Origin of the sequence: Xanthomonas hortorum (assembly GCF_024339125.1) — a bacterium.
Classification (GTDB): Bacteria; Pseudomonadota; Gammaproteobacteria; order Xanthomonadales; family Xanthomonadaceae; genus Xanthomonas; species Xanthomonas hortorum.
This window is the reverse complement of sequence record NZ_CP101417.1, coordinates 576,714-632,949: the sequence shown is the minus strand read 5'-3', so window position 1 is coordinate 632,949 and position 56,236 is coordinate 576,714. Positions and strand designations below refer to the sequence as shown.

The following is a 56,236-nucleotide window of genomic DNA, read 5'->3' as shown; positions in this document are numbered from 1 at the left end:
ACGCGCAGATCCGCATTGAGTGCGCTTTCGCCGATGAAGTTGCTCAGGCCTTCGCGATACAGCTCGGAGCTGTCCGACTTGCAGTGATTGAGCAGGTGCTTCACCCGCCAGGTGCCGTCGTCCTCGCGCAGCGCGAAGGCCAGGTGGCTGTGTTTCAAGCCGTAGCGGCTCAGATCCTGGCCGCCGCGTGCCAGCAGCACTACCTGCGCACCATCCACTGCATCCAGCGCCTGTTGGGTGGATTTGGCCATGTCGAACATCGCCGCCAGCGTGGCCGGTGTGGGGTAATGCGGGGTGCACACCGGCGCGGCAACGGCGGGCAGTGCGGCACTCAGGCACAGGAGCAACAGTGTTGTTGCAGGCCAGGTGCGTTGTTTGTCTTCCATCTGCATGCGGGTGCATCGTCCTTGTGTCTGCCCCGTGTCACTCACGGCCGCGCCATCATACGTGCACGCGCTCACGCACCAGGGTGGCAATGCGCTGGGTTTCACGCAATGGCTCAAGGTGCGGCTGCGCTGCGAACACAGCGCTTGCCTCGCATAGACGGCCGTGCGCTTGCAGTGCCCGAACATATGTCTCAACCCGCCCTTGTGCCTGATCGGCAAATGCTGCGGCCACCGGTACGCGCGTGGCGCAGGCTTCGGACAGCAGGTTGACCGAGTCGGCGCTGGCCACGATCGCATCGGCCCAGCCCAGCAGGCCGGCGTATGGATTTGGCCCATCGCGCGTATCGCACCACAGCAGGCCTGGCAGATCTGCGCACAGCTTGCGCAGCGTCGCCATTGCCTCCGGCGGAGTGCGTCGCGACGTGGTCACCAGCAGGCTGCCGCCGACCGCGTACAGCTGCTCGCGTAGCTGCGCGCACAGCGCCGCCAACGCCTGGGTCGTCCACGGCACATGTGCGGTGGGGCCGCCGATCAGCAGCGCCACGCGCGGGCCGGGCAGGGTGCCGAGCGTGGGGAACGCGGCGCGGCCAGCGGCGAGCCAGGCATCGTCCACCGGGTGCAGGCTGCCGAGCAGGGTGATCACGTTCGCGCCACGCAGCGCATCGTGCTCGGGCACGATCAGCAGATCCCAATGGCGCCGGTCCAGGCGCGGGTCCAGGACTTGCACCACCTGGCTACCGCGCGCGCGCAACAGCCGGGTGGCAAGCGCGGCCTGGCGTCCGCAGCCGATCGCCAGCGCCGGTGGCTGCTGCAATTGCCGGGCAAATCCGGGTCCGAATGCGGCCTGGGCGCCTGGTAACAGGCGCGGCGCAACCCAGCGCCAGGGCGCGCGGGCCTGCACATGCAGCGCGGTGACCGGCTCTGGCTGCAGCGCACGCGCCAGCGCCTCAGCCTGGCGTGCGTTGCCGGCGCGGCCATCGCTGACCGCCCAGGTCAGCGCCATCGTTTCGAATCCGACATAGATTTGTTTCAGATTGAGCGTGTGTTGCAGCAATCGCGTCACTCTACACTGCGGGTCTTCACACCTGGGCCGGTGCCGCACTCTACTGTCGCCCATTCCTTTGCCTTCCGGAGTCTCCATGTCCGACCTGCTCGACGCTGCCGTGCTGGATCAGCTGTTCCGCACAGCCCGCACGCAAAACGCCTTTCTCGACACGCCTGTCAGCGAAGACCAGCTGCGCCAGCTCTACGAGTTGGTGAAGTGGGGCCCGACGGCCGCCAACGGCTCGCCGGCACGTTTCGTGTTCGTGACCAGCCCGGAAGGCAAGCAGAAGCTCAAGCCAGCGCTGTCCGAGGCCAATGCCGCCAAGACGCTGGGCGCGCCGGTCACGGTGATCGTCGGTTATGACGAGCAATTCCACGAAAAGCTGCCCTACCTGTTCCCGCATGCCGATGCCAAGAGCTGGTTCGAAGGTTCGCGCGATATGCGCGTGTCCGGTGCGTTCCGTAACAGCTCGCTGCAGGGCGCCTATCTGATCCTGGCCGCACGTGCGCTGGGTCTGGATGCCGGCCCGATGTCCGGCTTCGACAATGCCAAGGTGGATGCGGCGTTCTTTGCCGGCACGCCGATCAAATCCAATTTCCTGATCAATCTCGGCTACGGTGACCCGGCCGCGTTGTATCCGCGGCTGCCGCGCCTGAGTTTTGACGAAGCCGCACGCATCGAATAAGCGCGCGTCCCCCTTTCCTGCAGTCCTCGTCCGTCTGCGTTCTGTCCCATCCGCGTTGATTCAACGCGTCTCTCATCACATGGAGTTTCAATGAAGACCACCCACAAACTGCTGCTGCCGCTCGCCCTGACCCTGGCCATTGCCGCCTGCTCCAAGCCGGCCGACAACGCCGCCGCACCGGCCGCCGAAACCCCGGCCGCCACCGCACCGGCCGATGCCGCTGCTGCCCCGGCACCTGCTGCCGCCGAGTCGACCGCTTCGACCGCGCCGGCCGTGACAGTGGCCTCGGGCACCTACACCCTGGACCCGAGCCACACCGACGTGCTGGCGCAGTGGAGCCACTTCGGCTTCTCCAACCCCACCGCGCATTTCGGCAATGTCGACGGCACCCTGGTGTACGACGCGGCCGACGTGACCAAGTCCACCGTGCAGGTCACCCTGCCGCTGTCCGGCTTGAACAGCTTCACCGCCAAGTTCGACGAACACCTCAAGAGCGGTGACTTCTTCGACGCGGCCAAGTTCCCGACCGCCACCTTCAAGAGCACCAAGGTCGAAGCGGCCGGCCCCAACAAGCTGACCGTCACCGGCGATCTGACCATCAAGGATCAGACCAAGCCGGTCGTGCTGGACGTCACCCTCAACGGTGCCGGCGAGCACCCGATGAAGAAGGTGCCGGCCGCTGGTTTCGACGCCACCACCACCATCAAGCGCACCGACTTCGGCGTGGGCCAGTACGCCCCGAACGTCAGCGACGAAGTGAAGATCCGCATCACCACCGAAGCGCTGCAGGCCAAGGCCGGTGACGCTGCTGCCGCGAAGTAATTCGCCGCGAAGGTGATGCATCGGTGCGCGTGATCGCACCGATGTGTGGAACGCAGGAGCCGTTCGATTGGCATCATGCGGTTCACTAAAGAAAAAACGGCGCTTCCCCATCTCGGTTGGAAGCGCCGTTTTTTTGGGCGTTGCGGTCGAGGGTGCGGTGTCCTCGCCGCTCGCGGGACACGCCGCAAGTACGTCCATGTAGGCTCGGTGGCGGCATCCATGCCGCCACACGGTCCCGCAAGCGGCAAGGACACCGCACCAGAGAGTTGATCGGGCGTTTGATGAAAGCCTACCTGTTGATCGCGTTGCGTTTTGCGTTGCGAAGCTGATCGGCCGCAGCGTTGTCCAAATAACACACCATGCCTTGCTTGCAACCATGCGCACCGACCATCTCGACTGGTCCTTGCCTGCCTACCGTCGCGGGACCTTACGCGGCATGGATGCCGCGTAAGAGCCTACACGGACGTACTTGCGGCGTGTCCCGCGATGGTAGGCAGGCAAGGGCCCTGCGGAAAATCCACAGATCAACAGCCGTCTGCTGGGGAAACTCAGCACCCAGAGGCCGCCATGCTGTCCGTTAGTGCGGAGCTGATTCAGCCTTCCAATAACCCTTCGCGCGCACCGACTCCTTGTCCACGCCATGGTGTTCTTCAAGAAACTTGCGCATCGCACGTGCACGCATGGATTCGGCGCCGATCCAGTAGAAGGTATCGCCATCGTGCGGCTCGTAATCGCGCAGGCTGTCTTCCAACAATGTGCTGCTGGCCGCATCGAAGCCGTTGCGTTCCAGCCAGTACACGTCCACGTCGGCGGCGCTGAGCAACTCCTGGCGTTCTGCGGCATCGGCGATTTCGATAAAGACTTCTGCATGCATGTCGGCAGGCATTGCTTCGAGCCAGCGGCCGATCGCCGGCAGTGCGGTTTCGTCGCCGATCAGCACGTAGTGGTCGTAGTCGTCGGCGACCAGAAATGAGCCGCGCGGGCCGCCGATCTTCAGCGTGTCGCCGGGCTGTGCGTGCGCTGCCCAGCTGGTGGCCACGCCGTCGCCGTGCAGCACGAAGTCGATGCTCAGCTCGCCGCTCTGCGGGTTGAATGCGCGCGGGGTGTAGTCGCGTCCCGGCGATGGCAGGGCGCCTTCGTCATAGCGCGGGCCTTCCGGCGTCATCGTCGGCAGCACGAAGGCGCCATCGGCATTGGGGAAGAACAGCTTGACGTGATCGTCCGGTGCGTCGCTTTGAAAGCCGGCCAGCTCGTTGCCGCCAAACACGATGCGGCGCATCTGCGGGGTGATCGATTCGCAGCGCAGCACCTGTACGGAGCGCAGGCGCGAGTCGCGGCGGATTTGGGTGTTGGTGTGGGTTGCCATGGGGGAATTGTTCCTGGATTGCCGGGTGTATGCGCGATGGGAAGAAGTGGGGAGTAACTGGCAAAACTGATGGCGCAATAAACAATCAAATAAACCAGCTAGGGATGGTCTGATCAACGGCATCGGAGGATGAGCCTAACCACATCGACCAGGCTGACGGCGCTCAGATCCTCGATTTTTTTGCCGTTTCCGGCGCGTTTGCAGGGTGTTGCCCGGGTTACAGGCGCACGTTCCCCATCGTCGGCAGTAACTGCTTTCGCTTCATCCACAGGTTCGATAGCGCAAACAAGGTCAGCACCTGCGCGGTGTTCTTGGCCAGGCCGCGATAGCGGACCTTGGTGTAGCCGAACTGGCGCTTGATCACCCGGAATGGATGCTCCACCTTCGCGCGCACGCTGGCCTTGAAGTGTTCCCAACGTCTTTCCCGAGCACGCTCGCGTTTGTTGCCGAGGGCTTGCATCGTCGAGGGCCTGGCGGCGATGAAGAATGCAGCCTTGCAGGCCTGCAGTTCTTCGCGTTTGTCCGCACCGGTGTAGCCGCTATCGCCGAACACGCTGTCTTCTTTGCCATGCAGCAACGTGTGCATCACCGTGACATCGGCGACGTTGGCGGCTGTGCAATGGACGTGGTGCACCAACCCGGAAAATTCATCCACGCCGATGTGCGCCTTCATCCCGAAATACCACTGATTGCCCTTCTTGGTCTGATGCATCTCAGGGTCGCGCGCGTTGTCGGCATTCTTGGTCGAACTGGGCGCCGCGATCAGCGTCGCATCGACGATCGTGCCCGACCGCAGGCTCTGGCCCTTGCGCGCCAGATGCGCGTTGACCGCTTCCAGCATCCGCGCGGCAAGGCCATGGGTCTCCAGCAGGCGCCGAAAGTTGAGAATCGTGGTCTCGTCCGGAACGTTGTCCAAGCCACCGAGCTGGGCAAACCGCCGCAAGGTCGGGATCTCGTGCAGTGCTTCTTCCATCGCCGGATCGCTCAGCGCATACCACTGCTGCAGCAGATGAATCCGCAACATCGTCGCCAGTGCGTACGGCTGCCGACCTGGCCGGCCCGATACCGGATAGTGCGGCGCGATCAGACCGAGCAGTTGCTGCCACGGAACCACCTGCTCCATCTCGGCCAGAAAGATCTCGCGCCGGGTCTGCTTGCGCTTGCCCAGGCCCTCAGCGTCACCGAACGTCAGTTGCATGGATCACTCCTCAACATCAGGCGGGTAGTGTCGCGTATCTGTGGTGCGTTGTTCAGAGGTTCCCTAGGCAAATAAACCAGCTAGGAGCAGCTGCTGTTAGCAATCCCTTCTCCCATCGGGAGAAGGTGCCCCGCAGGGGCGGATGAGGGTACGGGCGAAGCCTCGCGCAGTTGCAATGACACGTGGCACACGCACTCAGCCGTCTTCGCGCTCCATGCCGTCAGCGGCGGCGTTGAGTAGCGCAGCGATGCGTTCGGTTTCTGCTTCGGTCCACTGCCCGTGCCGCGCAAACAGGCCGTGCTTGATGCGGTGGATCGCCTCGCGAATCGGCGCCGGTGTCTGTGCCTTGATCAACTCGCGTGCGCGGCGATGCGTGCGTGCCAGCGCCGCGTCGAGTGCGTCGCGCTGCTGTGCCACGTGCGTGCGGCCGGCTTCGGTGACCTGATAGCGCTTGCGGCCGTCATCCTGAGCCGTCTGCACCCAGCCGTCGGTTTCAAGCTGGGCCAGCGCTGGGTAGATCGCGCCGGCACTCGGGGTGTACAGCCCTTTGAACAGCGCGGCGATCTGCCGCATCAGCTCGTACCCATGCCGCGGCTGTTGCTCGATCAGCGCCAGCAACAACAAACGCAGATCGCCATGCCCCAACGGCCGTGAGCGTCCACTTGTGCCGCGCTCTGGCGTTGGGTCGGAGGCCGCATCGGCGTCTGCGGAGATGTCGTCAGGTGGAGGACGCGTGTTCATTCGATATATCGAATCATGGCGAAACGATATATCGAATTCGCGCTGCTCGCAAGCGCTGACGCATGCGAGAACGCCTGGGCCGTGCGCCTTCTCGTCCCGATGGGCCTCGCCCGGCCGGTCCAGTACCACGCCGTCGACCACCGTGCCCACGCTAAGCAGAGCAAGGACCAGTCGGCCCGGTGCCGAACGACACCAAAGTCGACTTGCACCAAAGCCGGCCAGCACCGATGCCGAACGACCTCAACGCCGATCGACACCAAGGCCGACTAACCCCGAACTATGCTGCGCCGCGACTAGACAATGCCGAATCCCATAATTACCATGTAATTACTCGGACATTACGGGCATGGCCCGATGAGGCAGCCGCATGAGTCGACAGTGGGACACCCAGGCCGAGAGCCGGCGCCAGCGCTTGCAGCGCGCCGCCCCGCTTGCGCCGCAGGGGCGTGTGGTGGCGGCCAGCGATGTGGTGGCGCTGCTGGAAGCGGTGATCGAGCCGGGCGACCGCGTCTGCCTGGAAGGCAACAACCAGAAGCAGGCCGATTTCCTGGCGCGCTGCCTCACCGAGGTGGACCCGGCACGCGTGCACGACCTGCACATGGTGCAATCGGTGTTGTCGCTGCCCGCGCATCTGGACGTGTTCGAGCGCGGCATCGCCAAGCGGCTGGATTTCTCGTTCTCCGGCCCGCAGGCCGCGCGCCTGGCCGGGCTTGTCGGCGAAGGCCGCATCGAGATCGGTGCCATCCACACGTATCTGGAATTGTTCGGCCGCTACTTCATCGACCTGACCCCGCGCATCGCGCTGGCCACCGCGCAGGCCGCCGACCGCCAAGGCAATCTCTACACCGGCCCGAATACCGAAGACACCCCGGTGATCGTGGAGGCCACTGCATTCAAGAGCGGCATCGTGATTGCGCAGGTCAACGAGATCGTCGACACGCTGCCGCGCGTGGATATTCCCGCCGATTGGGTGGACTTCGTCACGCAGGCGCCCAAGCCCAACCATATCGAACCGCTGTTCACCCGCGACCCGGCACAGATCTCCGAGATCCAGGTGTTGATGGCGATGATGGCGATCAAGGGCATCTACGCCGAATACGGTGTCAACCGGCTCAACCATGGCATCGGCTTCGATACCGCCGCGATCGAATTGCTGTTGCCCACCTACGCCGAATCGCTCGGGCTGAAGGGCAAGATCTGCCGGCATTGGGCGCTCAATCCGCATCCGGCGCTGATTCCGGCGATTGAATCGGGCTTCGTGCAGTCGGTGCATTCGTTTGGCTCGGAACTGGGCATGGAGCACTACATCGCCGCGCGCCCGGACATCTTTTTTACCGGTGCCGACGGCAGCATGCGCTCCAATCGCGCGCTGTCGCAGACCGCCGGTTTGTATGCCTGCGACATGTTCATCGGCTCCACCTTGCAGATCGATCTGCAAGGCAATAGTTCCACCGCCACGCGCGACCGCATCGCCGGTTTCGGCGGCGCGCCCAATATGGGCTCGGATGCGCGTGGCCGCCGCCATGCCAGCGATGCCTGGCTCAAGGCCGGGCGCGAGGCCGCACGATCGGGCGAGATGCCGCGCGGACGCAAGCTGGTGGTGCAGATGGTGGAAACCTTCCGCGAGCACATGGCGCCGGCCTTCGTCGACAAGCTCGATGCCTGGGAACTGGCCGAGCGCGCCAACATGCCGCTGCCGCCGGTGATGATTTACGGCGACGACGTCAGCCATGTGCTGACCGAAGAAGGTATCGCCAACCTGCTGCTGTGCCGCACGCCGGAAGAGCGCGAGCAGGCGATTCGCGGCGTCTCCGGTTACACCGCCGTCGGCCTGGGCCGCGACAAGCGCGCGGTCGAAAACCTGCGCGATCGCGGTGTCATCAAGCGGCCGGAAGACCTGGGGATTCGTCCACGCGATGCCACGCGCGACCTGCTCGCTGCGCGCACGGTCAAGGATCTGGTGCGCTGGTCCGGTGGGTTGTACGACCCGCCGAAACGTTTTCGCAATTGGTAGGGGCACGGCATGGAAACCCTGCGGTATCGCTTCGATGGCCAGCACGGCGCACGCGCCGGGCTGGAACATGCGCTGGTCGGCGTGGTGGCCTCCGGCAATCTGGAAGTGCTGGTCGAGCGCGTGCCGCTCAATGGCGCGATGGAGATCGAGATCCTCACCGCTGCGCGCGGATTCGGCACGATCTGGCAAGCGGTGCTGGACGATTTTGCCGCACGCCATCCACTGCGCGATGTGCGCATCAGCATCAACGATGTCGGCGCCACGCCGGCGGTGGTGCGTCTGCGCCTGGAGCAGGCGATGGATGCCTTGCAGGGAGCCGACGCATGAGCCGCCCCTTTCACCCCGTAGGAGCGCACCCGGGCGCGACGGGCGTTCCCGGTGACGCTTCGGTCGCGCCCAGGTGCGCTCCTACGCCTGTCGTCGGGAGATACGTATGAGCACCACCATTCCCATGGCCAAGCGCAGCTATTACGAGGCCGATGCGCGCGAGCGCATCGATGGCGTGCTGGATGCCGGCAGTTTCCGCGAATTCGTCGGTCCGCGCCGTCGCCTGATCAGCCCGCATCTGGCCCAGTTGGACACGCCCGGCGCCTTCGATGACGGCATCGTCGTCGGTGACGGCACGCTGCGTGGGCGCAACGTGCTGATCGCCGCGCAGCAAGGTGCCTTCATGGGCGGCGGCGTCGGCGAGGTGCATGGCGCCAAGCTCACCGGCCTGCTCGAACGCGCCGCAAAAACGCAGCCGGCAGCGGTGCTGCTATTGCTCGACACCGGCGGCGTACGCCTGCACGAAGCCAACGCCGGCCTGATCGCGATTTCCGAAATCATGCGCGCCACGCTAAGCGCACGCGCTGCCGGCGTGCCGGTGCTGGCCTTGATCGGCAGCGGCAACGGCGCCTTCGGCGGCATGGGCATCGTGGCGCGCTGCTGCAGCGCGGTGATCATGTCCGAAGAAGGCCGCCTGTCGTTGTCCGGCCCGGACGTGATCGAAACCGTGCGCGGCGTGGAAGAGTTCGACGCGCGCGATCGCGCGCTGGTGTGGCGCGTCACCGGCGGCAAGCATCGCTATCTGCTCGGCGAAGCGCAGACCTTGGTGGCCGACCGCATCGCCGCATTCGCCGACGCGGCTGCCCATGCGCTGGACACACTCGCCGAGCCGGAAGGCGAGGCCGCATTGCAGGCGCTGGAACTTGCGCAGCAGCAATTGTCCAAGCGCATTGAGGCCTACGGCGATTGCCGCGACGGTTTGGAGATCTGGCAGCGCCAGGGCATCGTCGATGCGCAGCGCCTGCCGTTGCTGGACACCGACGCCTTCCTAGCTGCCACTGCCGACCGGAGCATTCCATGGAACTGAGCCAACTGCTGGATCAGCTGTTTCCGCTCGGTCACGCCATCGCACGCAACGACGATGTGCTCACCGGCAGTGCGATGACCGCTGCGGGCGAGGTCACCGTAATCGGCACCACCAATAAATTGGAAGTCGGCGTGGACCACGCACTGACATTGGCCGCCACCGTGTTGGCGAGCACACGTGCACATCCGCAACGGCCGATCGTGATGCTGGCCGACACCGCCGGGCAACGGCTCGCGCGCCGCGACGAATTGCTCGGCATCAACGGCTATTTCGCGCATCTGGCACGGTCGCTGGATCTTGCACGTAGGCGCGGTGCGCGGCTGGTCACGTTGGTGTATGGCGAATCGGTCAGCGGCGGCTTCCTCTCGTTCGGCTTGATGGCCGACCATATCCACGCCTTGCCCGATGCACAGATCCGCGTGATGGATCTGCGTGCGATGGCACGTGTGACCAAGCAATCGGTGGACACCTTGCAAGCGCTGAGCAAGAGCTCGCCGGTGTTCGCGCCGGGTGTGGAAAATTACGTGCGCATGGGCGCGGTGGAGTCGTTGTGGGAGGGCGATCTGGCGCAGGCGTTGCTCGATGCATTGGCCACGCCCAGCGACGGCGACCAACGTCGTACGCTTGGCGCACAACGTGGCGGCCGTACGTTGGCGCGCGATGTTGCCGCCGCCGTGGCAGCCGGCGAGGCCTGAGCATGCCCGGCCGCCACGCACTGGTGTGGTTGCATCCCGACGCGCGCTGGCAGGCGTTGACGCCGGGTGCGCATCCGCGCCTGCAGCAGTGGTTCGCCGCCGGCCTGCCAGCGGTGGTGGCGCGTGGCGACGGCAGCGAAGCACCCGGCACACTGCGGCTTGGCGTGCCGCTGCCGCCGAGCGAAGGCAAGCAGCGTCTTGCGTTAAGCGCCAGCAGTGTCGATATCGCACGCAGCACCGCACCGCTGCTATTGGACGCAGTGATCGCACACGCGCCCAGCGACATGCGGCCGGCATTGCAGGCCTTGCTGGCGCAGACCCGGGCCAATGCATTGCAGCCACGCGTTTTCGGCAGCGTTGCATGGCAGGCACTCACCGGGCTTGCGTATGTGCACGCGCAGTCGGATCTGGACCTGTTGTGGTCGATCGAAACACCCGAACAAGCGCATGCGGTGGTGACATTGCTGCAGCGCTGGGAACAACGCCATGGCCTGCGTGCCGATGGCGAATTACTGCTGGCCGACGACAACGCAGTGAACTGGCGCGAATATGCCGGCAGCGCGCAGCAGGTGTTGGTGAAATCCAATCAGGGCTGCCTGTTGGCGTCGCGCACCGCGTTGTTTCCTGTGTGGAGCGCGGCATGAGTGCGCTGGCGAAAAATGTTGCCGATGCCAAGGCCGAGACCGCATGTACGCATGGCGATATTCAAGATCGTGCATCGCTGCAGGGCACATCGCGTCTCACCAGCGGCATGGCAAATGCACTGGCGCACCGACTCGGCCGCCTTGCAGTGCTTGCCTTGCACGCAGAACTGGCCTGCGCACCAAAACCTGGCCTGGTCACCCCGTTCGATACCGGTAGCCACACCGATATGGACGCGGCCACCTTTCTGCGCAGCCTGTTCGCGTTGCGCGGCTACTTTGTCGCGATTGCGCAAGCCGGCATCGACAACGCCCCGTTCGCACGCCTGCGTCAGCTCGGCATCGCTGCCGAAGCGGCGATGCTGCGCGCCACCGGCGGCATCAATACCCATCGCGGCGCGATTTTCAGCCTCGGCTTGCTCACTGCGCAGGCGGCGCGCTTGCGTGTCGCGCACGGGCGCCGTCCCACTGGTGAAGCGGTCTGCAACGCGGTGCAGGCGTGGCGTGATGCATTGCAGGCTGTGCCGCTGAATCCGCACAGCAATGGTCAGCGTATGCGTGCGCAGTATCAGGTCAGTGGTGTGCGCGAGCAGGCCGCAGCCGGCTACCCGCTGTTACGCGAAGTCGCGCTGCCGTGCCTGCGCGCTGCATTGCACAGCGGCGCCACGCGCGAGGCGGCATTGGCGCAGACGCTGATGCAGTTGGTCAGCGAAGTGGACGATCTGAATCTGCTGCATCGTGGTGGGCAGGAAGGGCTGGCCTACGCAAAAGCGCAAGCAGGTGCCTTCCTCACCGACGGCGGCATCGCGCAACCGCAGTGGCGCGATTGTTTGAACGCCATCGGTAAGCAATTTGTTGCCCGTCGTCTAAGCCCGGGCGGCAGCGCCGATCTGCTGGCCTGCGCCTGGTTTCTGCACCTGCAGGAAAGCGCATGACGCTCGCCGTGCTATGCCCAGGCCAAGGCGGTCAACACGCCGGGATGTTCGCGCGTGTCGCCGACGCACCCGCTGCGGCCAGCGTGCTCGCTGCCGCGACCGAGCTGCTCGGCACCTCTGTGCAAACGCTTGCCGCAGACCCAAGCCGTTACGCCAATGCCATTGCACAACCACTGGTGTGCGCCGGCACGCTGGCGCAATGGCAGGTAATGCGTGAGCAGCTGCCCACGCCATTATTGGTACTCGGCTACAGCGTCGGCGAGCTCGCCGCGCATGCGGTGGCCGGCAGCATGGACATCGATACCTGCCTGCAGCTGGCCGCCACCCGCGCACGCCTGATGGACGCGGCCAGCCCGGACAATGCCGGGTTGATGGCGGTGGTCGGCCTGCCACTGCGCGCGCTCGAAACGCTATGCCAGACCCATGGCGCGGCACTGGCCATCATCAACGGTGACGATCACGCCGTGCTCGGTGGCCCGCACGCTGCGCTGCAAGCGCTTGGCGACGCTGCACAGGCGCAGGGCGCACGCATCACGCTGCTGCCGGTCAGCGTGCCGGCGCATACGCCGTGGTTGCGCGCGGCCGCCGACGCATTCGCCATCGCATTGAAAAACGCAGAGATCACTGCGCCCAAGCTGCGCGTGCTGGCCGGTATCGATGCGCGTGCAGTCACCACGCAGGCCTCGGTGATCGACACGCTGGCCGCACAGATCGCGCAGACCGTGCGCTGGTACGACGTGCTGGTGCAGGCCGCAGAACGCGGCGCACGCGTGTTTCTCGAACTGGGGCCAGGCAGCGCATTGGCGCGCATGGCGCGGGAGGTATTGCCGGACTGCGAGGCGCGGTCGGTGGACGAATTCAACAGCACCCAAGGTGTTGTCGAGTGGGTCAACGCCGCGTGCGAGCGCGCGGCATGAGGTAACGCTAGGAGAGGCCAGCAACGCGTAGCGAGCAGGCAACCGCCTGGCAGCTACGCATCGGTGTTGTTGGCCGCTCCTGGTGTCTGACAGGGCGTGACCCTTGGGTGGCGGGTGGCCATCCGTGCTGTACGCGTATCAGGTGTCTGGGAGGGCGCATGACCCCGCAAATTGCAACGATTCTTGGCTTGGTGATCATGTTCATCGTCGCCACCGCATTGCCCATCAACATGGGTGCGGTGGCCTTCGCGCTGGCGTTCATCATCGGCGGCGTGTGGGTGGGGCTGGACGGCAAGGAGGTACTGGCCGGCTTTCCGGGCGACCTGTTCCTCACCCTGGTCGGCATCACCTATCTGTTCGCCATCGCGCAGAAGAACGGCACCATCGATCTGCTGGTGCATTGGGCAGTGCGCGCGGTACGCGGGCGTATCGTGGCGATTCCATGGGTGATGTTCGTCATTACCGGGTTGCTGACTGCATTCGGTGCGCTTGGGCCGGCGGCAGTGGCCATCATCGGCCCGGTGGCATTGCGCTTTGCCAAGCAGTACCGCATCAACCCGTTGATGATGGGCCTGCTGGTGATCCATGGCGCACAGGGCGGCGGGTTTTCGCCGATCAGCGTGTATGGCGGCATCACCAACAAGGTGGTCGAAAAGGCCGGGCTGGACGTCACCGAGATGGCGGTGTTCCTCACCAGTCTTGGTTTCAACCTGATGATGGCGATCATCTGCTTCTGCGCGTTCGGCGGGCTCAAGCTGATGCGTCGGCAGGAGGTCTCGTTGGCGGATGCGCAATACGTGGCGGTGGCCGACGATCAAGCCTCCAAGCGGCCGTTCGCGATCGAAGGGCATGGCTCCTTGGTCGCCGCTGGCGGCGGCACGCTGTCGACCAATCCGCTGGCGCTGGAGGCTGTCGCCATCACCCGCGATCGCTTGATTACGTTGGTGGGCTTGCTGGGTCTGGGTGTCGCGGCGCTGATCTACAACCTCAATGTCGGTCTGGTGTCGATCACCGTTGCTGTCGTCCTCGCATTGATCTCGCCCAGCGCGCAGAAGGGTGCGGTGGATGGCATCAGCTGGTCCACGGTGTTGTTGATCAGCGGCGTGGTCACCTACGTCGCAGTGCTGGAAAAAGCCGGCGCGGTGGACTACATCGGCACCGGCGTCTCGCATATCGGCATGCCGTTGTTGGGCGCGCTGCTGGTCTGTTATGTCGGCGGCATCGTGTCCGCGTTCGCATCGTCCGCAGCCGTGCTGGGCGCCACCATTCCGCTGGCGGTGCCGTTCCTGATGCAGGGTCAGCTGGGTGCGGCCGGGGTGATCTGCGCGCTCGCGGTGTCTTCCACCATCGTCGATGTCAGCCCGTTCTCCACCAACGGCGCGCTGGTGGTGGCTTCGGCCGCGAAAGAGGAGCGCGACGCGCTGTTCCGCCGCTTCCTGGTCTACAGCGGGCTGGTGGTGTTGTTGGGGCCACTGACCGCGTGGCTGCTGTTCGTGGTGCCGGGCTGGCTGTGAGCCGGCATGCGCACAGCGGCGGAGTGGGGCGCCCCCGTAGAATGGGCGGCCCTGCTCCGACGCTAACGACCTGCCCGCCATGACCCTCGCCCCTGATTCGCGCACCGCCAAAAAGCGCGTACCGCTGTACGAGGAAGTGGCCGAGCGCCTGCGCCAGAAGATCTACGACTACGCGTTGCCACCGGGCGAGTGGATCGACGAGCCGGCCCTGGCCGAAGAACTCGGCATCAGCCGCACTCCGCTGCGCGAAAGCCTCAAGCTGCTCGCCGCCGAAGGCCTGGTGCAACTGGACGCCGGCCGCGGCAGCCGGGTCACGCGGTTGACGCTGGAAGATCTCAACCAGCTGTTCCCGGTGATGGCCATGCTCGAAGGCCGCTGCGCGCACGATGCGGTCAAGCGTATCGATGCGGCCGGCGTGCAACGCCTGGAAGACCTGCACGCAGCGATGGAAGCCGCAGCCGACGTTGGTGATCTGGCCGAGTACTACCGCAACAATTATCTGATTCATGAAACCGTGCAGCAGTACGCCGGCAATCCGTGGTTGATCCGGGTCACCCACGATCTGCACCGCATCCTCAAGATGCATCGTGGCCGTCAGCTGCTGACGCCGGGACGCATGGCGCAATCGTTGGCCGAGCATCGTGCATTGATGGAGTGCGTGCGGCGCGGCGATGCCGAGGGCGCAGAGCGCACGATGCACGGGCATCTGTTGAGCCAGGGGCAGGCCTTGGCGGCGTATGTGGCAGCGGGCGGCATGTTGAACGTGCCTGCACCCTTGCCGCGGGTCGGCGGGGTGTAGAGGCGCCGTGGCGAGCCGCTTAAAGCAGTTGGCTTGATCCCAGGTGCGCCTGATGCTCCTACCCTTCTCCCTCCGGGAGAAGGTGCCCGAAGGGCGGATGAGGGTACGTCCGCACGTAGCGCTGGGAAGCTCTTGCTCTTGCGACTCCCGAATCCCAAATCCCAAATCCCAAATCCCAAATCCCAAATCCCAAATCCCAGCCATTGAAAAACCGGGCTACTGCACACCCAACCCAAGCAACCCGTCCACACGTTCAATCAACTGCGTCCCAGCCAACCCGGCAAACACCTCCGGGTGCGCATAGCCCCACGCCACCGCAGCAAACGGCAACCCCACCACTTGCGCCGCTTCCCAGTCGGCAACCTGGTCGCCCACATACACTGCCTGCGTCGCGCCATACCCGGTGGCGCGCAGTACACGACGCAAGGCGCGTTGCTTGCCCAGCAGATGCGCACCACCGTCGATCACGGCAAACTTCGCGCTCAAGTCCTCGCCCAAAGCACGTTGCACATTCTCCACCGAGTTGGACGACACCACGGCCAGACGCGTGCCTTGCGCATGCAGCGTCCCCAGCACCTCAGCAATGCCGTCGAACAACGCCATTGGCGGGGCGGCGCGCATCAGGCGGATAAAGTCGGCGGCCACCAGCGGCACGCGCCAGGCACGCAGCCCGGAGGCCTTCAACAGCTCCCGCGTACTCAGCCGGCGAGCATCCTCCACCTCGTGCGCTTGTGCCGCACGGAAACCGTGCCGCTCGGCCAGCACGCGCTGCGTGCTCAAAAAGAAACCGAACGAGTCGGCCAGGGTGCCGTCGAAATCGAAAATGATCAGTGCGGGCATTGCAACGCAAGTATCAGGGCGTCTTAGCCTAACCAATGCCGCTGCCGTGCCATACGCACACACGTCACTACATGTACGCGTAGGCGATGCCGCTTACACTTCGGCGAAGTGCGGCAGGATCGGGTTGTCGCCGTCGGCGTGCTGTTCGATGACCTTGCGCTGCATCGCGGACAGATACGCATCCAGCTCTTCGGTGGAGGCGAACACATCGCTCAGCGGCACCGCCTTGACCATGTCGAAGACCTTGCGGATCTGCGGCTGCGGGTTGGTCACCAGCAGCTTGCCCTGATGGGTCGCCAGCGCCTTGCGCACCTTGAAGATGCTGCGGATGCCGGCGCTGGAAATGTATTCCAGCGCGGTCAGGTCCAGCACCAGGGTGACGATGCTGGTGCCCAGCAGTGGCGACAGCGCCGCATCCAGGTCCTGGTAGGTGTGGGAGTCCAGGCGCCCGGTCAGGATCACGCGTTGACGGGTGTCTTGCGGCGGGTCGATCTGGATGGCGAGCGTGGTCATGGCAGTGCCTCGGGGACAGGGGCGTACGGATGCAGCAAGGTGATACGCACGACGTTATATGCACCATCGCGACGGTAGTCGATGTGATCGGCGAACTGATGCACCAAAAACAACCCCAATCCGCCGATCGGCCGATCGTCGAGCGCGGCATCCAGCTCCAGCTCGGGCAGCGCACGCGGGTCGAAAGCGCTGCCCGGGTCGCTCAGCTCCAGTACCAGCGCCTGCGCGTCCAGCTGCAGCTGCAGGCGTAAGGGCTGTTCGGCGCATTGGCCGTGGGTGAGCGCGTTGCAGCCGAGTTCTTCCACGATCAGCCGCACCTGGCCGATGCGCGCTTCGTGCAGGCCTTCGCGCATCAGCGAGTCTTCCAGCGCGTCGTTGGCGCCGGCCAGTTGGGCCAGCGACGGCGCGATGGCCAGTTCGAGCTTCATCCGGTCGTTGCCTTTCCGGGACCGTCCCGGCCAGCGTCTGCCACCGGCTCAGCATGCTCCTGGCGCAGCCGGATCGCCAGCAGCGTGATGTCGTCGTACGCATCGGCCTGGCCGGTGAACCCGGCGATGTCGTCGATGACCGCCTTGCACTGTGCCGCCGCGCTACGGCGCGGATGCAGCGCGGCCAGCAGCCGCTCCAGCCCGTAGCTGGCGCCGTATTCGTCCATCGCCTCGGTCACGCCATCGGTATAACCCAGCAGGGTCTGCCCGGCGCGCATGCGGCCCTGCAGCACCGGGTACGCCAGCTGCGGCTCGATGCCCAGCGGCGCACCGGTTTCCAACGGCAACGGCCGCACCGTGCCATCCAGGTCGATCAACAGCGGCGGCTCGTGCCCGGCGCTGGCCAGCCAGTATTCGCCGCTCACCACATTGATCACCCCGCACAGCACGGTGGCGAACATGCACGGCTCGTTGTTCTCGGCCAGCCGCGTGGAGGCGGCGATCAGGATGGCGTCCGGGCGCGTGTGCCGGCGCGCGGCGATTTCCAGCACGCTCACCGCGCGCGCCATGAACAAGGCGGCCGGCACGCCCTTGTCGGAGACATCGCCAATCACAAACCACAACAGCCCCGGCTCGGTCTCGATGAAGTGGTAAAAATCGCCGCCCACCGCCTTGGCCGGTTCCAGCCAGGCGCAGGTTTCCAGATGCGAGTTTGCGCGATCGAAGGTACGCCCGGACGGCAGCATCGCCTGCTGGATCTCGCGCGCAATCTGCAGCTCGCTGTACATGCGTTCGCGCGCAGAGGTCATCTCGCCGATCTGCGCGATATGGTCGCGGATCGCACCGCGTGCGCTGTCGAACGCACGCGCCATCACGCCCACTTCGTCATCGCGCTCGATATGCCGCAGCGGGTACTCGAATTCGCCACGGCGAAAATGCTCGGCGGTATCGGTCAATTCCTCGATCGGCCGCGTCAAGGTGCGCGTGATCCGCCCCATCAACCACCACCACACTGCCGCGCCCAGCAACGCCGCCAACGCCACCCATGCGGCCAGCCAGTTCAGGCCGGCCAGCACGTAGTTTTCCGATGCGGACAGCACAAAGGTCCAGCCGCTGCGTCCCACCGCCGCGCTATGGGTCAGGAAGCGCTCGCCATCGGGAGCGGTGTGCGAGAACGAGATCGGCTGACCCGCCGCCACTGCACGCTGCAGCGGCGCCAGGTCCGGGCGCGAACGCGCCACGTAGGTAGCGAGCGTGTCATGCAGATTGAGCGCGGGGTCGGGGCTGAACATCACCATCCCCTCCGGCGACAACAGCATCGGCCGGATGCTGATGTCGTGCGGCAACTGGTCGATGATGGCGCGCAGATGTTGCAGCGGCAGATCCACGCTCACCATGCCCACCGGCGCCGCATCCACCGCATCGCCCGGCCGGCGCAGCGGCAGGTTGTAACTGGTGTACAACTCGCTGCCGCCATTGGTGTTGATATACGGCTCGGACCACCATGCACGCCCTTCGCGCTGGGTGCGCAGGTACCACGGCATTGCGCGGTAGTCGTCGCCCAGCTCCTGCACCGATTTTTCCAGCACGCGGGTGCCATCGCGATGCACGTACCAGACAAACCCGGTATCGCGGGCTTTTTGCGTGCGCGGCTCGATGATCAAACGCGCCGCGCCAATATCCGGGTCGCCACTGAGCGTGGCCAGCAACAACGCACGCAGATTGAACGGCTGCAGCCCCACCGCACCGCTGCTGGCCGCCAATGTGCGGCCGCTCACCTGCACCGAATCCAGCATCGCTGCCAGGCTGCGCGCGGTCTGCTCGGTCAAGCCATCCACTTCGGTGCGCGCGGCCTCCACCAATTCGGCACGGGCGCCCAGATAAAACACCGTTCCCAGGACTGCCAGCAGCAGTACCAGCACTGCGGTGGCGGCCAGCAACACGCGCATGCGCAGGCTGCGCCGCCAGTGCACGCGCGGGGTGACGGCCACGTTGTCGGCTGGCGATGTGAACCCCGTGGCGATAACGCGCTCCCCTAGCGGACAGGTCGAATCATGGCAGCTTTCCGGCGGGCAACAACTGCCTCACGTCAGCTGCCGTAAATTGACCCCACCGGCTCAAGCGGACTAGATTGAGCCCCCTTATCGCCATGGAGGCCGGCCTTGCGCCTGATTCTCACACCGAGCCTGCTGGCCCTTTTGCTTACGGCCTGTAACGCCCCGGAGACCAGCATGACCCAGACCACATCCCCCGCAACCGAGGCCACTGCAGAAGCCGACGTGGAGGCGGGCGGTCGCGGCCTTGCCAAATTGAATCCCAGCCCACGCAAGGCCTTCGAGGTCACGCTCACCCTCGACAAGGCGCCCGGTACCTTCGGCCTGGTCCAGGGTGCGGCGCAATACGACGTCAGCAACGAAGCCGAATGCGGCAAGATCCAGCCCGACACCGGTACCGCCGGGCGCATCACCAGCCAGGAAGACTTCGCGCTCAAGAAGATCTCCGACACCGAATACCGCGGCACCGTCTATCTGGACCTGATGCAGGACGAGGACTATTACGGTCGCGGCGTCTGCCATTGGGAATTCAGTGGCGCCAGCGTGCTGCTCAAGGCCACCGGTGCCGAAGAAGAGACGCGCTTTTTGTCGTTTATCGAAGGCAAGACGGTGACGGCGCAGCAGCCGCAGACGAAGTACTACTGGAAGGAAGGTTATCCGCGCTCGGAGTCCAAGAGTTTCCCGGACACTGGCGAGCTGAGCCCGGAAAAGTTCAAGCCTGAGATCCGCGACAATCTCTTCACCATCACGTTGGCTGCCAAGGAAGTTGCGCCATGAGCATTCCATCGCCGCAATATGCGGGCTTGTCTGAAGATGCCTACAAGGATCGCGCCGTCGGCCGGCGCGCACCGGGTCAGGAAGAGATTGTCGACATCGAGGGACAGCGTTACGCCGTTCTCGACCACGTCAACAACAAGTCCACTGGCTACCAGGGCACGATTTACCGCAACGAAGGCAGTGGCGAAATCGTGGTTGCGCATCGGGGCACCGAGGGCGCTGCCAAAGACATTCTTACCGACGCGACCATGGTCACCTCGCGGACCAATCCGCAGGCAGCCGATGCGCTGGCGCTGACTCAGAACGCGATGACCATTGCCAAGGATGTCGGTAAGCGAACCGGTCACGCACCCGAAGTCACCGTCACCGGCCACTCCCTCGGCGGCGCGCTCGCACAGGTCTCCGCGCACCACTACGACCTCAAGGGCGAAACCTTCAACTCGTACGGCGCGGCCAGCCTGAGCTACCGCATTCCGGAAGGCGGCAACAGCGTGATCAACCACGTCATGGCATCCGATCCGGTCAGTGCCGCCTCGCCGCATTTCGGGCAGGTGCGCATCTATGCCAAGCCTGATGAAATCACCACGTTGAATGGCGCCGGCTACAGCAACAGCAAGGCCAACTTCCTGATCCCGGACTACCCGCTGGTGGCGGCCGGCAGCTCGCTGGGCGCGCACAAGCTGGGCAACTTCCTGGGCGAGCACTCGGCGCTCACCGACCCCAACGCGCGCCCGCTGGCCGAAAAGAACGCGCGGATGATCGACGAATACCGCAACGATGTGGATGGGCTGCGCACCGGCACCACCATCCTGACGCGTAGCGCGCGCGGCCTCGGCCAGGACGCGGTGGACGCCATCCGCGGCCCGCTCGCACCGGGCGAGCCCGCCAAGCGCGACGCGCGCGAGCACGGCAACGACCACACCTCGCTGCGCATCGACCAGCCCGGGCACGTGGGCAATAGCCTGTTTCAGGATGCGCAACGTGGCGTGCACGCGCAGGACGCACGCGCCGGGCGCACACCCGACCAGCACAGTGCCCAGTTGTCCGGCTCGCTCGCATCGGAAATGCATGCCGTCGGCGGCAAGCGCATCGACGAGGTGGTAATAAGCCCCGATGCAGCGCGCACCTTCGCCGTGCAGGGCCGTGCCGACGACCCCGCGCAGCTGCGTGTCAGCGTCGAGACGATGACCGCCATCAATACCCCGCTGGAACAGAGCAGCCAGCGCGTTGCAGAAAATGCCGCACGCCAGTCGGTGGCATTGGAACAGCAGCAGTCGCAGACCCAGCAACAGCAGCAGGGCGCACGCGCGATGAGTTGAGTGCGGTCATGCGTTTGCGGCCCGGTGGTGTTCATTCGCCCAACCAGCCTCCGTGACGCAGTGCCGCTTCGACCTGCCACTGCTTCCATCGCACGTTGCACCAAAAACGCCGGCTTGCCGGCGTTTTTTCGTTTGATCGCTGCCGATCCTGCAGCGAGAGCTCGTTGAGTGCGCCGAACAAGAGTGCGCCGAACACGCAGGGCATCAGGAGTTGCGCTTCCACCAGCGTGCCCAATTGCCGGCAGGCCTGTAGCGCGTTGCCGTATCGCGTCAGGCCCAGGGTCATTGCGGTCGCAGACGGTCGGCCATGCATGTCGTTGCGGCAACAGAGCGCCAGGATCAGATGCCTCGCGCAGTACCGCGCCGTTTTTCTGTTGCACCCGCACAACATCGCGCTGGCGAAAATAGTGCCAGTTCGCTGGCGCAAGGTTTTTTCCGCCGCGAACTATGCCGCAATCGCCCAGCACCTATAGCGAGCGCAACCGCGTTGCAGTGCCGTGTTTGAATCGCCACCGTTTCGCAGCGTGCGTGGCATCGCGGCATTGCCCGCTTCGCCGCACAGCACGCCTCGAGATTCAGGGGGATCAGGCAAGGCGCCAGGTGGCGCGACATCCATCGATCAAGGGAGAGGGTTTCATGAGCATGTTTCGTAAGGGCTATAGCCGCTTGCTGTTGGTGCTGCTGCTGGGCTTCGTCAGCGCCGGGGCAGGCGCGCAAGGCATCGCCAAGGGCGCCGATGTCAGCTGGCTCAACCAGCAGGCCGCTGCCAACCCGCCGCAGGTGTTTCGCGATGCATCGGGCAACACCACCGACTTCATCAAGCTGTTCAAGGATGTGGGCGGCAACGCAGTGCGCCTGCGCGTGTGGGTCAACCCGTCCGGCGGCTGGAACGATGGCCGCGACACGCTCGACAAGGCCAAGCGCGCCGCCGCGCAGGGCATGCGCATCATGATCGACTTCCACTACAGCGACAGCTGGGCCGACCCCGGCAAGCAGACCAAGCCGGCCGCCTGGGCGGGCCACTCCGTCGCCCAGCTCAATACCGATGTCTACAGCCACACCCAGGGCATCCTCAAGTACCTCAGGGACAACGGCATCACCGTCAGCTGGGTGCAGGTGGGCAACGAGATCAACAGCGGCATGCTGTGGAACGAGGGCAAGACGCCCAACTTCGCCAACCTGGGCCAGTTCATCAATAGCGGCTACAACGCCACCAAGGCGGTGTACCCCAACGCCAAGGTCATCGTGCATCTGGCCAACGGCTACGACAACGCCAACTTCCGCTGGTTCTTCGACAACCTGCGCTCGGCCGGCGGCAAGTGGGACGTCATCGGCATGTCGCATTACCCGCCGGTGGGCAGCTGGCAGGACTACAACAACCGCCTGGACACCAACATGCGCGACATGATCTCCCGCTATGGCAGCGACGTGATCGTGGCCGAGGTCGGCATGGACTGGCAGCAGGCCGCCACCACCCGCGCCATGCTCACCAACCTGCTCAGCCGCAGCAACGCCATCGGCTCGCGGGTGCTCGGCGTGTTCTATTGGGAACCCAACGCCTACCCCGGGTGGCAGGGCTACACCATGGGCGCGGTCAACAACAACGGCCAACTGACCGAGGCGCTGCAGGCGTTCTGACCGGCCGCGCCACGCAACCGGGCACCTATCGACCACCCCCGTAGGAGCGCACCCGGGCGCGACGGGCTTTACCGGTAACGCCCCTCGCGCCCAGGTGCGCTCCTACGGTGCATGCACATCGGCCCATTCCGCGCCGAGCCGGGCGCTGGCGCTCGGCAATCGCCCGCCGTTGGCCCTCATCCTTTGGTCGTACACCAGCAGCGCCCGCATGCGTGGCACCCGCCGCCAACACCCACCCGCGCACAACACCATCCCATTCCATACGCACCCGTAGCGAGGAATGCCAACAGGTGCGTGCGGTACACTTGGGGGTTCACGAATTCACGATGTCGACACACCCGCGGGGTGTGTCCCCCCGGGAGCGCTAATGAACTGGTTGAACGAAGTGCTGCACAACGATCCGAACCCGCTTGAGACGCAGGAGTGGCTCGAATCGATCAAGGCCGTCATCGATGTAGAAGGTCCTGAGCGCGCCCATCAGCTGCTGGAAGGCATGGTCGAACAGACCCGCCGCGCCGGCGCTTACCTGCCGTTCTCGCCCACCACCGAGTACGTCAACACCATCGCACCGGCCAACGAGGCCAAGAACCCCGGCGACTCCGCGCTGGAGTGGAAGATCCGCTCGATCATCCGCTGGAACGCCATGGCCACCGTCGTGCGGGCCAACCGCAAGCCGGGCGACCTGGGCGGCCACATCGCCTCGTTCGCCTCCAGCGCCACGCTGTACGACGTGGGCTTCAACCACTTCTGGCGCGCGCCCTCGGACAACCACCCGGGCGACCTGCTGTTCATCCAGGGCCACAGCGCCCCGGGCATCTACGCCCGCGCCTTCCTCGAAGGCCGCATCAGCGAAGCCCAGCTGGACAACTTCCGCATGGAAGTGGACGGCCAGGGCATCTCCTCCTACCCGCACCCGTGGCTGATGCCCGAGTTCTGGCAGACCCCCACCGTCTCGATGGGCCTGGGCCCGCTGGCCGCCATCTACCAGGCGCAGTTCATGCGCTACCTGGAAAACCGCGGCCTGATCGAGAAGTCCGACCGTAAGGTGTGGTGCTTCATCGGCGACGGCGAGAGCGACGAGCCGGAAACCCTCGGCGCCATTGCGCTGGCCGGCCGTGAAGGCCTGGACAACCTCATCTTCGTGGTCAACTGCAACCTGCAGCGCCTGGACGGCCCGGTACGCGGCAACGGCAAGATCATCCAGGAACTGGAAGGCGTGTTCCGTGGCGGCGGCTGGAACGTCATCAAGCTGCTCTGGGGCGGCTACTGGGACGCCCTGCTGGCCAAGGACACCGACGGCGTCCTCAAGAAGCTGATGATGGAAACCGTCGACGGCGAATACCAGAACTGCAAGGCCTTCGGCGGCGCCTACACGCGCGCCAACTTCTTCGGCAAGTACCCGGAGACCGCGGCCATGGTCGCCGGCCTGTCTGACGACGACATCTGGCGCCTCAACCGTGGCGGCCACGACCCGCACAAGGTGTATGCCGCCTACAACCAGGCCGTGAACACCAAGGGCATGCCCACCGTGATCCTGGCCAAGACGGTCAAGGGCTACGGCATGGGCTCGGCCGGTGAGGCGCTCAACCCTACTCACCAGACCAAAAAGCTGGACGACGCGGCGGTCAAGCACTTCCGCGACCGCTTCAACATCCCGGTCACCGACGCCCAGCTGGAAGACGGCCAGGTGCCGTTCTACCACCCCGGCGAAGATTCCCCGGAAGTGCAGTACCTCAAAGAGCGCCGCAACGTGCTGGGCGGTTTCCTGCCCTCGCGCCGTCCCAAGGCCAGCAAGTCGTTCGTCGCGCCCACGCTCGACAAGTTCGAGCGCCTGCTCAAGGACAGCGGCGAGCGCAGCTATTCCACCACCATGTCGTTCGTGCAGAGCCTAAACATCGCGCTGCGCGACAAGGAACTGGGCCCGCGCATCGTGCCGATCGTGGCCGATGAAGCGCGCACCTTCGGCATGGAAGGCATGTTCCGCCAGATCGGCATCTATGCCCCGTTCGGCCAGAAGTACAAGCCGGTCGATGCCGACCAGCTGATGTACTACCGCGAAGACCAGACCGGTCAGGTGCTGCAGCAAGGCATCAGCGAGCCGGGCGCCATCGCCTCGTGGATGGCCGCCGGCACCAGCTACTCGGTCTCCGACGTGCCGATGCTGCCGTTCTACATCTACTACTCCATGTTCGGCTTCCAGCGCGTGGGCGACATCGCCTGGCAGGCAGCGGACATGCGCACGCGTGGCTTTCTGCTCGGCGGCACCGCCGGCCGCACCACGCTCAATGGCGAAGGCCTGCAGCACGAAGACGGCTTCAGCCAGGTCATCGCCGGCTCCATCCCCAACGTGCGTAGCTACGACCCGACCTTCGGCTTCGAAGTCACCGTCATCATGCAGCACGGCATGAAGGCGATGATGGAAGACCAGATCGACGAGTACTACTACATCACCCTGATGAACGAGAACTACGCTCACCCCGGCATGCCGGACGGCGCAGCCGAGGGCATCATCAAGGGCATGTACCTGCTCAAGGACGCCGGCAAGCCCAAGAAGGGCGAGCTGCGCGTGCAGCTGCTGGGCAGCGGCACCATCCTGCGCGAAGCCATTGCCGCAGCCGAGCTGCTGGACAAGGATTTCGGCGTCACCGCCGACATCTGGTCCTGCCCCAGCTTCAACGAAGTGCGCCGCGACGGCTTCGCCGCCGAACGCTGGAACCGCCTGCACCCGGAGGCCGAACAGCGCAAGCCCTACGTCACCCAGCTGCTGGAAGGCCGCCAGGGCCCGGCGATTGCCGCAACGGACTACGTGCGCCTGTTCGCCGACCAGATCCGCGCCTTCGTCCCAATGACCTACAGCGTGCTCGGCACGGATGGGTTCGGTCGCTCGGATACGCGTGCGAACCTGCGTCGTTTCTTTGAGGTCGACCGTTACTACATCGCGCATGCGGCGATTGCGGCGCTGGCGAAGGACGGCAAGATGACGGGCAAGGACGTGGCCCGGGCGATCAAGCAGTACAAGATTGATCCTGAGAAGGCGAATCCTGTAGGGGTTTGATTTGAATTAGCAAAAAAGGCGGCCTAATGGCCGCCTTTTTCGTTAGATTATAGGATGTGATAAAAATGCCTCAAGGAGAGTGGCGGTGATATCAGCTCACGCATTTATTGATTGGGATACTGCTCGACGAATTCGCCGTCCTCCTGGGGGATTAAGCGAAAATATCGATTTCAAGGATAGAGTTCGTTATGTCAGTGAGTGTTATCAAGAAATTCAGCAGCGTACAGTTGACTGTCTTTCGGGGATGCAGTCAAAAAGCAAAGTTAAGATTGTGATGAGTCGTATTTATCACGGTTGGCACCGAGGCCGAACGGCTACAGATGATCGGCGCGCTTGGGAAGAGGCTAAAAGCAAGCTCCGTCCAGTTGCTAATAAGAATGTCTCATTCTTGGCAGACATAAGATTTGGTGATTCGCTAATTTGCGGAGGATTACGATCTCCGCTCTTTGATACGCTTAGAAGACGGGATGATGGGCTCGACCAACAAAAGATGGTCGACACCGCACTTGTTGCCGATTTACTTTCCTACTGTAGGGCCGAAAGTGCCGGGTTTCGGCGTGGGAGACCCCCAGAGGCAATGGCAATCGTAATAGCGAATGACGATGATCTTCTACCCGGCACGTTTGCTGCCGAACAGTGGGGGCTGCCAGTTAAGGTGATGAGAATAAATCGCGCGAATGAAAGTAAGTTTCTCCAGCTTGATGGCCTCGTTTACTCATTGTGAATATTATAAAATCATGATAGATGACAGAGATATCGAAGATATTGAATCCTTCGCAGATCCATATACCGGTGTTAAGCGGAAGAGGATGACGGCAGGTTGCATTAGGCTAAACATGATTCGTGGCGGAAGAGATCTTTCGCTCGAATTTAAAGAAGATGGTGTGGTTGAAGAATTGGTCGGGCGTAAAGCACGTTACCCGAGCGTAAATTCGCTGCTGGCGTCCGAGCGTTTTGCCAACCTTTCTCAGTTTGTCAGCACTCAGTTGCGAGCATCCGCTTTAATCAAGGTGGGAAATATAATTCCGTCTTCGATTGAAGTTTCCAATAGGGCGCTAACCACTGAAGATTTTGTTAATGAATTTAATTCCAAGAATGACAAGAAAAAATTAAAGCTCTTTCTCTTGGAAGGGCCGGCTGGAGTGGGTAAAACATTCCAAATTAACGCTCTTGTCGAGTATTTTGCAAAGAAAGCTAGTGGATCTGAAGCAATTGCACCAATACTGCACTTGACCAGCAAAGGGCGCCGCCTTTCAAATTTGAGAGATGCATTGGCCGCCGCAACGCAGGATATTAACGCTAGTTTCTTCGCCCGACATGTCCCGATTCTTGTGAGGCGAGGATTGCTGACGGTCGCGATAGATGGATTCGATGAGCTTGTAGATGCCGATGGATATGAGGATTCTTGGTTAGCGCTTCGTCAATTCATCGAAGAAGTTGGATGCGGTGGCACGATGCTGTTAGCAGCGAGAGATACCTTCATCGAGGAACAGGACCTTCTCACGCGAATTGAGAAAAGTCGCGATGAGGTTGAACTGACTGTAGGGAGAGTCTTGACTCCAAACGCAATGGAGGCGAAAGAATGGCTGGAGAAATCCCCTAATTGGAAGCCTAGTGAGCTCGACTCCGAGATTTCCGAAGATTTATTGCGAGATGAAAGCTATGTACTACGGCCTTTCTTTCTCCGGGAACTCTGGACTGCAAAGGGCTGGAGTGAAGTAGCCGACACGGGGCCGAGAACTTTTATAGTAAACCGATTAGTTGGTAGAGAGGCGCGCCTGATTTCTCAACAGATCGGGGGCGTAACGGTTGAGGTGGTTGCTGAGGTGTTGCTTCAGCTCCTCGAAGAGGTTGCTGTTGAAATGGCTGGTAGAGAAGTTGATTCTGTAGAAATCGAGCATCTCTCATTCTTGACGGAATATATATTCGAGGGCGTACTGGATGTTCAATCGATAAGAAAGCTTATGCACAAGTCTGGAAGTCTTGCTCTTTTGGAGCTTACTTCTGATAAAAGAGCAAGACGTTTTCCGCACAGCGAGGTTAGGCATTACTTTTTAGGTCAAGCAGTCCGCAGAGCGCTTGCCCAAGGGGGGGTGCCAGCTTTCCTTCGTCGTTACGTATTTAATTGCGAAGAACTGGAAGTTTTTGCAGAAGTTTTTTCCAATAAGTCGAAAGAAAATAATGCTGCATCTAACAAGGCTTCAGTATTGCTTTCTTCTGAGATTTCAGGTGACTCCTTAGCTACTAATCTATCTGCATTACTTTTTATAATGCTCTCGCTGGGATATTGCGACAGAATTGATTACGCAGAGACAATTGAGGCGACGTTTGCCGGGCTGACACCGGTGGGGACTATTTCAAACTCAAAGGTTAATAGGCTCGATGCTTGTGGTGCTGATATTTCTGAGGTGACGTTTTATCAAGTTGAGGTTGATACATTGGTGGTGGACGAAGGAACCTTAATGGGTTCCTCGATGCCTAATATCAAAACTTTAGAAGTCATTGGTAGAGATGGTACCCAGCCAGTTCGAGGAAAGAGTGAAATTGCAAGTTGGATTAGTCTGCGTACTAGAATGGATGGTGCTGCTAATACGGCTGAGGTAAAGCTACTTGAGAAGGTTGCGCGCAGATCAATAAAGCAGTTTTATCTAAGAGTCGCCGGTGGCGAAAACGACGGAGCCGAGCTTCTCAATGATCCCCTCTGGAGTTTTGTAAGTAAGGTGCTTTCCCGTCATGGACGTTTAGAAGTGCGTCGAGCGAAGCCGATGCATGGCAGGCCATCGCCATTGATTAGGATAAAAAATCCTCTGGCTCTACTAGATTCATTAAATAAAGAGACACAGGAAATTTGGAGCGAACTCCTGAGCGAAAAGAAGACTTCGAGAACAAGAAGGGAGGTGAGGTAAGGTTTACTTAAATTTAGATCTTATCAATCGAAAATTAGCAGCGGATTGAGTTTGTAAAGTGTACGTGGCGCGATCTTTCGGTAATCAGACTAGCAAGAATGGCTGACCATGCGCGCGAGCTAAGCATTGCAAAGACGTCTGGATTCGGCGCTCTATCCCATGCACGGGTTTAGCTAGCCACCGCTGCTGCTGGCAGGCGAGTCGCTGTTGGCAGTTCGCCGTGTAGTGTTCATTAATCTTGCTGGCGCTTGAGCGCATCTGCACAAGGCTGGATCGGCTGCGCACAGATGCGCTTATACGCTGAGCTTGAGCGCGTCCATGGCGGTATGCTCCGCTGACAGCGCGCAAAGTGCTTCTGGCATATAACCCGCCAGTGGAAAAATGCCAATATGGATTTCCAGCTATCGTTTGCAGACCGTCTAATTTGACAGGCTTTAAGCGTGCTCAAATCGCAGCAAGCCTACAAATAGGCATATCGGCAGTAACGAGGTGACCGCAGCCGGCACTGAATGTGCCGCAAACAGCTGTTCCAACACGGCACAAGCATTTGTTAGCTCAGTTGCGGCAGCGGATGACGTAGATCCATCTGGTTCCCCGGTCGCGAACGGAATAATTCTGCAGCGGCAGCATGCTCAGCAGTAGGACGGCGGCTATGGATAGTCGGAAATCGCCAAAAATCAGGCTGAAGCGTGGCGAGCACTGGCAGTTCTGGTACACCTAAGCGGCCATTTAGCGCTGCGTGACTGGTCGTATGTGATATTGCAAAGATTAAATGTTAGCGATTGCAAACGCGACATGGGTTGCTGTAAGGGCCTCTGAACGATGCAGGTGCGTGGATATTAAGAAAGCCTGCCCTGGCTAATGCTCGGGTTTGCTTCATTAATTTCACCATTAGGTTTACTTGGTTAGATGCTACATCATTGTAGTGCGTTAATTGCCTTCAGCTTCAATGAACTTGTCAGATAGACAGGCAGGCAGAACTCGAAGGTAAGTGGCTGCATCTTCGGCGATTCTGAACTGCGACTCTGGTCTTTCAGCTAAACGCTCTGCCCACTCTCGGCCAGGGTGCAAAACATCCCAACGGGGCCGCATACCCGCGTGTCTCCCCCTTCCAGGATTATGGTTGCCAAATCCATCGATGAGTGAGTTCCAGACCGGAGTGAAGCGGGAGATGATCAGGGACTCCCCTAGGGGGATCCATATGTCATCGACGACAAGAAATCTACAGAAGAAGTCGTCGATACTAAGATTGCTAGCCGAGCGAATGCTGTCCGCATGCTCTTTGAGGCGCTTGAAGAGCACCCTGCCAGCAGGTACATCTACGCTGCCGCCTACACGGGCGCCAGCAGGGATGGCCTTGCCGACATAAATGGGGAGCATGAAGCTCCCATCGGCATTTAGCCTCGAAACCTGTTGGTAGGCTTCAAACTCACCCGTGTAATAAATTGCATATATGCCAGCCCCCTCGAACTGGGGCAGCTGGCCCAGCGGATGAACTTCCTTAGTGAGAAGCGCCTCTGCGACACTGGCTCCAAGATTCTTTTTGTCCAGCGGATTAAACGGGATTACTTTGCCGGTCATGCGCGCTTTCTTCTCATTGATGCATCATTCTTGGCGATCTTAGCCAAGCCTGCAATCGCAAGCTGCTCGGCCACGCTAGAAGCTACCCTTTGCCCAAGAACGACAGGTACCGCATTGCCAAGCTGACGCATGGTCTCCGACCAGCTGCCGTGAAACTGGAAGCCATCAGGGAAGGTTTGGATGCGAGCGCTCTCACGAATGGTGAAGTAGCGAACCAAGCCGCCGTCCTTCACAAGCATGTTCTCGCCGCCTGGAACTCCATGCCCGCCAGCCTTCAGAGTCTTGGCAGGGAGGTCGAGCGGACTGCCTGTATGCCCGGGATATGAGCGAGCGCCAGCCTGAAACACATGGTTAGCAATTTTCTTCGCCTCGCGGCTCTCGGGGTCGGGTAACCCTTGGAGCGCATCCCGTACGGTTCGCCATGCCAATGTCGGAGGTGTTGTTCGAAATTGCTGAAGCTTCGCAACTTTTGCAGCGAGCCTCGCAGGTGTCTTGGGCTGACGAATCCCATGCCGCTTCCAGTAGACGCCTGTTACCCACTGGTCGTGAAGTAGGGCGTCATAGCTATGCGTCTCATGAGGGAACGACCACTCAACGCCCAGGTCATCTCGGAATCCAATGAGGAATACCCGCTCACGCTTCTGTGGAACGCCGTAATTCGCAGCGTTTACTAGCGTTGGAATGACGTTGTAGGTGAGTCCCTTGCCTTTACGCTTGCCGGAAGTTCGTTCAACTTGCAGCCGTGCGAGATGATCTGTCCAGTCCTCGTCCTTCCTGGGTGGAACATCCGGGAACTCAAGCTGAAGCTGGATGTAGTGGAAGTAATTAGCAAATTTTGCGCGTGTCAGACCTTTGACGTTCTCCACAATGAACGCTTTCGGACGGAGCTGTCTGATGATCTCAACAGTAGCCGGGAACATATCCCGGTTGTCCTCGTGAGCCTTGTGCTTCCCGCCGATGGAGAAAGGCTGGCACGGGGGGCCGCCTGCAAGAAGCTCGATGTCCTGAGGGATTGACGACCAATCAAATGACCGAACGTCGCCCTCATGCAAGTTCCAACCACGTACCAGGGGGTAGTCGCGCTTTTGGTTTTCGCGGACGGTGTCGCAGGCCCACTTGTCCCACTCCACAACGGCCAGGTGCTCGAAACCAGCGATCTCGCACCCCATGGCCAACCCGCCAGCACCGGCGAACAGCTCTACCGATCTCATTTCAGTACTCCAGTAATTCTGTTGGAACGAGCAGGAGCGGTTGCACTCCTCATCGCGGAGACTCCTGTGCGCTCTTGTTGTTAAGCCCAGGCTTCGCCTCGACCAAAGAAATCTCCATTCCCACTGCTGCAAGGACCGCGATCAGCTTCCTGCTACCAAACTCAGTAAGCCGGCCCCTCTCAAAGCGGGAGAGCGACTCAGCTGTAACGCCGCTTTGCTTGGCCACTTCAATCTGCTTCAAGCCAAGCTGGCGACGCCTCTCGGCGATCTGGATTCCAAGTTGATGCAGGGTGTTCACGTGGAGAAGATGACTCGTAATCGTGGGCGGCAATTATTGATGTATACGTCAAGTCTGGCAAGCCGGGCGTGAGGTGAATTATCGGCCTCCATAGTCTCGCTGCGTGAGAACTTCGCCGTCGAGCTGAGGTCGGGAATAACGGGGTCAGGTTCACTTATCAATAGACGATGCTCGGTTTGTGTGACCGATGAGCGGGCCTTATGCCCGCAAAGCGGCGGGTCTTGGCTTCGACCATCGCGCGGAAGGCGTCGTGGCCCAGAGCTCGCTGCTGTTGTAGATGGAGGCGGATGCTAGTGAGCAGGTCGTCGGACAGGTCTTCATCGAGCAGGGCGCGGTAGGCGTTGCATCGCTCCATCGGATCGTTGCCAAGCGCAAGCCAACAGGGGTGTGGCGTCAGTGCCGAGTGCCCGCGTTGCCCCACAGGTTGGCTGGGCAACTGGACCAGCGATGCGCCGCCGGGTCGTCTAGCAGGCAAGTATGTACCGGTTAAAGTTCGATGTAGCGGTGGCAGAGAAGAGGCTAGTCAGCACCGTCCACGAGGCAAGTTTTGTGGCGCCCTTCCCATAATAGGTATACAGACTGGCAGTCTGTGGCGTGTAGTGCCCCATGCAGCAAGCGTATCGCTATCGTCTAGAAAGCACGGCAAGTGGTTTTCCCGCGCTCCACGATATGCTGCAGGATGCTGAAAGACCGATGAGTGGAATTCTGGCCACATCGCAATACTTCCGGCAAGGCGTTGGTGCTGATATCGACGAGACCTCTCGAGGATTGGGGCTGTGGTCTGAAATTCGCGTAGGAAATGAACCTGGCCCAGTTAGCACGCTTTGGTATATTAACTATTTATAAAAAGGAAAATTAGTTGAATAATATCATGCATGGATTTGTTGGGTCCTTTATAAAAATTGCTACGGCCGCCGCGAAAATTTCAAAGTTTTTAGTTTTATTTAGCGCCACCCGGTGGAATCGAATTTCTGAAATTGCTTTTAAAGAATACGCGCAATCTAATTTGGAGGTTAGGCTTTATTCGCTAGCCATTTATTTTATGTTGGCCGGTATGTCGGCACATTTGCTGGGGCAGAAGGTGTGGGTAGAGGAAACGATGATGCTTGGTATAGTTTCGGCTGCTCTAGGATTTGTCTCTTGGACAATGCCGTGGATTTCGGAAGCTTGGAAAAAACCCGTAATGCGGAATTCTGCATGGCTTGTGCATCTCGGTGTGCTGCTGATTTCTGCCGCAATTGGACGCGGTTTGATGACGAAGTTTACTGGCCTGCCGGGCCAGGATTTCCCCTTGGCTGTGGGATTTTTATCGCTCTTGATGTATCCAGTTGTGTGGATGCTAATTGCTGTGATCATCATAGGGGCAACTTCTTTGGTGCTGGAGGTATGGATACTATTGCAGGCAGGGATGGTCGCTTTGCTACAACCTTTTAAATTAATATTTACCAAGAAGATGCATGTTCGCGATAAAGCTAATGAAGCGCTTTGGCTTGGTCGTTTTCTTGGTAGTTTATCTTTATTTTTAGCTTTATCGTCTCTTGCAAGTATTAGTTCAGTGGTATTGCCGAAGGTGGAGGTGGCAAGTTTATGGTTGGCTTATCTGGGAGACTATCAGATGGTTGATAAATATCCGGGTATTGATATCGGGTCAAAAGTTGTTTTGCATGAAAATGGAGTTTATTCAATTGCAACGGCAGATGGTGGGAGGGTTATGATAAGTGTGGGCACTTGGTCGCCCCCGAAATAAGCGAAGCATAAGCAGGTGGGGTATGGCGGAAGCGACAAGTAGTGATGACGCAGAAAATCGATAGCGATTGTGTTTCATCGTGTCAAAAATGGTAATAATCGAGAGTAGCAGTCAGACACTCATACGTGGCGCTTGCTGACTATCCTGCTGCTTGCTTCGTGCCAATTCCTGCTGTCGTGTTTGTGTCTGTTCTTGGGCGATGGCTTGGTTGGCCGCTTGTAGCTTTGCGTCCGACTGCTCCAAAGGCATATGAATTGCTTGGTCGATAGAGACAGCTGCGCGCTTGTGTGTTGGGTCGTCGATGTGCCCTTCGATCGCGACGAGGTTGCCGTTCTTGCCCATCAGTACGTGGTCCACGCGTTGCAGCGCGTTGGCGGCGAGCGAGGTATTGCCGGCGTCTGGATAGCGCTCGCGATTGTCCTTGCACGCAGCCAGCAGGCAGCGGCTGACGCGCTCGCTCATTTCGTCATACGGCTTGCCAACGCTCTCATCGATCTTGGCCACGCCTTCGCGGATCTGCTTCAACATGGGGTGATCGGGATGATCCGGATCTTGCGGCCCCGATGCTTGCGGTCGTGTGGGGGCGCTATGGCCGCGTACATCTGTGTCTTCCTGAGTCTTCTTGGAAGAGGTGTCCGCGTTGTCGTGGTTTTGCATCCGCGGCGCAGTGACATGGATCGTCTCTAGGGAACCTCTGAACAACGCACCACAGATACGCGACACTACCCGCCTGATGTTGAGGAGTGATCCATGCAACTGACGTTCGGTGACGCTGAGGGCCTGGGCAAGCGCAAGCAGACCCGGCGCGAGATCTTTCTGGCCGAGATGGAGCAGGTGGTTCCGTGGCAGCAACTGCTCGGTCTGATCGCGCCGCACTATCCGGTATCGGGCCGGCCAGGTCGGCAGCCGTACGCACTGGCGACGATGTTGCGGATTCATCTGCTGCAGCAGTGGTATGCGCTGAGCGATCCGGCGATGGAAGAAGCACTGCACGAGATCCCGACCTTGCGGCGGTTTGCCCAGCTCGGTGGCTTGGACAACGTTCCGGACGAGACCACGATTCTCAACTTTCGGCGCCTGCTGGAGACCCATGGCCTTGCCGCGCGGATGCTGGAAGCGGTCAACGCGCATCTGGCGCGCAAGGGCCAGAGCCTGCGGTCGGGCACGATCGTCGATGCGACGCTGATCGCGGCGCCCAGTTCGACCAAGAATGCCGACAACGCGCGCGACCCTGAGATGCATCAGACCAAGAAGGGCAATCAGTGGTATTTCGGGATGAAGGCGCACATCGGCGTGGATGAATTTTCCGGGTTGGTGCACCACGTCCATTGCACAGCCGCCAACGTCGCCGATGTCACGGTGATGCACACGTTGCTGCATGGCAAAGAAGACAGCGTGTTCGGCGATAGCGGCTACACCGGTGCGGACAAACGCGAAGAACTGCAGGCCTGCAAGGCTGCATTCTTCATCGCCGCCAGGCCCTCGACGATGCAAGCCCTCGGCAACAAACGCGAGCGTGCTCGGGAAAGACGTTGGGAACACTTCAAGGCCAGCGTGCGCGCGAAGGTGGAGCATCCATTCCGGGTGATCAAGCGCCAGTTCGGCTACACCAAGGTCCGCTATCGCGGCCTGGCCAAGAACACCGCGCAGGTGCTGACCTTGTTTGCGCTATCGAACCTGTGGATGAAGCGAAAGCAGTTACTGCCGACGATGGGGAGCGTGCGCCTGTAACCCGGGCAACACCCTGCAAACGCGCCGGAAACGGCAAAAAAATCGAGGATCTGAGCGCCGTCAGCCTGGTCGATGTGGTTAGGCTCATCCTCCGATGCCGTTGATCAGACCATCCCTAGCGTTTTGATCGGTTCGGCAGCAGTCTGTGCCACCGGCTGTGCAGCCGTACGCTGTGTGCCTAGGGTCTGGGCTGCGTAGGTTTCATCAAGCTCTTGCTTTAAATTTCCCTTGGCCTGGCTGTCCCAGAGCATACCGTCATGGGTCCATTGACCATCTTTGCCACGTTCGTAGAGGTCGCCGTCTGAGCCGACGATCCGGCCGGGATGCTTCAGTGCGTCATGGACTGCGGCGGGCATGTAGGCGTGACGCTCCCAGCCATTCTGCTCGTAGGTCTCCTTGTAGTGCGCGGCCATCGCTGCTGGCGTGTGCATCGCGTTCTGCTTGATGATTTGCCGCGAAGCTTCATTGAGTTGCGACGCACGCTGAGGGCTAGCCGTTTCGGTGTGCGTGCTCATCGTGCGATCGATCAGGCCATCGGCTACTTGGCGCGTCCACTGCTGCGTATTCGCGTTGTGCAGCCACGGTGACTCGCGCAGGCTGCGCGTGTCGTGCTCTTTGGCGGGTTGGGTGTAGGGATCTTTATTCTGCGGCGGCGAACCCAGTGCCAGCTCGATAGACGTACGAGATGCTTTGAAGGTCAGTAAGTCCGCGACTTCCGGCGTGGCAAGTTCGGTCCGCGTCTTGTAGAGCGGCACACCGGCTTCGCCGAAGGCGACTGCAGCGGGATCGATCTCACCAGTGCTGACGTCCCGCGCCCACCGTTCTCCGGCTTGGTGATTCTCAAGGCGCCACGTATTGCCTTGCGCATCTTGTTGGTGGGAAATGCGATGATCATTGATCACATCGGCCAGCTTGTCGCCGCCCACCGCGCCAACGATGCCGCCAACCGCACCTGTGACTAGCAAGCCCGGGCCAGACTCCACGCCGAGCGCTGCGCCTACGCTACTGCCAAGCATGGCCCCGCCAAATGTGCCCAGATTTCGTGTGGCATAGCGAGTGACCTCTGCATCGGCCGCAGTGCTGTTGCCCTGCGCGTCCAGCCGCTCGGTGTTCCTTACCGTACCGCCCAGGTCGTATACCGCCGCCGCCGCGCCCACAACGCCCAGCCCACGGACGGTGCCGGGAGAGAGCCTGCGCGATGCTGCTGCTTCTGCGGTAAGCGCTGTTTCTGCAAGGTTCGCGGCTGGCACATCAAGCCCGGTAGGTGCGCGGACCATACCGGAGGCACTGAGTTCTGCGGATGACCGGAAGTGCGTCTCCTTTAGATCAAAGCTTCCAGCAAACTCACGTGAAAACGTGACATCTTTGACCTCGTTTCCAATGCTTTCCGCCGTTGTAAAGATTCCTTTGGGTGCTGCCTGAATAAATTGCGTTTGCACTTCCGGCAGCACGGCACTTGCGCCACCTTGGGCATACAGCGCCTGCAACTTCGGGACAGGTTGCCCGCCTAACGACGTGACATTCGGGTTATTCAGGACGGCCGGCACTTCCACCTGACCGAAGACACGCTCCAGGTTGGCAGCAGAAGCAACAACTTTGATGTCACCGCGCAGGGAACTTGCGAACTCCTGAGAGGCTTCGCCCCAGAGGCACCTCGACAGGGACGTCGGGTCCTGCGACGGGACGTTCGGATCGCCGTATAAGAACGAGTTTGCAGACTTCCTCGCTGTGGTCGGGTCATGGCCCAGATCTTCAAAGATTTCTCTAGCTTTCTTTTCGATTGAACTGCGAACATCTTCATCAGAAAGAAAATTTGCTCGGGGCGTGTCATTTATGATTGGCAGCCCAGTCTCCTTCGAGAGGCTGACTGCTGCCCCCTCCGAGGAGACCTTTCCGATAGGCCTGCTATAGAGGATTCCACCTTCTTTTTCTGTTGTGGCAGCATGCTGCCGTGCGATGCTTGCTATGTCTTCCAGGCTATTGGACTGCCTGATTAATGCGATTTCGCTCTGGTAGTCATTCATCTGCGCAACTCCTACAGAGCAACCTGCGTGATTAGCGCCCAGTCCTGCTCAAAGACAACTTGGCCGGTGAAGAACGACTTCTTTGACTCCATTAGCGCAGATGGCCTGTCTTCGAACTGCAGGCCTGCCGCAATCAACTTGTTGACCAGAAGCTTGACTCTCTCTAATTCATCAAGAGTGAATGCCCTCGTCGAAAATGATGGGAGCGGCATTCCGACCTCTACGCGATCTAGGTATCCGAAGTTGAGAATATGGATATTGAAGTGGGCCTTGTCCTCCAGCCACCTTGGTTCTAGCTCCCCAAATACCTCAGCCTGATCAACTTCGATTGCAAAGGTATCGTGGCCCAGCTCGTCAAATCCGCGGATGCCTCCAGAGAAACGCGCGCGACCTTCTGGGAAATTTATCCATTCAAATGTCTCTGACATAACAGCGCCTCTTTTCCTGGATATGGATTGATGTGGCTCATTCTTGAGATTGAGCGGACGGCGATTCTTGTGATGCATCACTGCCAATTGTAAGCCGGGAATGACGTAGTGCTGACGGAGCATCGCTATAGTCGCAGCATAAGTGGGCGCCTGCACTTGATCGTCCATCAGCTGCTTGAAACGCTATCCTGCCGGTTCGCCTCAGCCAATAGTTGCTCGTACGACTGCACGCGTATACGTAGGCGAACAAGATGCCAGGACATCGCAAAGGCAAACAACAGTATGAAAGCCAGCACGCCCTGTGTCAGGGTGATCTTGCTCAACACCGCCCAATCCCCGAAGCGCCAGTCTTTCAGCTGTAGATAGAGGGCGAGCAGGACGGGCATGAACCCAAGCTTCTCCATCCCTCCGGTGAACAGCCCGAGCCGATCGTGCATGTTGGTGCGACGGTCGCGGATGAAGGCCTCGCGCCGCCGCCGTTGTTCTAGCGGAAACCTTCGAAGCGAAGCAACGATCGATTGATATTGGTGAAACTCTCGCTCTATTTGATCTGCGTGGTCGGCATAGGGGCGGCGGAAGCTCGGCCACTCGCGCTTGAACGAGAGCGCGCTATAGACGAGGAAACCTGTCAACTCAACCGCAAGGCCGGCGACGGCTAAATAGTCACCAGTCTTACCATCTAGCAGAACGCCGGACAGGATTCCGACGCCCGCACCGATCAGGCCAATCGCCAAGCTCCAGCGCTCCACCGGACCAGCACGGCTCTGTTCGGTCACTTGTGCGTAATGAGCGATTGCCACGGAGAGCGATGGAAAGCTCGGGTCTGCAAGCGCGATAGCGTCTGCATCAACGCCGGCGGTGCGTTCGGTTGCTACTTCATCCAATGAATCCATCGATCTTCCCTTCGCGATCGCGCGTCCACACCACGTTTGTGATGGTCAGTATTCCTCAGCTGCCGACAGCGCGCCAGCGCGTTGCTCAAACGCGTCAAGTCTCTTCCTCGGTTGCTATTGACATGCCACACCTTGCACTCGCAATCTAAGCCCAAGGAGCGTCGAAACTCCGTACATAGCGGTACCCACCTCCGTCAAACCGGTGGGTTTTTTGTGCCTGCATCCTGCAGGTACAAGCCGATGCGATGCCTGCGTCGGGAGGGCGGCTAATACAACACCCGCAAGGGGAATATGCCCGCCGACTATGTACGGTTTCGAACCTCCCGACATCCCGTCGCCATTGGCGGCGGTTCTTGGGTTGTTCCAGGAGGGCGTTGCCATGTCTACCGCATCATCCACGCCGGCATCGGTGCCGGGTTATCTGTTGCCAGCCTTCGCTCACGGCCTGCTGTGGGACGTGGGCGAGGTGCTGCGCCGGCTGGCCGCACGCGCGGCCCTCGAGCAGGCCAGCGACGATCCCGCGCAGCAATTGCTCAACCAGCCCGGTGTGTTGTCGCAGGCCTTGCGCAGCCTGTCCGCACGCATCGACGTGGCGTTGCAGCAGTGCGTTGCTGCACCCATCACCACCAGCCGCCACCCGGAGGCGCCATGACACGCCGCCGCCCACCCAACGCGTCCGCCACCGCACGGCCCACCCGTCAACGTGCGCGCCCCGCGCCACCCAAGCGGGTGCAATGGGTCATCTTCGAACCCGATCGCACCCAGCTGCCACCGATGCTGCCGCCCGAGCCGGACACCACGCCGCAAGGCCCCGGCCGTTTGCATGCACCCCGCCGCGCCCGCCGCCCGCGCCAATGCACCGTCAGCTACACCCTCTACCCCGGAGCCCACGACCACGCCGGCGACCAGCACGTGCCCCACGTCCGCCTCAGCGGTCTATGGCTGGAACAGTTGGGCTTCGCTATCGGTACCAAGCTGCGGATCACCGCCAGCGAGGGGCAGTTGGTGATGGAGGTGTTGGCGCCGGTGGAGGTGCCGGCCAAGGCGCGCAGTGTGCGGCGGTGACGCTACGGCCGCCAGAAGCCTTGCGATTGACCTCGATGCCGGATGCCACTAGCGTCGCAGCCACACCAGCGCACAACGGACGCTTCATGATCGCGCGGCCCCTCTACACCTTGCTCGCCACCCTCGCTCTGGGCGCATGCGCCCACACGGCGGCCACCCCAGCCCCGGCAACCGTCACGGAGACACCTGCCATGCGTTCCTCCCCCGATTCCGCAGTCATTCCCGCTGGCAGTGAATCTAGCGGGCCGATACGAACGGCAGAGGATGCGCTTACCCGCATGCTTGCATTGATTCAAGCGATTCACGGACTTGACGATCTGACACCTGACTACCTGCAGTCCAAAATGGGGGTTCCGGTAACGCATGCGGCAACAGATCCCAAGCGTTACGGCGCCAGTGCTCCGCTTACCAGTGAATGGGGTTACAGCTTTGGCATGGACCAGACGCCTACTGCGGGGCGTTGGTTCGAGTTCACCTTTATTCCAGCGCAAGCGGGTGCTTCCCCCCCCATGACGGAGATCTGCAGGATCGATTTCGATACGTTTACCAAGAAACTGGAAAACATCGGGTTTGTGCGTCAACGCAACATGGTGGAAGACGGGCGATGGATGAGTGACTTCTTCAGTCGCCCAGGCATGCGCGTTGAGGTGTTTCCACGAGGTGAGGCCGATGCGCCGCAGGAGCGGGTGGAGCACCACTGCGTTGAATGGATCTACATTCGTTAATCCAAGGAACGGTCATGCCATTGAGTCCACAGGCGCAAGCGATTGTTGATGACTTCGGCCGCCAGCCAGGCGTCAGCCCCGAACATGTCATCAATTTGCAGGGCGTACTCGCCGCATCGCCCGTTTTGCTTGACCAATTCAATGAGGCGGTTGCCAAGCAGCGCGTGCTCGGCCTAAAACCCCTAACCGACCCGAATGCAGGCGGAACGTTCACGCCGGATGATCATTCCATCCGGCTACCTCTGGCCAGGTTGTCGAATGGACCTGGTGGGAAGTCGCTCGACTCCGGTGAGATGACGTTTGTACTAGGCCATGAATTGCAACATGGCCTATACAGCCCAGCGGCAGCCGCCTCTCGTAAAGATTTCGAAACCGCTGCGGTGCAGATAGCCAAGACCACGCACGACTATTCTGACGCAGCCGAGAAAGTGCTCTCAAGCAACCGTATGGATGAAGCGAGTGCAGAAATCGCAGGCTGGAATGCAACCGTTAGCAGGGTAAGGCAATCAAATCCGCATGCTTCCTTGGAAGATATTTATCGGGAAGCGCCAGGCCGTATGCATGACTTCATTGATCGGACTGGCGGAATGCCGCAATTTAATTACGCGCTCAAGCCCAACCTCACCTTGAACGCAGATATGACGATGCCCGCCAACGCTGCCAACGTCGAGGCAATGGGCGTCAACTTCTTCGACAAGGCTGCCAAGAGCACTCGCATTGGTCACGCGGGGCAGTCTGACTACGCCAACCACTACGGCCCGTGGGTGGTTGGAACAGCTGCCATCTACGAGCGTCACTACAACAAGCCCAGGCCCGGCGATCCAGAACAGCCAATGATCCTGGACATGCAGCGTCTGGGATTAAAAGAAGAAGTACTGGAACGCAACGGCATCGACCTGGGCAGCGATACGCGCCCCATGCCTTACCTCGACAGCAGCACGCAGCCACCGACGCCCGGCCTGTTCCAGCACAGCAAGAATACCCACTTGCACGTGTCGCCAATCTCCGTGCAGGAGTTGGAGCACGAGTTGCGTGAGCGCGACCCGCAATCACAATCATCACCGGCGCTGTCGCCCTCGCAGCCTGGCCACGCGGATCATGCGCTGTACCAACAGATCAAAGGTGGCGTAGAAAAGCTCGATGCGCAACATGGCCGGGAGTGGGATGCATCGAGTGAGCGCATGACGGCAAGCCTGCTTGTGCTCGCAAAGGAAGAAGGCTTATCGCGGGTAGACCATGTGCTGCTCAACAACCCGACAGACAAGCTCGCGGCCGGAGAAAAGGTGTTTCTGGTGCAGGGCACCCAGAGCGATCCAGCGCACCACCGTGCCGACATGGCCACTGTGCAGGCAGTGCAAACGCCTGAAAACCAGTCGTTCGAGCGCGTGCAATCGATTAATCAAGCCCAATCGCAGGCACGGGAGCAGCAGCAAGCGCTTGAGCAATCGCAACAGGAAGTCCCTCCGCCTGGACCAACGATGACGCGTTGAGATCGTTTGCGGACATGCTTGCAAAGGATTGATCAATTCGCGAGATAGAAGGTTTTTCTCAATTTCCTTTGCGCAAGTCCGCTCCCCACAGCACCCAAACCGCCACCGATGCTCGCGCCCGAGCCGGACACAACGCCGCAAGGCCCCGGCCGTTTGCATGCACCCCGTCGCGCCCGCCGCCCGCGCCAATGCACCGTCAGCTACACCCTCTACCCCGGCGCCCACGACCACGCCGGCGACCAACAGGTGCCCCACGTCCGCCTCAGTGGCCTGTGGCTAGAGCAGTTGGGCTTTGCCATCGGCACCAAGCTGCGGATTACTGCCAGCGAGGGGCAGGTGTTGATAGAGGTGTTGGCGCCGGTGGAGGTGCCGCTGCAGCCGCGCAGGGCGCGAAGGTAGGCCTGGCAGAAACGGCTTGGGCTGGTCCAGCCAGAGGGCGCGAGGGCACCTCCGCCCAAGCGAGCTTGTCACCCCCATCGTCTTCGTAGATCGGTCTGGAAAGCGCAGCAATCCGAGGTCGCTGTGCTGGCCGGAACAGGACCGGATCAGCCGGGTGGTGTAACTTGTCCAGCCTGGACACGTTGAGGGTGCATGGCGATGAAGCGTATTGGAAATAGGTGTTGGGCACTAATTTTTGCAGGAGTTCTTCTGTTGCCTGGGTGCGGTAGAACACAGCCGGAAGCTGATAGCCAACAAGCGGAGGCCACTGCTGCAGCCCCTACTCCAACGCCAAGTTCTGATGTCGCCGCGCCGCAATCGTCCCAGGTTGGGATCGGAACCTATGTCACCGAGGGTGGTTGGGGACGTCTGGTCATTGAGGCACCAAAATCCCAAGGATTTCCGACGTTTTCATTGGACACAGAGAATGTCGATAGCGGGTGTACGCTTTCTGGCCAGTTGGATGAAAGTGGCAGTGGAGTCGTTTACGAAGGTGCGACGCCAAGCCAATGCTCACTTGTGCTGAAGGCGGAGCCGGGTGGCGTGGCCGTCAATACCTCGACCAAAGCACAGTGTCAGGTCTATTGCGGAAGTAATGGCAGCTTCGAGGGAAGCTACAAGCGCGTGTCTTCAAGCTGTGCCGCGGATGCAATCGAGAAGGCGCGTCATGACTTCAAGCCTCTCTATGATCAGAAGAAATACGCTGAGGCCAAGGCTGCGCTTGCGCCTATTTACCAAAATTGTGTGACGACGATGGGCCTGGCCGAAGAGGGCGCACTACGAAACGATTACGCGCTAACGCTCTACAAGTTGAAAGATAAGTCGGAGTGCCTGTCGGTTCTATCCAAATATAAGCAAGATACTGCCCGCACGGATGACCAGATTTCCGATGGGATGGCGCCAGCGGTCGTTGACGACTACTTGGCCGTCATCCACGCTGCACGCACGAACATAGCGCTTTGCAGCCGTTAATTGATTGATTCGTTAGCCAAGGAGAAGGACATGCCACACGAAACAGGACAACCAGCGCCACCGCAGCTGAGTGACAACGAACTCAAAACGCTTGCTTATTTTGCGATCGGCGTTGCTTCTGAGGGAAGCATGGCAGGCAAGAACGTTGCCTACAGGCTTTCATTTGCGGGCTCCATCAATGACGGCGTGATGAAACCCATCGGAAATAGCGGGTTTTCAATCGGGACGCTGCAAACCGATCTCGGGCAACATCCAGATGTCGCCACTGGTCTGGTTGATGCCTATCAAGGGTGGGCCAGGCAGCAGACACCGGCTGTTGCTCTTTCGGAGCAGCAGCGCACGCAAACCATCCATGACCTGCAGCGGGATGGCCATGCCATCAAGGCGGAGAATGGAAGGGCTCTTGATGGAACGGTTAAATCAAACATTGATCGCTTCCTCGCCTCTGACGAGGGAGTCGCATTTGTACATGAGCATGACCGCACACAGGTCGAGCGATTGATGCGACCGGGCGATGGAGCAAAAGATCTGGGCAGCGCAGTACAGCAGTTACGTCAGACCGATCTGTATGCAGAGTCAAGTTTGAATGATCAAGCAAAATTGGCAACGATGATCATGAAGCTTGAAAATCAGGCTGGGCGCGGCCGCTATCCTGGCGTACTGCAGAGTATCAATGACGGAACGTTGCAGAGTGTCGACGATGTAAAGACGCGAATCGATGGCATGCTTCCCAACAAGATAGTCAAGGGTCACGAGCAAGCAGACTACATCGAAAGTGGTGTAGAGCATGCGCTTAGGATGGTCTGATCAACGGCATCGGAGGATGAGCCTAACCACATCGACCAGGCTGACGGCGCTCAGATCCTCGATTTTTTTGCCGTTTCCGGCGCGTTTGCAGGGTGTTGCCCGGGTTACAGGCGCACGTTCCCCATCGTCGGCAGTAACTGCTTTCGCTTCATCCACAGGTTCGATAGCGCAAACAAGGTCAGCACCTGCGCGGTGTTCTTGGCCAGGCCGCGATAGCGGACCTTGGTGTAGCCGAACTGGCGCTTGATCACCCGGAATGGATGCTCCACCTTCGCGCGCACGCTGGCCTTGAAGTGTTCCCAACGTCTTTCCCGAGCACGCTCGCGTTTGTTGCCGAGGGCTTGCATCGTCGAGGGCCTGGCGGCGATGAAGAATGCAGCCTTGCAGGCCTGCAGTTCTTCGCGTTTGTCCGCACCGGTGTAGCCGCTATCGCCGAACACGCTGTCTTCTTTGCCATGCAGCAACGTGTGCATCACCGTGACATCGGCGACGTTGGCGGCTGTGCAATGGACGTGGTGCACCAACCCGGAAAATTCATCCACGCCGATGTGCGCCTTCATCCCGAAATACCACTGATTGCCCTTCTTGGTCTGATGCATCTCAGGGTCGCGCGCGTTGTCGGCATTCTTGGTCGAACTGGGCGCCGCGATCAGCGTCGCATCGACGATCGTGCCCGACCGCAGGCTCTGGCCCTTGCGCGCCAGATGCGCGTTGACCGCTTCCAGCATCCGCGCGGCAAGGCCATGGGTCTCCAGCAGGCGCCGAAAGTTGAGAATCGTGGTCTCGTCCGGAACGTTGTCCAAGCCACCGAGCTGGGCAAACCGCCGCAAGGTCGGGATCTCGTGCAGTGCTTCTTCCATCGCCGGATCGCTCAGCGCATACCACTGCTGCAGCAGATGAATCCGCAACATCGTCGCCAGTGCGTACGGCTGCCGACCTGGCCGGCCCGATACCGGATAGTGCGGCGCGATCAGACCGAGCAGTTGCTGCCACGGAACCACCTGCTCCATCTCGGCCAGAAAGATCTCGCGCCGGGTCTGCTTGCGCTTGCCCAGGCCCTCAGCGTCACCGAACGTCAGTTGCATGGATCACTCCTCAACATGAGGCGGGTAGTGTCGCGTATCTGTGGTGCGTTGTTCAGAGGTTCCCTTAAAGGCACCGCAGTCTTCAATGCATTGCGTGGGGCAAACCAGGCAAGCCCACTCTCTAACGCGTACGGAAGCGTGGTGGCCGATCCGCTCATCAATCCAACTGATGCACACAACGGCCGCGGTGCTGCTGATGTATCTCATCACTACGGTGTGGTTAAAACGTTGTTCCTCCAGAACGCCGAAGCCCCAGCCTTTATTCAATCAGTGGATCAAGGAGCAAATCATGCCTGGGGACGCCCGCAAGCCGAGGGAAAGAGTGGACCTACCGCAGGTCTTTACGCTTCCGGCAAAGATGTTGTCGTGTGGAATCGTGATGGTCAGGGCCACGCGGTTGTTGGTGGTGTGTGGTCTGACGCATCGCGGGCAAGTCTGAGCCGTGAGCGGCACCAGGACGGAACGACCGATATCAATCGTACAAACTCGGATGGCTCACATGAACGCCTTCTCCATGTTGATCCGCGCGCAGTCCCGTTGCGTGTACGAGGCGAGGCGGTCCAACCTGAGCGGCATGAGGCGCAGCCTGCAGTGCCGACCCATGGCTCACTTGGTCCATCACAAGACCCCCTTCACCGCCAGGCGGAGGACGCAGTGCGCCGTTTGGAACAAGATTTGGGTCGAGGCTATGACGACAATAGCGCCCGACTGGCTGCCAGTTCTGCCTATCTTGCAAAAGAGAACGGATTGTCGCGGATCGATCACATTATGTTGAGTGAGGAAACAAAATCTATCCGGCAAGGCGAGAAAGTCTTTGTAGTCGAAGGGGCGTTGAACGATCCCGCACACAAGATGGCGTACATGAAGACGAATGACGCTATCGCACAGCCGGTTGAACAGTCTCTGGCGCAGTTGCAGTCTTTAGGTGAGACGCAGCGGCAGCAACAATCCCAGCAACAAGAGCAGCAACGCGACCAGTCGATCACTCCACCGCCTCGGATGGTGTGAGAGCGCTGCATTCTTTCTACGTCACTGGAACGTCTGGAGACCGGAAAGGTTTAGAGCCTGCTGACACCCCATCGCCATTGGCTGTGGCGATGGGCTCGCCAAGCGATGCATCACGGCAGGCGAGGGCTTCTACTTCGCCAACGGCTGCAACGCCAGCCAGGCATGGAACTGTGACGGCTTGATTCGATAGCGGGCGATGTTGCCTTCGTGTAGTTGGTTCAACTCGTTTACAGTCAGTGCTAACACGTCTGCAAACTCTTGCGGATCGGTCAGAGCCGCAATCCGATGTTGGATGCCGGCGAGGTCGTTGCGCCGGATGCCGGTCTGGATGATCTCTGCTACGAGTACACGTAGTAACTCGCGATGCTTCAGCCGTAGCGGTTCCGGCGCGGGCAGTGACTCGCGCACGATGGTGTAACGCTGGCACGAGCGTTCGTATGCCCATGCAAAGACATCGCGCAACAGGTCGATGCGATTGAGCTCGTAGATGCCAAGCGTTCCTTCCACATAAAGCTCCTCGGGTACATCGACGAATGACAGTGGTGCCAGATTCTGTCGAACGAGTGGAATGTTTGCAGCCAGACGTGAGGTGCGCTTGTTGACGTCATCGAATGGCTGCAGATAAGGCAGTTGCACCATGGCAAAGAACGCCTGCTCAAAAGGGTCGACGATTGCAGTCGCTTTGGCGAGTAACGTGTCGAAGTGCTCGGAGATCAGCTGAGGAATTGCAAGTGGAAGATAGACCGATCCGGAAATGGCCACTTCGTTTTTCCGCAGGCGTCCGCCGGCGTCAGGATCCGGCAACAGGTTGTCCGATAAAAGTGCATGCAGGTTCTGTAGCGTGTAACGGTTGAAGCCGATCTCCTGCGCCTGCTCCACCAGCATCTCGATGGCAGCCTTATGGTTGAGGATCATCTGCGCTTCCAGGTGATCCTTGCCCGCCGCGGCCAATCCGAACTGGATCAGATTCTGGGTATCAAGGCGACTATAGGTATTGCCTTCCAAGCGGCTCGATGCCCACGAGAGATCGATCAGCAGCCGGTCTAGCACTTGCCGCGCATATGTGCCGGCAGGCCGGCCTTCCACAGGTGAGCGGCCGAGCTGGTGCAGGTGCGCACGCAGCGAGGAAGAGAGATAGGCAGTTTGATTGGGTTGATAATTTTCGAGAAATTGTCGCTGGTAGCCGACCGGTGTTCGACGGGGCAAAGCGCGTCGGATGAGATTGCGAACCTGCGCGGCCTCCGCGGTAATTGCAATCTCGGTATCGGCTTGTGCTGTTGGCAATTGCTCCAGCCCACGTTGGGCGATGGTTCGGTACTTTCGCGCGCGCGCGTTCCCTTCGACTATCAGGCGGCCCTGGTTCGCAAGGTCGGCTATCTGGCGCTGTAAAGTGCGGCGCGCCACTTGTGGGAACACCGCCTGCAGCGCTTCGATGCCCACGCCGCCGGACTCGGCAGCGATGGCATCGAGCAAGGCGGTTGGGTCGGTGGAAGGCTGGCGGGCCATTGTTCTTCCGTAGCAGCCATTTAGTGGCGCGATTTAAGCGCATTCTGGCGCGATACGCCAATTTGTGGCGCGATTCCGGGTTATTTGGCGTGATTCTGGCCTCAAATGGCGCGATTCCGTGTGTGAGACCGCCTGCCATCGCGCCATTGAAGAGCGTCGTGGCGTGCATCTGCCAGAGATCCCGCGCCCGGCACATCCGCTGCCATCTTCTGGCCGCTCATCCACACGTCTCAGGGTACGGGTTTGCCCCGCCGCTGGTACTCCAGAATCATCTGCGCCAGATCGTCTTCTTCGGCATAGAAGTAGGCCACCGGCACGTCGAGGGCGTTTGCCAGCCGCTGGATGGTTTGCAGGTCGGGCTGGTGGACGCCGGTTTCGTAGCGGTTGACGCGGGTGCTGGCGACAAAGTCGTCCAGGCCGGCCTTGATGCCCAGGTTGCGCTGCGACAGGCCGTAGACCTGGCGCGCCTCGCGTAGCCGGCGGCTGTACACGGGGAGCTGTCGTTTCTCAACCAAGGGTGTGCGCGTCCCGGACTTCGATGCACGGAAGCTTCCGAAAGCGGGCTTGACTTCGATACTACGGTAAACGTAGTCTTGGTTTGATGGCTACGTTAAACGTAGCTGTGGCAGTGCCTGCGGTGGCGACGCCAACGATGAGTTGAGCGTCGGGACCACTGTAGGCAGTGGGGGAAGTGCAACAACTTGCGCAGTGATGGCGTGTCGGGCCCGGGTGGGCACCGAGGCGCTTTGCGTGCGCGATGATTGATCGTATGGCAAACAGTTAGCAATACTGATCATGGCCCGCTGTCGCAGCGGTGCTTTGTTTCGGCAGTCAGGTGCAGGACCGATCTTGCTCAGCTGGCTGCGCGCTCCGGGGCCGACCCGAGTGCGCTGTCGGCGGGGCCAACCCAGGCAAGCCAAAGGACGCTCCATGAAGACACGCACGTTACGCGACGCCATTTCTATCGCCCTGTTCGCTGTGAGCAGCGGGGCGGCAGGTGCGGCGACGGCACAGGCCGCGGCACCGCAGGCAGCGGCAACAGATCAGGCAGCTGCGGCCGGCATTCCGGCGCCCGCGTCGGCAAGCACCAGCGACCCGGCGGCTGCCACCTCTCCCGAACCGGCGCCTGCGGCGATTCCACCGACGCCAGCATCCGCAACCGAGTTGGAGACCATCGAAGTCACTGGCACACGCATCAAGGGCGGTGCGGTGCCGTCGCCGGTGATCGCAATCAGTGCGGCGCGCATCCGCGAAGAAGACTTCGGCGATCTGGGCGAGGTGATCCGCAGCGTGCCGCAGAACTTCTCCGGTGGGCAGAACCCGGGCGTGCTGAGCGGCAACCTGGCCGGAGCCGGCAACGCGAACCAGAACATGACCGGTGGCGCGAGCCTGAACCTGCGTGGCCTGGGCGCCGATGCCACGCTCACGCTGCTCAACGGGCGCCGGCTGGCCTATGGCGGGTTCACCCAGGCGGTGGACATCAGTGCGATCCCGGTGGAGGCGGTGGAGCGGCTGGAGATCGTGGCCGATGGTGCGTCGGCGATCTATGGGTCGGACGCGGTAGGTGGCGTTGGCAATGTGATCCTCAAGCGCGACTACGATGGGGTGAGCGTGGGCACGCGCTTCGGGCGGGCCACGCAAGGCGGGCTCACCACTCGGCAATACAGCGTCACTGCCGGCACCACCTGGCGCAGTGGCGGGTTGATCGCCACGTATCAGGACGTCTCGGCAGACCCGATCTACAGCCGCCAGCGCAGTTACACCGCGCAACTCACCGACCCGTCCACGTTGTATCCCGGCAGCGATCTGCGCAGCGGCCTGCTCAGCGCGTACCAGGCGCTGGGCGACAACGCGGAGCTACGGCTGGACGCGTTACGCAGCGAACGCGACCAGCTGCATTTCTACGCGGTCAGTGGCCGCAACAGCCTGGTCACGCCGACCACCACCAGCCTGCTGCTCTCGCCCAGCCTGGTGGTGTGGTTGCCCCGCGACTGGACGCTGACGCTGGGCGCCACCGACGGCAACAGCAAGCACGATCAATACCGCCAAGAAACGGCGCTGGCCAGCGGTGCGGTGAGCGTGACCGACCTGTGCTACTGCAACGACAGCCGCAGCTACGAGCTGGGAGCCGAAGGGCCGCTGTTCGCGCTGCCGGCAGGCGATGCGCGGCTGGCGGCCGGGGTGGGGTATCGCAGCAACACGTTCCGCAACGTCAACCACGTCAGTGGCGTGGAGACGATCGATGGCAGCGAAAGCGCGCGCTTTGCCTATGCGGAGGTGAATCTGCCAGTGGTGGGCCCGGCGCAAGGCGTGCCCGGTGTGCAGCGACTGACGCTGACGGCGGCGGTGCGCGGGGAGGACTACAGCAGCTTCGGCGGAGTGACCACGCCCAAGTTCGGCGTGCTGTACGGGCCTGGCAGCGATGTGACCTTGAAGGCGTCGTGGGGCAAGTCGTTCAAGGCGCCGACGCTGTTCGAGCGCAACTACGCGCAGGAGGCGTGGTTGTTTCAGCCGGGCGCCTTCGGCGGGGTGGGCTTTCCCGCCGGGACCACGGTGCTGGTGGCCGATGGCGGCAACCAGGATCTGCAGCCGGAGCGCGCCATCACCCGCTCGGTCTCGCTGGCCTGGCACCCCGAGGCACTGGATGGCCTAGAGGCGGAGCTGACCTGGTTCGGGGTGGACTACAGCAACCGCGTGCTGCAGCCGATCACCAATGCCAGCCAGGCCTTGCGCAATCCGATCTACGCGCCGTTCGTGGACCGCTCGCCGACGCCGCAGGCGCAGGCCGATGTGATCGCGCTGGCCAGCCGGTTCTCCAACTTTGCCGGCGTCGCCTACGACCCGAGCCGGGTGGCGGCGATCATCTACACGCAGTACGCCAACGTGGCGCAGCAGGACATCGAGGGTGTGGACCTGAGCGGCAGCTACCAGGTGGCGTTGGCGCGTGGCACGCTGACCTTGCGCGGCTCGGCGAGTTGGCTGGACAGCACGCAGCAGACGTTGCCCACGCAACCGGCGTTCGATCTGGCCGGCACGCTGTTCAACCCGCCCACGCTGAGCAGCCGCGTGGGCGCGGTGTGGAAACAGGGCGGGCTCACCGCCTCGCTGTTCGGCAACTACCGCGGCGGTGTGCGTAACCGCGCCGATGGGGTGGAATCGGCATCGTTCACCACGGTCGATATGGCGTTGCGCTACGCCACCGGCGCCCGCCGCGATGCGTGGGCCGGGCTGGAGTTTGGCGTGTCGGTGGACAACGCCTTCGATCGCGATCCGCCGTTGTACCGGGTGACCTCGCCGCTGTACGTGGCGGCGTACGACTCCACCAACTATTCGGCGATTGGTCGCTTCGTGAGCGTGTCGGTGTCCAAGCACTGGTGATGCGTCGGCTGCCTGCTGCAGCCGATGTGCAGCCGACCGTTTTTGAGCGTTGCTGAGAGGAGTGCGTGCGTGACCAATCACAAGCTATGGCGCCTGCTGCTTGCAGGCGTGCTGATGGCGGCAGGTGTGTGCGTGGGCCACGCGCAAACGGTGTCGCCGCAGCGACTGCTGGAGATGGTGGATATCGCCAGCCCCACGCTGTCGCCGGATGGCCGCAGCGTGGCCTTTCGTACCGAGCAGGCATCGGTGCAGCGCAATACCTACGACAGCATCTGGTATGTGCAAGGCCTGCAGGATGCTGCGCCCAGACGTGTGGCCGATGGCGGTGTGCCGCTGCGCGATTCGGCCGGTGGCGCGTTGCCTGCGAAGGTGGTGTGGTCGCCGGATGGCCGCTGGCTGTACTACCGCGCGTTGCTCGATGGCGTGATTGCGGTGTGGCGCGCAGCGGCGGATGGCTCCGGCGCGTACGTGGTGACGCGCGATGCGGCGGACGTGCGCGACTTCGCGTTGGACGCGGAGGGGCGGGTACTGTGTTACCGCGTCGGTGCCACGCGCGCGCAGGTTCTGGCGGCCGAGCAGGACGAGTATGCGCAGGGCATCCGGATCGATGACACGGTGCCGCTCGGGCAGGGCCTGTTCCGCTCGGGCAATGTAGAAGGGCGGCTGGCCACGCAGCGCTTTGCTGGTGTGTGGTTCGATCGCGCCGGGTTGTCGGCGGATGTGCCGGAGCACTGGGTGGCGATGGACCTGGCGACGGCAAGCACACGGCCACTCGCCGCTGCGCAGGTGCCCGCGGAGGAACCGCCCGTCAGTGCGCTGCGCGGTATCGACGGTGATGCGTGGCAATCCGTGCGTGCGCCGCAGGGCGACGCGGTGGCGGTGCTGTCGCGTGTGGGTGATGGCAACGGCCAGCTATACCGGCCGCAGGTGGCGCTGTCGGTGTTGCCCGGCCCACGTACACGCAAGGCGCTACGCTGCACGGCGGCGGCCTGCGTGGGCAAGGCGATCACCGCAGTGCAGTGGCGGCCGGGCAGCGCGGAGGTGCTGTTCACCATCACCGATCCTGCGCTGGGCCTGGCGCAATCCATCCAGCGCTGGAATCCGGCCACCGGGCAGGTGCATGCGGTGGTGCAGGGGCGGGGTTTGATCAATGGCGGACGCGATTCCTCCACACACTGCGGTGCGTCGGCCGCTGCGCTGGTGTGCGTGACAGCCGAGGCCGATCGCCCGCCGCGTCTGGAACGTATCGCGCTCGAAGATGGCGCGCGGCAGGTGCTGTTCGATCCCAACGCGGAGCTTGCGGCGGACATGGCGCGTGCGACGCCCGCACGGCTGTTGCAGTGGCGCGATGCGCGTGGACGTCAGTACAGCGGTCAGTTCTTTGCGGCACGCGGTGATGGCGCGGGCAAGCTGCCGTTGTTCGTCACCTACTACAGCTGCCCGGGCTTCGTGCGCGGTGGCGTGGGCGACGAGTGGCCGCTGGCCGCGTTGGCGCAGGTGGGGATTTCGGCGTTGTGCATCAACCAGTTGCCCGGCTACACCATGGATGCGCTGGAACGGCACGGCGAGGGGCTGGCGGCAGTGGAAAGTGCGGTGGCGTTGTTGTCAGCGCAGGCCGGCATCGATTCTACGCGCGTGGGCATGGGCGGGCTTAGCTTCGGCGGTGCGGTGACCCTGTGGACGGCCACCGAGTCGAACTTGCTGGCCGCCGCCTCGGTCGCCAACCCGGTGGTGTCGCCGACGTACTACCTGTTCGGCAGCATGAAGGGTGAGCCCTTCCTTAAGGGCTTGCGCCAGATGTGGGGCCTGGGCGCACCGGAGCAGACGCCTGAGCGTTGGAAGGCGTTGTCGCCGGCGTTCAAGTTTGACAGGATCCGCGCGCCCATCCTGTTTCAGCATTCCGAGCAGGAGTATCTGTATGCACTGGATTACGTTATTCCGCTGCTGCGTGCGCAACGTGCCGAGCTGTATGTGTTTCCGAACGAGCCGCACCAGAAGTTTCAGCCGCAGCACAAGTTGGCGGTGTATGCGCGCAATGTCGATTGGTTCCGCTTCTGGCTGCAGGACTACCAGGACGCTGCGCCGGAAAAGGCCGCGCAGTACGCGCGCTGGCGTGCAATCAAGGCGGCACTGCCGGCGCGTGGCGATTAGCGTGCGTGATGCCGTTTGCGCGTGGCACACGTTGCCACGCACATGGCAGGCTTCCAGGCAGCGCAGGCAACATCAGCCTTGATGACGGACCCAGTTCTCGACCGCACACAGGTCGAAGATGCGCATGACGCTGTGGTCGCCGTCGGCCAGCGTGTGGTCGAAATGGTGGCGCAGGGCATCGGCATCCAGCAACCCCTGGCTTTCGAGTCGACCATGCAGCAGATAATCGCGGATCTGCTGCCTGCCCTGACGATAGACCGCGCCGGAATAGTTCATGAAGGTGCCTTTGCTGCGGCGGTGCAGGATCTGTGCAGGCAGCACCTCGGCAAACGCATCGCGCGCCACCGCGCGATTGCGGCCGCCGTCGATCCACATCCAGCTCGGCACGTTCAGGCAGGCTTCCACCACCGGTTGCGACAGCAACGGCATGCGCAGATGCCATGACGCGCTGCGCGCCAGTCCATCGCGGAACACCTGGGTGCCGGCCAGATCGAAGATGCGTTCGCGGTCGCCGGGCAGGCTGCCGGGCGGGGCATCGAACCAGGGATGCGATTGCAACCGAACCTCAGCCTGCGTGCTTGGCAGAAACGATCGCTCCGGCTTGCGCGGCGGGCCGGCCTTGGCGAGGAGTTTCTTCATCGTCAACCTGCCTGCTTTCCAGAGCGTGCATTGATGCAGCTCGGCGAGATCGTGGATTGCGCTGAAGCCGGCGCGCAGGCCGCCTGCGCGGAAGGCATCTGCGGCGGGCGCGGCGGTTCTGGTGTTGCAGAACACGGTGTCGCCACCGCCGCCGGAAAAGAAACTGGTAATGGTCAGCTGCCTGCTGATCGCCTCTTTCAGCGCATTGGAGGCATGCTGCAGAAACCAGGTGCTGGGCGCGACCGCATGTGCCGGCGGTGCGAAATCGACCGGCGCAGCGTCGAATCCGAGTGTCCGCACGATCAGCTCGGTGCCCAACAAGTCACTCATCTGCCGGGCATAGTGGCGCTCGTCGGCGCCAGGCACCGGCGTAACCAGGTTGCAACATGCCACGCGCGCTGTGGTGTCTTTCAGACACGCGGCGAGGATGGACGAGTCCAGACCGCCAGAGAGTTCCAGCAGCACAGACGCATCGGTCTGCGCCCAACACATGATGCTGGAGGCCACCGCCTGACGTACCTGCGCCTGTGCGGCGAACGGGTCGTGCCGGCGCTGCGGTGCTGCGACGAAATCCCAGGGGTTCCAGATCTGTTCGACACTGCTGCGGTTGGGCTGGAGACACAGCTGGCTGCCCGGCAGCAATTCGCGCACGCCGGCAAGCCCGGTGCGCTTGGTCTTGAGGTGCGGATAGTGCAGATGATGGGCGATGGCGTCCCAATCGATCTCACGCGTGTACATACCCGCACGCGTGGCGATCGAGATGTCTGAGGTAATGAAGCCATGCTGTAGCGCGTAGACGCATGCCACGCCGCCGGAAGGCTCGCGCATGACGGTGATGGCGCTCGGATCCTCGTGCGGTGCATGCAACAGCAGGTACTCGCCCCAATGCGTATCGATCAGGTGCCGCGTCCGCCGTGCTGCCGACAACGCCTGCAGCGATGCGCCGTCCACCACTGGGGTGTTGTCGCGCCGCGAAAAGACATGGCCGATCAGTGCGCTGCCACCGGGCACGTCGAGTACAGGCGTGTCGTCTGATGCATACAGATCGATGCATTCAGCGCGTAGCCGTGGAAGTAACCCGATCTGTCGCAGCGCCTCATCGACAGCGACGCGGTTGCCATCGCGGTGCGTCTGCGGATGATTGAGCAAGGCGATGTAGCGGTACATCACACCACCCGGATGGGCGTATGCGCGTGGACGTTTCCAACCGTGTCGTTCAAGACCAGATCGCCCGCCTGTACCCAGCAATGCGCCGAAAACGGATCGAGCGCGACGCCGAAGACAATCCGGGCATCGAGCTGGCGCCTATGCAGGAATCTGGCCAACGCGACCGAATCGAGCAGGCAGCGCATCTCGACCGGCACCCACACGCGTGCGTGCCTGAAGACCGATGCCGCATCGATGAGCCGTTGCTCGAGCCGGGCGACCGAGCGTTGTTGCAGTCCCCGGCGCTGTGCTCCAGCGGAGAGGCTGCCGAGTATCTTACTGAGCGGAGTGCGCTTCAACGCCAGCCGCGTGGACAGCACGAGCGCCAGCACTTCAAACAGTTCAAACAGCTGTGGTCGTCGCGCTGGTATGGGCGTCTCCATCGCGCTACGCGCAACAGGCATGACGGAAGGCTGCGGGCCGGCAGCCGCTTGCGACCCTTCCACAAGCAGCCCCCGTTCGACAAGGCCGTCGATCTCCGGCTCCGATACCGGCTCTTGCGCCAGGTAGGCGAGCAGGGAGTGTTCTTGTGCACTGGGCAGACGGAAGTAGCGGTCGTTGCCGACATCCAGGAACACCAGGCGCTCGCCAATGCGGCAGAACGATAGGTCGTCGCGCAATGTGTAGCGGTGCATGGCATTGTCCTGGAGAGAGAAGGGGCGCACCGTTCGAGTGCGCCCCGTGGCCTGTGAAGTTGCCTATCGGCATCTGCAGCCGAGTGGCGCCTGCCGCGCGTTGGCAGTGCCTAGTCCTGGCTGATGCCCAGGGTGGTGATGCCACCCATTTCTTCGCCTGCCAATGGCCCGCCCTGTGTGTCCAGGCTTGCGACCCCGAGTACGATGAGATCCTGATCCAACGCCGTGGCGCGAGCGTCGTTGTTGCTGGTATCCATGGTCTCTACTCCTGGTGGGAGAGGCGTGCGCATAGGCACGCCTCGGGTTCACTCTTCGGAAATGCCGGGCACATTGAAGCCGCCGATCTCTTCGCCAGCGAGCGGGCCGCCTTTGGTGTCGGTGCTGGCAACGCCAAGCACCGTGATCTCGCTGGATGCATCGCTGTGGGTGGTGTCGTTGCTGTTCATCGCTGTCTCCTAGTTATGTCATGGGGCTCCATGACATGCACAAGGTAAGAAGCGAGGAATCTGATTTTCAAATGATTACTGCGTTGCACGCCGGTAATTAAATCCGGTCTGTGATCGATGCCCGGAATGA

53 protein-coding genes and 2 pseudogenes (1 of these 55 running past the window's edge) are annotated in these 56,236 nt (G+C 61.5%); 30 read left to right on the top strand and 25 right to left on the bottom strand.

What is annotated here, in order from left to right:
- Together NMB96_RS02580 and NMB96_RS02575 are read right to left on the bottom strand one after the other, a co-directional pair.
- On the bottom strand, window positions 1-386 hold the 5' portion of the coding sequence (locus NMB96_RS02580) for a DUF2145 domain-containing protein (RefSeq protein WP_374728742.1). It extends 472 nt beyond the left edge of the window; only the first 386 of its 858 coding nucleotides appear in the window; the start codon lies at window positions 384-386; its stop codon lies beyond the left edge, outside the window.
- A gap of 55 nt (window positions 387-441) precedes the next feature.
- Window positions 442-1,389, bottom strand: coding sequence for a mitochondrial fission ELM1 family protein (locus NMB96_RS02575; protein ID WP_043889679.1), 948 nt, complete (start codon window positions 1,387-1,389; stop codon window positions 442-444).
- 136 nt (window positions 1,390-1,525) lie between these two features.
- Here NMB96_RS02575 and NMB96_RS02570 point away from each other — a divergent pair, with 136 nt between their 5' ends.
- Window positions 1,526-2,116, top strand: coding sequence for a malonic semialdehyde reductase (locus NMB96_RS02570; RefSeq protein WP_023902660.1), 591 nt, complete (start codon window positions 1,526-1,528; stop codon window positions 2,114-2,116).
- Between the two features lie 90 nt (window positions 2,117-2,206).
- A complete protein-coding gene (locus NMB96_RS02565) occupies window positions 2,207-2,938 on the top strand; it encodes a YceI family protein (protein WP_023902659.1) in 732 nt (243 codons plus the stop codon).
- 577 nt (window positions 2,939-3,515) lie between these two features.
- On the opposite strand, the gene NMB96_RS02560 is transcribed toward NMB96_RS02565, so the two are convergent.
- From NMB96_RS02560 to NMB96_RS02550, 3 genes are all read right to left on the bottom strand, one after another.
- A complete protein-coding gene (locus NMB96_RS02560; protein ID WP_023905261.1) occupies window positions 3,516-4,304 on the bottom strand; it encodes a siderophore-interacting protein in 789 nt (262 codons plus the stop codon).
- A gap of 217 nt (window positions 4,305-4,521) precedes the next feature.
- Window positions 4,522-5,502 carry an IS5 family transposase gene (locus NMB96_RS02555; protein ID WP_183086593.1) on the bottom strand — a complete coding sequence of 327 codons (981 nt, stop codon included), beginning with the start codon at window positions 5,500-5,502 and terminating at the stop codon, window positions 4,522-4,524.
- Between the two features lie 195 nt (window positions 5,503-5,697).
- A complete protein-coding gene (locus NMB96_RS02550; RefSeq protein WP_043889471.1) occupies window positions 5,698-6,243 on the bottom strand; it encodes a PadR family transcriptional regulator in 546 nt (181 codons plus the stop codon).
- A 367-nt stretch (window positions 6,244-6,610) separates the two neighbouring features.
- On the opposite strand from NMB96_RS02550, the gene mdcA reads away from it, so the two are divergent.
- The 9 genes from mdcA (at window position 6,611) to NMB96_RS02505 (ending at window position 15,112) form a co-directional block, all read left to right on the top strand.
- Window positions 6,611-8,257, top strand: coding sequence for a malonate decarboxylase subunit alpha (gene mdcA / locus NMB96_RS02545; RefSeq protein ID WP_255086155.1), 1,647 nt, complete (start codon window positions 6,611-6,613; stop codon window positions 8,255-8,257).
- Window positions 8,258-8,266: 9 nt separating this feature from the next.
- Window positions 8,267-8,584 (top strand): malonate decarboxylase acyl carrier protein, encoded by a 318-nt coding sequence (gene mdcC / locus NMB96_RS02540; protein WP_023905264.1) that lies wholly within the window; start codon window positions 8,267-8,269, stop codon window positions 8,582-8,584.
- A gap of 124 nt (window positions 8,585-8,708) precedes the next feature.
- Window positions 8,709-9,611 (top strand): biotin-independent malonate decarboxylase subunit beta, encoded by a 903-nt coding sequence (locus NMB96_RS02535; RefSeq protein WP_255086921.1) that lies wholly within the window; start codon window positions 8,709-8,711, stop codon window positions 9,609-9,611.
- The gene (gene mdcE / locus NMB96_RS02530) at window positions 9,602-10,306 is read left to right on the top strand and encodes a biotin-independent malonate decarboxylase subunit gamma (protein ID WP_023905266.1); all 705 of its coding nucleotides are present in this window, start codon (window positions 9,602-9,604) and stop codon (window positions 10,304-10,306) included. Before NMB96_RS02535 ends, mdcE begins: the two co-directional genes overlap by 10 nt.
- A gap of 2 nt (window positions 10,307-10,308) precedes the next feature.
- Window positions 10,309-10,950 (top strand): malonate decarboxylase holo-[acyl-carrier-protein] synthase, encoded by a 642-nt coding sequence (gene mdcG, locus NMB96_RS02525; RefSeq protein WP_023905267.1) that lies wholly within the window; start codon window positions 10,309-10,311, stop codon window positions 10,948-10,950.
- A 107-nt stretch (window positions 10,951-11,057) separates the two neighbouring features.
- On the top strand, window positions 11,058-11,882 hold the full coding sequence (mdcB, locus tag NMB96_RS02520; protein ID WP_043889897.1) for a triphosphoribosyl-dephospho-CoA synthase MdcB: 825 nt from the start codon (window positions 11,058-11,060) through the stop codon (window positions 11,880-11,882).
- On the top strand, window positions 11,879-12,799 hold the full coding sequence (gene mdcH, locus NMB96_RS02515) for a malonate decarboxylase subunit epsilon (RefSeq protein WP_023905269.1): 921 nt from the start codon (window positions 11,879-11,881) through the stop codon (window positions 12,797-12,799). The genes mdcB and mdcH overlap by 4 nt, the downstream gene beginning before the upstream one ends.
- A 158-nt stretch (window positions 12,800-12,957) precedes the next feature.
- Window positions 12,958-14,313, top strand: a complete 1,356-nt coding sequence (locus NMB96_RS02510) for an SLC13 family permease (RefSeq protein ID WP_023905270.1) — start codon at window positions 12,958-12,960, stop codon at window positions 14,311-14,313.
- A 79-nt stretch (window positions 14,314-14,392) separates the two neighbouring features.
- Window positions 14,393-15,112 carry a GntR family transcriptional regulator gene (locus NMB96_RS02505; RefSeq protein ID WP_183086634.1) on the top strand — a complete coding sequence of 240 codons (720 nt, stop codon included), beginning with the start codon at window positions 14,393-14,395 and terminating at the stop codon, window positions 15,110-15,112.
- Window positions 15,113-15,328: 216 nt separating this feature from the next.
- Here the strand turns inward: NMB96_RS02505 and NMB96_RS02500 are convergent, their stop codons facing one another.
- The 4 genes from NMB96_RS02500 to NMB96_RS02485 all read right to left on the bottom strand — a co-directional run bounded on the left by NMB96_RS02500 (window position 15,329) and on the right by NMB96_RS02485 (window position 18,842).
- A complete protein-coding gene (locus tag NMB96_RS02500; protein WP_043889473.1) occupies window positions 15,329-15,952 on the bottom strand; it encodes an HAD hydrolase-like protein in 624 nt (207 codons plus the stop codon).
- Between the two features lie 93 nt (window positions 15,953-16,045).
- The gene (locus NMB96_RS02495) at window positions 16,046-16,465 is read right to left on the bottom strand and encodes an STAS domain-containing protein (RefSeq protein WP_006452511.1); all 420 of its coding nucleotides are present in this window, start codon (window positions 16,463-16,465) and stop codon (window positions 16,046-16,048) included.
- Window positions 16,462-16,893, bottom strand: coding sequence for an ATP-binding protein (locus NMB96_RS02490; RefSeq protein WP_023905273.1), 432 nt, complete (start codon window positions 16,891-16,893; stop codon window positions 16,462-16,464). The genes NMB96_RS02495 and NMB96_RS02490 overlap by 4 nt, the downstream gene beginning before the upstream one ends.
- Entirely contained in the window at window positions 16,890-18,842 is a 1,953-nt protein-coding gene (locus NMB96_RS02485; protein ID WP_225970203.1) for a SpoIIE family protein phosphatase, read from the bottom strand. The genes NMB96_RS02490 and NMB96_RS02485 overlap by 4 nt, the downstream gene beginning before the upstream one ends.
- 282 nt (window positions 18,843-19,124) lie before the next feature.
- On the opposite strand from NMB96_RS02485, the gene NMB96_RS02480 reads away from it, so the two are divergent.
- Window positions 19,125-19,724, top strand: coding sequence for a hypothetical protein (locus NMB96_RS02480; protein WP_162498235.1), 600 nt, complete (start codon window positions 19,125-19,127; stop codon window positions 19,722-19,724).
- A complete protein-coding gene (locus NMB96_RS02475) occupies window positions 19,721-21,043 on the top strand; it encodes an XVIPCD domain-containing protein (RefSeq protein WP_255086150.1) in 1,323 nt (440 codons plus the stop codon). Before NMB96_RS02480 ends, NMB96_RS02475 begins: the two co-directional genes overlap by 4 nt.
- 31 nt (window positions 21,044-21,074) lie before the next feature.
- Here NMB96_RS02475 and NMB96_RS02470 read toward each other — a convergent pair whose 3' ends face one another.
- The gene (locus NMB96_RS02470) at window positions 21,075-21,329 is read right to left on the bottom strand and encodes a hypothetical protein (RefSeq protein WP_023905277.1); all 255 of its coding nucleotides are present in this window, start codon (window positions 21,327-21,329) and stop codon (window positions 21,075-21,077) included.
- A gap of 350 nt (window positions 21,330-21,679) precedes the next feature.
- Between NMB96_RS02470 and NMB96_RS02465 the strand changes: the two genes are divergently transcribed.
- From NMB96_RS02465 to NMB96_RS02450, 4 genes are all read left to right on the top strand, one after another.
- On the top strand, window positions 21,680-22,681 hold the full coding sequence (locus NMB96_RS02465; protein ID WP_183086635.1) for an arabinogalactan endo-1,4-beta-galactosidase: 1,002 nt from the start codon (window positions 21,680-21,682) through the stop codon (window positions 22,679-22,681).
- A gap of 367 nt (window positions 22,682-23,048) precedes the next feature.
- Window positions 23,049-25,736, top strand: a complete 2,688-nt coding sequence (gene aceE, locus NMB96_RS02460) for a pyruvate dehydrogenase (acetyl-transferring), homodimeric type (RefSeq protein ID WP_055827940.1) — start codon at window positions 23,049-23,051, stop codon at window positions 25,734-25,736.
- A gap of 85 nt (window positions 25,737-25,821) precedes the next feature.
- Entirely contained in the window at window positions 25,822-26,460 is a 639-nt protein-coding gene (locus NMB96_RS02455) for a hypothetical protein (protein WP_255086145.1), read from the top strand.
- Complete coding sequence (locus NMB96_RS02450; protein ID WP_255086144.1) at window positions 26,414-28,642, top strand: hypothetical protein; 2,229 nt, start codon at window positions 26,414-26,416, stop codon at window positions 28,640-28,642. Before NMB96_RS02455 ends, NMB96_RS02450 begins: the two co-directional genes overlap by 47 nt.
- Before the next feature lie 930 nt (window positions 28,643-29,572).
- On the opposite strand, the gene NMB96_RS02445 is transcribed toward NMB96_RS02450, so the two are convergent.
- The 4 genes from NMB96_RS02445 to NMB96_RS02430 form a co-directional block, all read right to left on the bottom strand.
- The gene (locus NMB96_RS02445) at window positions 29,573-30,223 is read right to left on the bottom strand and encodes an Eco29kI family restriction endonuclease (protein WP_255086143.1); all 651 of its coding nucleotides are present in this window, start codon (window positions 30,221-30,223) and stop codon (window positions 29,573-29,575) included.
- Window positions 30,220-31,434 carry a DNA cytosine methyltransferase gene (locus NMB96_RS02440; protein WP_255086142.1) on the bottom strand — a complete coding sequence of 405 codons (1,215 nt, stop codon included), beginning with the start codon at window positions 31,432-31,434 and terminating at the stop codon, window positions 30,220-30,222. Before NMB96_RS02440 ends, NMB96_RS02445 begins: the two co-directional genes overlap by 4 nt.
- Before the next feature lie 49 nt (window positions 31,435-31,483).
- Window positions 31,484-31,732 (bottom strand): XRE family transcriptional regulator, encoded by a 249-nt coding sequence (locus NMB96_RS02435; RefSeq protein ID WP_255086141.1) that lies wholly within the window; start codon window positions 31,730-31,732, stop codon window positions 31,484-31,486.
- Window positions 31,733-31,889: 157 nt separating this feature from the next.
- Window positions 31,890-32,087: a hypothetical protein gene (locus NMB96_RS02430; protein ID WP_255086140.1), complete on the bottom strand. Its 198-nt coding sequence runs from the start codon at window positions 32,085-32,087 to the stop codon at window positions 31,890-31,892.
- 251 nt (window positions 32,088-32,338) lie between these two features.
- On the opposite strand from NMB96_RS02430, the gene NMB96_RS02425 reads away from it, so the two are divergent.
- Both NMB96_RS02425 and NMB96_RS02420 read left to right on the top strand, forming a co-directional pair.
- Window positions 32,339-32,578, top strand: a complete 240-nt coding sequence (locus tag NMB96_RS02425; RefSeq protein WP_255086139.1) for a hypothetical protein — start codon at window positions 32,339-32,341, stop codon at window positions 32,576-32,578.
- Window positions 32,579-32,591: 13 nt separating this feature from the next.
- Entirely contained in the window at window positions 32,592-33,479 is an 888-nt protein-coding gene (locus NMB96_RS02420; RefSeq protein ID WP_255086138.1) for a hypothetical protein, read from the top strand.
- A gap of 111 nt (window positions 33,480-33,590) precedes the next feature.
- Here the strand turns inward: NMB96_RS02420 and NMB96_RS02415 are convergent.
- Window positions 33,591-34,067 (bottom strand): annotated as a pseudogene (locus NMB96_RS02415) (XVIPCD domain-containing protein); the annotation flags it as partial.
- 162 nt (window positions 34,068-34,229) lie between these two features.
- Between NMB96_RS02415 and NMB96_RS02410 the strand changes: the two are divergent.
- On the top strand, window positions 34,230-35,210 hold the full coding sequence (locus tag NMB96_RS02410; protein WP_183086603.1) for an IS5 family transposase: 981 nt from the start codon (window positions 34,230-34,232) through the stop codon (window positions 35,208-35,210).
- Window positions 35,211-35,314: 104 nt separating this feature from the next.
- Here NMB96_RS02410 and NMB96_RS02405 read toward each other — a convergent pair whose 3' ends face one another.
- The 3 genes from NMB96_RS02405 to NMB96_RS02395 are packed head-to-tail and all read right to left on the bottom strand — an operon-like array spanning window position 35,315 to window position 38,555.
- Window positions 35,315-37,234, bottom strand: a complete 1,920-nt coding sequence (locus NMB96_RS02405) for a hypothetical protein (RefSeq protein WP_255086137.1) — start codon at window positions 37,232-37,234, stop codon at window positions 35,315-35,317.
- Window positions 37,235-37,245: 11 nt separating this feature from the next.
- Window positions 37,246-37,830, bottom strand: coding sequence for a hypothetical protein (locus tag NMB96_RS02400; protein WP_043889477.1), 585 nt, complete (start codon window positions 37,828-37,830; stop codon window positions 37,246-37,248).
- Window positions 37,830-38,555, bottom strand: a complete 726-nt coding sequence (locus NMB96_RS02395; protein ID WP_023905285.1) for a hypothetical protein — start codon at window positions 38,553-38,555, stop codon at window positions 37,830-37,832. Before NMB96_RS02395 ends, NMB96_RS02400 begins: the two co-directional genes overlap by 1 nt.
- Window positions 38,556-38,934: 379 nt before the next feature.
- Here NMB96_RS02395 and NMB96_RS02390 point away from each other — a divergent pair, with 379 nt between their 5' ends.
- From NMB96_RS02390 to NMB96_RS02360, 7 genes and pseudogenes are all read left to right on the top strand, one after another.
- Window positions 38,935-39,207, top strand: a complete 273-nt coding sequence (locus NMB96_RS02390; protein WP_220655534.1) for an XAC0095 family protein — start codon at window positions 38,935-38,937, stop codon at window positions 39,205-39,207.
- The gene (locus NMB96_RS02385) at window positions 39,204-39,620 is read left to right on the top strand and encodes a SymE family type I addiction module toxin (RefSeq protein ID WP_023905287.1); all 417 of its coding nucleotides are present in this window, start codon (window positions 39,204-39,206) and stop codon (window positions 39,618-39,620) included. The genes NMB96_RS02390 and NMB96_RS02385 overlap by 4 nt, the downstream gene beginning before the upstream one ends.
- An 86-nt stretch (window positions 39,621-39,706) precedes the next feature.
- Window positions 39,707-40,345: a hypothetical protein gene (locus NMB96_RS02380; RefSeq protein WP_043889478.1), complete on the top strand. Its 639-nt coding sequence runs from the start codon at window positions 39,707-39,709 to the stop codon at window positions 40,343-40,345.
- 14 nt (window positions 40,346-40,359) lie between these two features.
- Window positions 40,360-41,835, top strand: a complete 1,476-nt coding sequence (locus tag NMB96_RS02375) for an XVIPCD domain-containing protein (protein ID WP_043889479.1) — start codon at window positions 40,360-40,362, stop codon at window positions 41,833-41,835.
- Window positions 41,836-41,943: 108 nt separating this feature from the next.
- Window positions 41,944-42,234, top strand: a complete 291-nt coding sequence (locus NMB96_RS02370; protein WP_043889480.1) for a SymE family type I addiction module toxin — start codon at window positions 41,944-41,946, stop codon at window positions 42,232-42,234.
- Between the two features lie 192 nt (window positions 42,235-42,426).
- Window positions 42,427-43,245 (top strand): hypothetical protein, encoded by an 819-nt coding sequence (locus tag NMB96_RS02365; RefSeq protein ID WP_152025591.1) that lies wholly within the window; start codon window positions 42,427-42,429, stop codon window positions 43,243-43,245.
- A 30-nt stretch (window positions 43,246-43,275) separates the two neighbouring features.
- Window positions 43,276-44,040 (top strand): annotated as a pseudogene (locus NMB96_RS02360) (XVIPCD domain-containing protein); the annotation flags it as partial.
- 116 nt (window positions 44,041-44,156) lie between these two features.
- On the opposite strand, the gene NMB96_RS02355 reads toward NMB96_RS02360, so the two are convergent.
- Complete coding sequence (locus NMB96_RS02355; RefSeq protein ID WP_183086593.1) at window positions 44,157-45,137, bottom strand: IS5 family transposase; 981 nt, start codon at window positions 45,135-45,137, stop codon at window positions 44,157-44,159.
- 141 nt (window positions 45,138-45,278) lie between these two features.
- Between NMB96_RS02355 and NMB96_RS02350 the strand changes: the two genes are divergently transcribed.
- Entirely contained in the window at window positions 45,279-46,145 is an 867-nt protein-coding gene (locus NMB96_RS02350) for an XVIPCD domain-containing protein (RefSeq protein WP_255086134.1), read from the top strand.
- A 129-nt stretch (window positions 46,146-46,274) separates the two neighbouring features.
- Here the strand turns inward: NMB96_RS02350 and NMB96_RS02345 are convergent, their stop codons facing one another.
- On the bottom strand, window positions 46,275-47,651 hold the full coding sequence (locus tag NMB96_RS02345; protein WP_023905256.1) for a Fic family protein: 1,377 nt from the start codon (window positions 47,649-47,651) through the stop codon (window positions 46,275-46,277).
- Between the two features lie 230 nt (window positions 47,652-47,881).
- Complete coding sequence (locus NMB96_RS02340; protein ID WP_023905255.1) at window positions 47,882-48,142, bottom strand: helix-turn-helix domain-containing protein; 261 nt, start codon at window positions 48,140-48,142, stop codon at window positions 47,882-47,884.
- Window positions 48,143-48,581: 439 nt separating this feature from the next.
- Here NMB96_RS02340 and NMB96_RS02335 point away from each other — a divergent pair, with 439 nt between their 5' ends.
- Both NMB96_RS02335 and NMB96_RS02330 read left to right on the top strand, forming a co-directional pair.
- Window positions 48,582-51,029, top strand: a complete 2,448-nt coding sequence (locus tag NMB96_RS02335; RefSeq protein WP_255086132.1) for a TonB-dependent receptor plug domain-containing protein — start codon at window positions 48,582-48,584, stop codon at window positions 51,027-51,029.
- Window positions 51,030-51,098: 69 nt separating this feature from the next.
- Window positions 51,099-53,180 carry an Atxe2 family lasso peptide isopeptidase gene (locus tag NMB96_RS02330; protein WP_225970130.1) on the top strand — a complete coding sequence of 694 codons (2,082 nt, stop codon included), beginning with the start codon at window positions 51,099-51,101 and terminating at the stop codon, window positions 53,178-53,180.
- Between the two features lie 72 nt (window positions 53,181-53,252).
- On the opposite strand, the gene NMB96_RS02325 is transcribed toward NMB96_RS02330, so the two are convergent.
- The 4 genes from NMB96_RS02325 to NMB96_RS02310 form a co-directional block, all read right to left on the bottom strand.
- Window positions 53,253-54,986, bottom strand: coding sequence for a lasso peptide isopeptide bond-forming cyclase (locus tag NMB96_RS02325; RefSeq protein ID WP_255086131.1), 1,734 nt, complete (start codon window positions 54,984-54,986; stop codon window positions 53,253-53,255).
- Window positions 54,986-55,660, bottom strand: coding sequence for a lasso peptide biosynthesis B2 protein (locus tag NMB96_RS02320; protein ID WP_255086130.1), 675 nt, complete (start codon window positions 55,658-55,660; stop codon window positions 54,986-54,988). The genes NMB96_RS02325 and NMB96_RS02320 overlap by 1 nt, the downstream gene beginning before the upstream one ends.
- A 110-nt stretch (window positions 55,661-55,770) precedes the next feature.
- Window positions 55,771-55,917 carry a benenodin family lasso peptide gene (locus tag NMB96_RS02315; RefSeq protein ID WP_023905250.1) on the bottom strand — a complete coding sequence of 49 codons (147 nt, stop codon included), beginning with the start codon at window positions 55,915-55,917 and terminating at the stop codon, window positions 55,771-55,773.
- A 48-nt stretch (window positions 55,918-55,965) separates the two neighbouring features.
- Window positions 55,966-56,106 (bottom strand): lasso peptide xanthomonin 1, encoded by a 141-nt coding sequence (locus NMB96_RS02310; RefSeq protein WP_023905249.1) that lies wholly within the window; start codon window positions 56,104-56,106, stop codon window positions 55,966-55,968.
- Between the last annotated feature and the right edge of the window lie 130 nt (window positions 56,107-56,236).

Coding starts and splice junctions, on each gene's coding strand:
- NMB96_RS02440 (WP_255086142.1), bottom strand. CDS start 31,434: ATGAGATCGGTAGAGCTGTTCGCCGGTGCTGGCGGGTTGGCCATGGGG.
- aceE (WP_055827940.1), top strand. CDS start 23,049: ATGAACTGGTTGAACGAAGTGCTGCACAACGATCCGAACCCGCTTGAG.
- NMB96_RS02465 (WP_183086635.1), top strand. CDS start 21,680: ATGAGCATGTTTCGTAAGGGCTATAGCCGCTTGCTGTTGGTGCTGCTG.
- NMB96_RS02370 (WP_043889480.1), top strand. CDS start 41,944: ATGCTCGCGCCCGAGCCGGACACAACGCCGCAAGGCCCCGGCCGTTTG.
- NMB96_RS02555 (WP_183086593.1), bottom strand. CDS start 5,502: ATGCAACTGACGTTCGGTGACGCTGAGGGCCTGGGCAAGCGCAAGCAG.
- mdcA (WP_255086155.1), top strand. CDS start 6,611: ATGAGTCGACAGTGGGACACCCAGGCCGAGAGCCGGCGCCAGCGCTTG.
- mdcH (WP_023905269.1), top strand. CDS start 11,879: ATGACGCTCGCCGTGCTATGCCCAGGCCAAGGCGGTCAACACGCCGGG.
- NMB96_RS02355 (WP_183086593.1), bottom strand. CDS start 45,137: ATGCAACTGACGTTCGGTGACGCTGAGGGCCTGGGCAAGCGCAAGCAG.
- NMB96_RS02405 (WP_255086137.1), bottom strand. CDS start 37,234: ATGAATGACTACCAGAGCGAAATCGCATTAATCAGGCAGTCCAATAGC.
- NMB96_RS02550 (WP_043889471.1), bottom strand. CDS start 6,243: ATGAACACGCGTCCTCCACCTGACGACATCTCCGCAGACGCCGATGCG.
- NMB96_RS02475 (WP_255086150.1), top strand. CDS start 19,721: ATGAGCATTCCATCGCCGCAATATGCGGGCTTGTCTGAAGATGCCTAC.
- NMB96_RS02400 (WP_043889477.1), bottom strand. CDS start 37,830: ATGGACGATCAAGTGCAGGCGCCCACTTATGCTGCGACTATAGCGATG.
- NMB96_RS02375 (WP_043889479.1), top strand. CDS start 40,360: ATGCCATTGAGTCCACAGGCGCAAGCGATTGTTGATGACTTCGGCCGC.
- mdcE (WP_023905266.1), top strand. CDS start 9,602: ATGGAACTGAGCCAACTGCTGGATCAGCTGTTTCCGCTCGGTCACGCC.
- NMB96_RS02385 (WP_023905287.1), top strand. CDS start 39,204: ATGACACGCCGCCGCCCACCCAACGCGTCCGCCACCGCACGGCCCACC.
- NMB96_RS02335 (WP_255086132.1), top strand. CDS start 48,582: ATGAAGACACGCACGTTACGCGACGCCATTTCTATCGCCCTGTTCGCT.
- NMB96_RS02490 (WP_023905273.1), bottom strand. CDS start 16,893: ATGAAGCTCGAACTGGCCATCGCGCCGTCGCTGGCCCAACTGGCCGGC.
- mdcB (WP_043889897.1), top strand. CDS start 11,058: ATGGCAAATGCACTGGCGCACCGACTCGGCCGCCTTGCAGTGCTTGCC.
- NMB96_RS02480 (WP_162498235.1), top strand. CDS start 19,125: ATGACCCAGACCACATCCCCCGCAACCGAGGCCACTGCAGAAGCCGAC.
- NMB96_RS02365 (WP_152025591.1), top strand. CDS start 42,427: ATGGCGATGAAGCGTATTGGAAATAGGTGTTGGGCACTAATTTTTGCA.
- NMB96_RS02470 (WP_023905277.1), bottom strand. CDS start 21,329: ATGACCCTGGGCCTGACGCGATACGGCAACGCGCTACAGGCCTGCCGG.
- NMB96_RS02325 (WP_255086131.1), bottom strand. CDS start 54,986: ATGTACCGCTACATCGCCTTGCTCAATCATCCGCAGACGCACCGCGAT.
- NMB96_RS02495 (WP_006452511.1), bottom strand. CDS start 16,465: ATGACCACGCTCGCCATCCAGATCGACCCGCCGCAAGACACCCGTCAA.
- NMB96_RS02425 (WP_255086139.1), top strand. CDS start 32,339: ATGCAGCAAGCGTATCGCTATCGTCTAGAAAGCACGGCAAGTGGTTTT.
- NMB96_RS02380 (WP_043889478.1), top strand. CDS start 39,707: ATGATCGCGCGGCCCCTCTACACCTTGCTCGCCACCCTCGCTCTGGGC.
- mdcG (WP_023905267.1), top strand. CDS start 10,309: ATGCCCGGCCGCCACGCACTGGTGTGGTTGCATCCCGACGCGCGCTGG.
- NMB96_RS02410 (WP_183086603.1), top strand. CDS start 34,230: ATGCAACTGACGTTCGGTGACGCTGAGGGCCTGGGCAAGCGCAAGCAG.
- NMB96_RS02445 (WP_255086143.1), bottom strand. CDS start 30,223: ATGACCGGCAAAGTAATCCCGTTTAATCCGCTGGACAAAAAGAATCTT.
- NMB96_RS02320 (WP_255086130.1), bottom strand. CDS start 55,660: ATGCACCGCTACACATTGCGCGACGACCTATCGTTCTGCCGCATTGGC.
- NMB96_RS02505 (WP_183086634.1), top strand. CDS start 14,393: ATGACCCTCGCCCCTGATTCGCGCACCGCCAAAAAGCGCGTACCGCTG.
- NMB96_RS02560 (WP_023905261.1), bottom strand. CDS start 4,304: ATGGCAACCCACACCAACACCCAAATCCGCCGCGACTCGCGCCTGCGC.
- NMB96_RS02535 (WP_255086921.1), top strand. CDS start 8,709: ATGGCCAAGCGCAGCTATTACGAGGCCGATGCGCGCGAGCGCATCGAT.
- NMB96_RS02315 (WP_023905250.1), bottom strand. CDS start 55,917: ATGGATACCAGCAACAACGACGCTCGCGCCACGGCGTTGGATCAGGAT.
- NMB96_RS02390 (WP_220655534.1), top strand. CDS start 38,935: ATGTCTACCGCATCATCCACGCCGGCATCGGTGCCGGGTTATCTGTTG.
- NMB96_RS02575 (WP_043889679.1), bottom strand. CDS start 1,389: ATGGCGCTGACCTGGGCGGTCAGCGATGGCCGCGCCGGCAACGCACGC.
- mdcC (WP_023905264.1), top strand. CDS start 8,267: ATGGAAACCCTGCGGTATCGCTTCGATGGCCAGCACGGCGCACGCGCC.
- NMB96_RS02510 (WP_023905270.1), top strand. CDS start 12,958: ATGACCCCGCAAATTGCAACGATTCTTGGCTTGGTGATCATGTTCATC.
- NMB96_RS02565 (WP_023902659.1), top strand. CDS start 2,207: ATGAAGACCACCCACAAACTGCTGCTGCCGCTCGCCCTGACCCTGGCC.
- NMB96_RS02450 (WP_255086144.1), top strand. CDS start 26,414: ATGAAAGTAAGTTTCTCCAGCTTGATGGCCTCGTTTACTCATTGTGAA.
- NMB96_RS02500 (WP_043889473.1), bottom strand. CDS start 15,952: ATGCCCGCACTGATCATTTTCGATTTCGACGGCACCCTGGCCGACTCG.
- NMB96_RS02395 (WP_023905285.1), bottom strand. CDS start 38,555: ATGGATTCATTGGATGAAGTAGCAACCGAACGCACCGCCGGCGTTGAT.
- NMB96_RS02570 (WP_023902660.1), top strand. CDS start 1,526: ATGTCCGACCTGCTCGACGCTGCCGTGCTGGATCAGCTGTTCCGCACA.
- NMB96_RS02485 (WP_225970203.1), bottom strand. CDS start 18,842: ATGCGCGTGTTGCTGGCCGCCACCGCAGTGCTGGTACTGCTGCTGGCA.
- NMB96_RS02430 (WP_255086140.1), bottom strand. CDS start 32,087: ATGGAGCGATGCAACGCCTACCGCGCCCTGCTCGATGAAGACCTGTCC.
- NMB96_RS02345 (WP_023905256.1), bottom strand. CDS start 47,651: ATGGCCCGCCAGCCTTCCACCGACCCAACCGCCTTGCTCGATGCCATC.
- NMB96_RS02310 (WP_023905249.1), bottom strand. CDS start 56,106: ATGAACAGCAACGACACCACCCACAGCGATGCATCCAGCGAGATCACG.